This is a genomic window from Ilumatobacter sp. (assembly GCF_039969435.1).
GTDB lineage: Bacteria > Actinomycetota > Acidimicrobiia > Acidimicrobiales > Ilumatobacteraceae > Ilumatobacter_A.
This window is the reverse complement of sequence record NZ_JBDVNU010000012.1, coordinates 1-57,671: the sequence shown is the minus strand read 5'-3', so window position 1 is coordinate 57,671 and position 57,671 is coordinate 1. Positions and strand designations below refer to the sequence as shown.

The following is a 57,671-nucleotide window of genomic DNA, read 5'->3' as shown; positions in this document are numbered from 1 at the left end:
CTCCCGTTCAACGACAGCGGTCCTGTCGAACGCGCCGCACCGGAGTTGATCGAGGAACTGACCGATGTGATCTCGCTCGACATCTACCGCACCCACGGCTGCGCGGTCGTGGAGGACGGTCGGGCATTCTGCTGGGGTGACAGTTCGAGTGGTCAGGCCGGACCGACCCTCGGAGATCAACACCGGTTCCCGAGCCAGATCCCGGGCGTCGACAACGCCATCGAGGTCGACACCGGAGAATTCGGCACGTGCCTGCTGCTCGACGACGCAACCGTCGAGTGCATGGGGAGCACCTTCACCGGGCACTTCGGGCCCGCCGTGCCCGGGGGCATCTACGACACCCCGCAGCCATCGGGCCTCACGAATGTCGCCGAGATCGCTCTCGGAGCATCTGCGAGCTGTTTCCGTGACCTCGGCGGTCAGGTCCGGTGCTACGGATTCAGTTCCGTCCGCGGCGCATCGGGCCCGGCGGGGACGCCCGTCGAGAACCTCACCGATGCGGTACAGATCACCATGGGCACCGGCCACGCGTGCGCGCTGCGGGCCACCGGTCAGGTCAGCTGCTGGGGCGACGGCCCGGCGGCAGGAGCCGCGCTCGGAAATCTCGCCACACCCGTCGACGTCCCCGGTGCATCGGACGCCACCTCCGTGGAAGCCGTCGGGTCACGCACCTGCTTCACGACCACCGCCGGTCTCGTCAAGTGTCTCGGCAGCGATCCGCTCCTCGAAGACCTGACCAAGGTGCCGTCGCCCACCCAGGTCGCCGGGATCGAAGCCTCCCAGGTGGTCGTCGGGAACCGCAACACGTGTGCCGTCCTCGTGGACGCGTCGCCGGTGTGCTGGGGCGGCAACGACGCCGGACAACTGAGCGTGTTCACCGGATCGATCGACCTCGGCCCGACGACGGTGCCGGGGCTCCCGTCCTCGGCGTCCGGGGTCTCCGTCGGTTCGGCAGGTCCATGCGCGCTCGGGACGGGAGCGACCCAGCTCACCTGTCGAGAAGGCGCTGCCACGACGACCTACGGGACGTACTCGGCGACCCCGGCGTCGTTCGACATCGGCAACGAACCCGGCAACGGCAACGAACCGACCGACAGCCGCTGCGCGATCGTCGGTTCGAAGATCAGGTGCCTCGGTCAGAACGAGAACGGTCAGCTCGGCAACGGTTCCACCACCAACACGACCGTGTTGGTCGAGGCGCAGTTCCCTCCCGGGACGCCGCAACCACTCGAGATCCGGGCGTCGTCACGCCATACGTGTTCACGCCACGCCGGCGGCACGGTCTTCTGTTGGGGAGTCAACGGCCTGGGCCAGTTGGGCGACGGGACCACGATCAACCGCCTGACTCCGGTCCAGGTCACCGGGCTTCCGGGCGGCGCCGTCTCGATCGACATCGGCACCGACACGACGTGTGCAGCGATGCAGAACGGCGAGGTGTGGTGCTGGGGCAGCGACTACCTCGGTCTACGCGGTGTCGGGAACGCCTCGCCGACCCTCGCTGCGCAGAAGGTGGTCGACAGCGCCGGTGCCGTCGACGTCGCCGTCGGCGCCGTGAACGCGTGCTACCTCCAGATCGACGGCGACGTCTTCTGCTGGGGAGACTTGGAGTCGGGTGGTCGCGGGGTCGGCACCGGTGCATTCGCGAACCCTGCACCACCCGGACTCGCCCGGGCCTTTCCCAGCCAGATCCCCGGGTTCGACGCGATCGAGCTCGATGCCTTCGGCGCCGGCGGCACCTCCCAGACCACGATCTGCGCGATCCGCGACGACGACTCGGTCTGGTGCTGGGGAACGAATTCGACGTCGCAGACCGGCATTCTGATCGACCGCGAGACGCCACAGCTCGTCGACCTCGGCGGGCCCGTCTCGACGACCACCACCACCACGACCACCACGACCACGACCACCACGACCACGACCACGACTCCGCCGGGTTCGTCGGTCCCACCGACGGGCACGCCGAACGCGTTCGTGTCGTTGGAGCCGGCGCGGGTGTTGGAGACGCGCCGCGGGCCTGACCTGACGACGATCGACGGTCGATTCGAAGGTGGTGGTCGGATCGCAGCCGACAGCACGGTGGAGGTCGACGTGCTCGGGCGGGCGGGCGTACCCGACGGCGGCGTGTCGGGAGTGGTGATCAACGTGACGGCGGTGAGCCCGTCGGCGCGCGGGTACGTGACGGTCTTCCCGTGCGGGGCGCAACCGAATGCGTCGTCGCTGAACTACGCCACGGCGGGCGTGGTCGTCGGAAACGAACTGGTCGCGAAGGTGAGCGCTGCCGGGACGGTGTGCGCCTACAGCTTCGCCGAGACGCACCTGACGATCGACGTGGTCGGATACGTTCCCGCCTCGTCATCGGTGACGTCCTCGAGCCCGGCGCGCATCCTCGACACCCGCGTCCGGAACGGTCAGGGGACGGTCGACGATCGCTTCGCAGGTGAAGGTCGACTCGCAGCCCGTTCCACACTCGTGCTCGATGTCGCCGGCCGCGGTGACGTCCCGCAGTCGGGGGCGGTCTCCGTGGTCATGAACGTGACGGCGATCAACCCGTCCGAACGCGGCTACGTCACCGTCTTCCCCTGCGGCCCTCGGCCGCTGGCGTCGTCGTTGAACTTCGCCGACCAGGGCGCGGTGGTCGGCAACGAGCTCGTGGCCAAGACCAGCCGGGACGGCGAGGTGTGTCTGTTCTCGTCGGCCGAGACGGACCTGACGGTCGACGTCGTCGGATACGTGTCGCCGAACCCGGGCTTCGAATCGTTGGACCCGGCACGCGTCTTCGAGTCCCGAGTCGGCACGGACACCGTCGACGGTCGATTCGTCGGGGGCGGCCGCATCGGTGCCGGGGAGACCGTCGAGGTCGAACTCGCCGGTCGTGGCGGAGTCGATGCGGATGCCGCGGCGGTGGTGATGAACGTGACGGCGATCAACCCCGCCGAACGAGGCTTCCTCACGATCTTCCCGTGCGACAGCCGCCCCATTGCCAGCAGCCTGAACTACATCGGAGCAGGTGCCGTGATCGGCAACGAGGTGATCGCCAAGTTGTCCGACGCGGGGACGGTGTGCGTCTACACGTTCGCCGACACCCACCTCACCATCGACGTCACCGGCTTCGTCGCCACGTGACCCCGGCTCGGGACCGTCGCACGACCCCGCCCCGACTGCGGGCGTCGCTCGTCAGTCGGCGCGCTCGTCGGTCTCGGCGAGGATGTTGCCGATGATGCTCGTGACCGTGTGCGCCGGAAGCGGTTCGCCTCCTTCGGCCTCGGCCACCTCCGCGGCGAACGCCTCGACCGACGGATTGCCTCCGACCAGGACGTGACGGAGCGCCTCGGCGGCTTCCTGCGGATCGTCGAGCGCGTCGATCGCCTGCGCGAGGTGGTCCTCGTCCTCGCCCACGGCATGCACCGCGGACATGGCCTGCGCACGGCCCGACGCCGTGGACACCGCCTCCCCGCGGTCGGGATGCTGATCGGCCTCCCACTCGGCGAGAGCTTCGACGTACCCACCTTCTCCCGGACGGATCACGATGGAGGTGGGTGCGTCGACGACCGTCGCGTCGGCGCCATCCTCCGTGTCGGCGTCGTCCCTGCCGGGTTCCACGGGCACGGTCAATGATCCGTCGTCATGTCGGATGATGTCGCTCATGGCGACGGATCTACCCATTCGCTTCAGATCCAACCCGATCGGAACGCTCGCCTGCGACGAACTCGTCGGAACTTTCGAGCGTGCGGGAACCGGAGGTCGATTCGCGACGTCGAATCGGGACACGGACGCACGCTGCGTGCTCGTCCCACCTCACAGGAGTGAACGAATGAAGCCACACGCGACACCACGATGGGCACGGCTGGTGACCACCACCGCTCTGGTCGGCCTCCTGGCCGCCGGGTGCGGCACCGCCTCCGACTCGAGCGAGCCGGCGTCGACGGCGGCAGCCGTCACGACCGAGGCCAGCGTCGACACGAGCGCTCCGACGGAGCCTGCCGTCGACACCGATGCAGACGCCGACGAACCACGCGTCGTGTCGGGCGAGGAAGGCGCCCTGGCACGACGCGCCTTCGAGGTGCTGGATCGCACGGAGGTCGCGTCGAGCAGCGTCGCCGTCGCCGACTCGTCCATGATGTGCGGAGGCGTCTACGAACCGACCGCGGAGGAGATCGCCGAGACGAACAAGGACAGCGAGGGGCTGATCGAGGCCTTCGACCGGTTCGGCATCGCGTACACGTCCTCGACCGACGACGTCGGCTACCTGAGCGTCGACTACGCCTTCGACGACGTCGTGGCCCGATCGGTGGCGGACAGCTACTGGAGCGCCCGCTACCCGGTCGAGCCGATCCCCCAGGAGGAACTCGATGCGATCGTCGCCCAGAACGACGTCGTGGCCGGTCAGTTCGACGCCGCCGGCCTCGACTACGAGCGTGTCACCGACGAGTCCGGATACGAGTCGGTCGTGTACGACTACGAGGATCCGGCCGCTCAGGCCGCGGTGGACGCTGCGTGGCTGATCATCTCACCACCGCAACCGCCGACCGCCGAGCAGCTCACCCAGCAGAACGCCGACAACGAGAAGCTCACGGCTGCGTTCGACGCTGCCGGCCTCGAGTACGAACTCGTGACCGACGAGCTCGGCTGGGCCTGGGTCGAGTGGGACGACTCGAACCCGGACACGGCACAGGCCGTCGCCGACGTCTTCGACGAGCTCTACCCGCCGGTCGCCATCGATCCGGTGATGGAGTGCGAGGTGGTCGGTGAGCCCGTTCCGATCGACCTTCCGACCATCGATGTCGAGCCCGTCGAGCCCGTCGAGGAGATCGTGGAGGCGCCGGTGGACAACGGGCCCACGCCCGAGCAGATCGCAGCGAGTTCGGCCGCCGTCGACGCGATGGTCGCGGGGTTCACCGAGGCCGCGGTCGAGTTCGACGTGGTGGGTGAGTCACCCTGGCAGTCCGTCATGTTCGACCTCGACGACGACGCATCGGTGCAGGTGATCGCCGGAGTCCGCGCCGGGCGTGGCTGACACGGGCGGCGTCGGGCGGATGGAACCGCCCGACACCGACGCCGAACTGTTCACCTGCGAGCAGCAGGACTGCCGGGCCGATCACACTCCGTCGATGGGTCGCGACGTCGACGGAGGCGAAATCTTGCGGATCGACGCCGCTCAGCGCCGTCGATCCGTACGAGAACCTGCCCGAGGCCGATCAGTGGGAGGAACGGAGCACCGAACCGGGGCGGGCGCCGGTGTGTCGGTCGTTCTCGAGGATGACCTCGCCGTTGCAGATGGTCGCCGCGTAGCCCGTTGCGGTCTGGACGAGACGGCCACCTCCGTTCGGGAAGTCGTGGACGTAGGACGGGAGTGACTCGGCGAGGTTGTCCATGTCGATGACGTTCACGTCGGCACGCTGACCCGGCGCGATCACGCCGCGATCGTCCAGACCGACGACCCGGGCGGGTGCCGACGTCATCCGGCGCACCGCCTCGGCCATGCTCATCGCCTTGCGTTCACGGGCCCAGTAGCGCAGCGTGAAGGTGGTCCACCCCGCGTCCATCACCTGGCCGACGTGGGCACCGGCGTCACCGAGGCCCGGCAGCACATGGTCGGAGGTGATCAGCGACTCGATGGCGTCGAGGTTGCGGTTGAAGTAGCGCACGGTGAACAACGCCGTACCGTCCGTTTCGCGCTCGATGCGCAGGAACGTCTCGACGGGATGTTCTCCCGCTGCATCGGCGAGATCCTGCAGGCTGTGGCCGGGTCCGTCGGCGTAGCGCGGAACACCGTCGCCCATCGGGAAGATCTCCGAGGCGGGGGTGTTCGTGCCCTTGGCCTTGACGTGGTCGACGAGTTCGGTGACGAAGGCGTCGTCGTGGATCGCGGCCAGACGATCCTCGAACGACATCGAGTGGAGCACCTTCCACGGTCCACCCCGGAAGTAGAACTCGTTGACGAGGCCCATCACGAGACCCGACGGACGGGGGATGCACAGTGCGGTCACGTCGAGCCCGTCGTCGTTCAGCCGATCCACGATCTCGGCCATCCGCTTGCCCGAGTCGGGATGCTCGCTCACCCCGGTGCTGAACAGCACACGTCCTCCTGCAGCCTCTGCCTGCTTGCGGATCAGGTCGATCTCACCGGAGAGGTCGCCGCCGAAGTTCGGGACGTTCTGGGTGAGTCCGTTCGGCCCCAGCGCCTTGGCGACGGCGACCATCTCCTCGTGCGGGGCGTTGGTGCCCGGCACGTAGCGACCGTCGGGCAGGAAGTGCAGCAGGATCCGCGACGTGGAGAACCCGACCGCTCCCTGGCTGACGGCTTCGGCCGCCAGTTCGGCGATCTGTCCCAGTTCCGATTCGGTCGGCGCTTCACCGACGGCGCGCTCGCCCATCACGTACGGACGGATCGCGCAGTGGCCGACGAGGCCCATCACGTTGATCGCCGGGTCGAGGCCGTCGAGCGCATCGAGGTACTCGCCGTAGCTCTCCCACGTCCACGGGAGTCCGCCGAGGATCGCCTGGGCCGGGATGTCCTCGACGCTCTCCATCATGTTGGCGAGCATCTCGCGGTCCTCGGGCTTGCAGGGCGCGAAGGTGACGCCGCAGTTGCCCAGCAGTGCGGTGGTGACGCCGTGGTTGCTCGAAGGCGTGAGCAGCGGATCCCATCCGATCTGCGCGTCGAGGTGGCTGTGGATGTCGACGAAGCCGGGCGTGACGGTCTTGCCGGTCGCATCGATCTCGCGGGTGCCTTCGTCCTCGATCCTGCCGACCGTGGTGATCGTGTCGCCGGTGATCCCGACGTCGGCCGAGATCGGCGCTCCTCCGGTTCCGTCGAGGACGGTGCCGTTGCGGATGACGATGTCGTGGGTCATGGGATCTCCGAGGGTCGAGTGGGACGACGCGTGCGCCGCCCGGGTGACCTCGAAACTACGCACCGCCACCGGGACGGCGAGAACCGGACGACGCTCGAATCAGAGCGGCGACGCGTCACACGTCACGGAACGGCGGCCGAGATCTCGCCATCCCTCCAGGTTCGGGAAGACTCCCGACAGTGTGGCGACGTCGACGAGGTCGGCCAGCCCGGACTCGGCGAGGACCTGCGGGCACCGTTCGCCACGGATCGCTCGGAGCGGATCCTCCCCTGGATACGGACCATCCTCGACGACGAACTGGCCGATCTGCAACAGCGCATCGGGAGCGTCGCACGGGACGACGGTCCCCAGTTCGAACGAATCCGGCGGGTTGACGAAACAGGTTCCCGGATCCAGCTCGCTGACGACGCGGAGGTCACCGAGGGCGGCATCGAAGCCGACATCGGAGATCGCCGCGGAGAGCCCGCTCGCCGAGCTCACGAGGACGAAACAGTCGACGTCACCGACGATCGGTTCGCCGAGCTCGGCTTCGGCGTCGAAGGTGACTCCGACTCCGGGCTGTGACAGGTCGCGGCCGCCGAGGTAGTCGCTCACCAGCGGCGAACAGGCGGCGGTGAGCAGAGCGACGGCTTCGTCGTAGTCCGCGGGCAGGATCTCGGCGGGAGCTTCCACCGGCCCGACGAACTCCATGTCGTGAGGTTGGTCGCACTCGGTCTCCTCGTACGACCCGCCCTCGATCTTGGTCGCACAGAACGCATCTCCTCCTTCCTCGAAATCGCTGCTGCGATACGACGTGCAGATGAGGTCTCGAATCCCTCGCTCCTCCCATTCGAAGGCCAACGGGTAGATGAAGCTCACGGTGTCACCGCTGAGTTCGAAATCGGCGGCGCCTGCCACGTCACCGCACACGCGATCGCCGATCTCGACGACCGCATCCTCGCCCGGGTAGTCGTCGGTGTCGACGTCCGACGAAGCGATGCCCACCACCATCTCCGCGTACTGCTCCTCGCAGTCGGCCACCCGGCCGATGTCGAAGGAGTCCTCGTCCTCGTCGACGAACAAGAAGCAGTTGCCGGGCACGATGTCGCCCACGATCACGTTGTCGCCGAGCGAAACTTCGAGCGAGACGTCACGGAGCGACGCCGTGAGAGTGCCCTCGGCAGTCACCTCGGCCCAACACTCGACATCCGCGGCGAACGTGGCACCGGGCTGGTCGGTGGTGGTGGCACCCACCTCGAAACCGAACTGGTTGGCGTCGCGGCCGGTCAACTCGACCACCGCATCGACACAGTGCGCTCGCAGCGCATCGTCGAACTCCTCTTCGTCGGTGGGCGACACGCCGTCGGGCGGGCCGACGAGCGCAGCGAACTCGGCATCGTGCGGCTCGTCGCAACTCACTTCCGAGTAGGCGCCGTCGTCTTCGACGGCGCACCGGGGAGCGACCTCGTCTTCCTCCGGCGTCGTCTCGACCGGAGTCTCAGCGGGCTCCGTGGTCTCGGGAGCCTCGGTGGATCCGGGCGCCTCGTCGGCGACGTCCTCGACCGATGCGTCCGGGGGGTCGTCGACCTCGTCGGACTGCGACGGCGAACTGCCTCCACCGCATGCGGCGAGAACGGCGACCACCGCGATGCCGAGAGCCGTGACACGAAGATTGCTCATGTTGCGCACCCTCGTCGAGAGGCGTGAACCGGGCGTGAACCGACACGACCCCACCCACCGACTCCCGTGCGACATCCATCCGGTGTCAGACACCCGTTGACAGGTCGGCGCCGAGAATCCATCCGGTGTCTGACACCGGTTGACAGACCGTGGGTCGGGCGTCAGTCGGGCGCGTCGTCACCCGTCAGGTCGTCGACGACGAGGGCGATCCCCGAGCTCTCGGCGACCGACCCGATCGCATCGAGCACCGCATCGATGTCCGCACCGACCGGTACGGCCAACCGGACCGTGATCTCGAATCGTCTGGTGTCGCCCTCACCGGGAAGGTCGGTCACCGTGCCGAGACGCGAGATGCTCACGCCCAGAGCGGTGAGCGCCGAGGAGATCTCGTGGACGACGCCCGGCCGGTCGTCACCGGTGAGACGTAGACGCACCTCGTCGGCGCCGGGCGTGGCGGTCGGCTCCTCGACCTGTTGGGCCGTCACGTGCAGACCTTGCTCGCGCAGGACCAACAGATTGGTGAGGAGTTCGTCGACACGGTCGTCGCCGACCTCGACCACGACGACACCTGCGAACGTTCCCGCGATCTCGGCGAGCTCGCTGCGCTTCCAGTTGCCGTCGTGGAACTGGACGACGTCGGCCAGTGAGGAAACGACCCCCGCCCGGTCGCGCCCGATGATGGTCAACACCAACTCGATCATCGCGCCACTATGACACGCCCTGCGAGATCACGATCACGTCGGACATCGCTCCGGCCGCTGCACCCCGCCTGCGCTCGTCGAACCGGGCGCTCCCCGGCATCAGGCGACCTCGGCGCGGTCACCCGAGGACGACGATCGTGGAACGGTCGAGGACACGACCGGTGAACACACCACGGATCGTGAGCGTGTTGTCGTCCGGTTGGTCCACCGTCCAGGTGAGATCGACGTCGAGACACAGTGCGTCGTCGTTCACGCCGAGGACCGTGACCTGACCCGTCGGGTCGTTCAGATACGTGTTGGTGTCGGCGTCGAACGCGGACAGATCCATGCCCACGGTGGGTAGCGGGATGCTGAGACCCTGCACCTCGCCGTACGTCACGACGTCACCCGCTGCGAACGGCACACCCGTCGGCGGGTAGATCGACACGAGCCCACGCAGGGTGTCCGGAGTCGTGGGATCGAACTGGAAGAACACGGCGCCGTCACCTTCGATCTCCGAGTCACCGAACACGAGCGAGTACCCGAGCAGATCGGTGGCTGCTGCGAGCGTCGCCCGCTCCGTCGCGTCGACGGCACCATCGGGGTTCGGGACGATCGGAATGGGAACGGCGACCGCGTCGACGACCGTGAACGCGTCGGATCCGAGCGGCGACGATCCGATTCGCTGCGCCACCACCGTCACCGGAGGGGCGACGCACTCGGCGGGCAGTCCTGCTCCCGCCGTCTCGGCGGACGCCGTGTCGGGGACCGCGGTGTCGGGGATGGCGGTGTCGGGCACCGCGGTGTAGGGGACCGCGGTGTCGGCGGCGGTGTCAGCGGCCGCCGTGTCGGGAGCGACGGTGGCCGCCGTGTCGGGAGCGACGGTGTCGGGGGCCGCGGTGTCGATCGTCTCGGGTTCGGTCGTGGAGGTCGAGGTGGCGGCGTCACTCGGAGCGACGTCCTCGGACTGCACGGTGGCGTCGTCGGCGCCACCACACGCGGCCGTGACGAGCAGAGCAGCGATACCGAGTGCAATCAGGCGACGTCCCATGGAAAACGGTACATCTCCGTCGACTCCCGATCGTCCGATGTACCGAACACGACGCACGTGCGGCCTCGTGTGCGACAAGATCGTGTCGACATGGCACACCGGACACACCCTCGCAGACCCGCCGCCCGGCCGTCCGCTGCCCGACCGAGCACGCACCGATGCTCGTGCGGATCGCCCACGGCGACATCGCGCGACGGGCGGATCAGCGCATGACGTGGTCCGAGACGGTCGGAGGAGAGCGGTTCACGTTCGCCACACTCGCCGAGTTGACGGCCAAGGCGAGCGAGCCGAAGTCGGGTGACCGACTCGCCGGACTGGCTGCGACGTCGAACCGCGAACGGATCGCCGCGAAGTACGTGCTGGCCGGGGTCCGCGTTTCGGAGATCGTCGACGACCCGATGGTCGACGACGAGGTGACGGGCGCGCTGCTCGGCGCGATCGACCGCACGGCGATGCAGGCCTCGATCGGCTCGTTCGCGATCGGCGAACTCCGCGAACACGTTCTCTCCCCCGGCTTCGCCGACCAGTGGACCTCCGAGGGACTGGCTGCGCTGATCCTGCCCGAGGTCGCAGCCGCCGTCACGAGCCTCATGAGCGACCTCGACCTCGTCAGTGCCGCGGCCTCGCTGCGTGTGACGACTCGATGCCGGAGCACCATCGGTGGCCCGGGCGTGCTCGGCGTGCGGATCCAACCGAACCACCCGACCGACGACCTCGCAGGCGTCGTGCTGTCCACGATCGACGGCCTCCTGTTCGGTGCCGGCGACGCCGTCATCGGCATCAACCCGGCGATCGAGTCCGTCGACACCGTCGCCGCGTTGGCGACGATGCTCGGTGATCTCATCGACGCGTGGGATGTACCGACCCAGGGCTGCGTGCTCGCGCACGTCACCACGAAGATCGCCGCACTGGAGCGAGGCGCGCCGATCGACCTGCTGTTCCAGTCGGTTGCAGGAACCGAAGAGGCGAACCGGTCGTTCGGGATCGACCTCGCGATGCTGAGCGAGGCCTGCGACGCAGTGCGCGAGCAGCACCGCTCGCGCCCCGGGTCGTACGCGGGCGAACAATTCACGTACTTCGAGACCGGGCAGGGCTCGGCGCTGTCCGCCGGCGCGCACCACGGGATGGGTCAGCTCGTGTGCGAGGCGCGAGCGCAGGGGGTGGCCCGCCTGTTCGACCCGTTCCTCGTGAACTCGGTGGTCGGCTTCATCGGCCCCGAGTACCTCGCCGATGCACGCCAGATCACCCGCGCCGGGTTGGAGGACCACTTCATGGGCAAGTTGATGGGGCTGCCGATGGGGGTCGACGTCTGTTACACGAACCACGTCGACGCCGACCAGAACAGCAACGACGACCTGCTCGTCCTGCTGGCCGCCGCCGGAGTGAACTTCGTGATGGGCGTCCCGGCGGGCGACGACGTGATGCTCAACTACCAGTCGACCAGCTACCACGACGTGGCCACGACCCGTCACCTGCTCGGATTGCAACCCGCACCCGAGTTCGCGGCATGGTTGGAAGGCCGCGGGTTGTGGGGCGGCGGCCGCCTGCAACAGAGCGTCGATCGCACCACCGAACTCGATCGCCTGTACTCACTGGTCGCACCGGGCCTGCCGTCGGGCGTCCGATGAGTGACGGCGACCCCTCGCACCGCCTCCCTGCCCGACCGGCGGGACTCGTGTCCAGAGCGGACGCGCGGCTCACCGCTCGCGAGGTCACTCGTGCGCGGATCTTCCTCGACGGGCCGGGCACGTCGTACTCGACCGCAGATCTCCTGCGACTCCGGGCAGATCACGCTGCGGCCCAGGACGCCGTGCACGCGGAACTGACTCTCGACGATCCTGCGCTTCGCCGACTCGTCGCCGAGTTCGGCCTGTTCGGCGTGTCCACCCGGGCGACGTCACGGGCCGACTACCTCGCCGACCCGGAAAGCGGGCGGTCGCTCGACGACGACGCACGCGAGAAGGTCGCCCGGTGGTTCGCGACAGGGACCGATCTCCAGGTCGTCCTCGGCGACGGACTGTCACCGCAGGCGGTCGCCCGATACGGCCCAGAGATGCTGGAGTCGCTGCACGAAGCGGCGGACCGGCGAGGCTGGAACGTCGGACTGCCGTTCCTCGTGTCACGGTGCCGGGTCGGTGTGCTCAACGACGTGGGCGACCTCCTCCGGCCGGCCATCGTCGTGCTGTTGATCGGCGAGCGGCCGGGCCTCCAGACGGCAGAGAGCATGTCGGCGTACATGGCGTACCGCCCCGAATCCGGCCACACCGACGCCGACCGCAACCTCGTGTGCAACATCCACGAGACCGGCACCGCTCCCGTCGACGCCGCCCGCCGTGTGATCGCCCTGGCCGAGCAGATGTTCGCAACCGGCACGAGCGGAGTCGCGCTGAAGGAGCAGGTCGTGCCTCCGGATCGGCTCCACCCGTAGACGCCACCGACCACGCACATCACTACGGTGCGGACGTGGACGACCAGACGTTTCATGACGCGATCGAGGGCTACTGCGCGCAACAGAGCTACCGCGCGGGCGAGACGGTCCGGGTCCACGTGTCGACCCATGCCCCCACCTTCGACGTGCGCGTCGAGCGGTGGGGAGCCGAGCGCGAGGAGGTCTGGTCGACGTCGGCGGTCGAGGGCGTGTTCCATCCACCACCCGTCGACGCCGACTCCGACGGATGCGGGTGGCCGGCCGCCGTCGAACTCGTCGTCGACCCGGCATGGAGATCCGGCTTCCACCTCGTCACGTTGACCGCACACGGCGTCCCCGACGACCGGAGCGTCGCTCACGCATGCTTCGTCGTCCGAGGACCCGAACTCGTGGAGGACCGCCGTTCGATCCTGTACGTGCTGCCCACCAACACCTGGAACGCCTACAACACCTGGGGCGGCAGGAGCCTGTACACCGGAGGCTCGAAGGTGTCGTTCGCACGGCCGTTCGGCCGTGGCATGTTGTCGCGACCCGAGGTCGAGCGCGACGACCGCAAGGCCCGCCCGGTCCGGTTCCGCGAGACACCCGATGTCGACGGCGAGATCTTCCAGCGCTACCGCACGGAGCACCACTATCCGTCGGCGATCGGTTCGACGGGGTGGTTCACGCACGGCCGACGATTCGTGGAGTGGGCGGAGGGCGCCGGTCACGCCTTCGACTACGCCGTCACCTCCGACCTCGACACCGACCCAGGGGCCCTCGACGGATACGGCCTGGTCCTGCTGGTCGGTCACGACGAGTACTGGTCGGCGCCCGCTCGTTCCGCCCTCGAACGCCACGTGACAGCCGGTGGCAACCTGGCGTCGTTCTCGGGGAACACGATGTTCTGGCAGGTCCGACTCGAGGACGGTGAGCGCGGCCCGTCGATGGTCTGCCACAAGTACCGCGCCCACCTCGACGACCCGGTGATGGGCACCGACGACGAACGCGCGATGAGCGGGATGTGGGCCGACCCGGTCGTCGCCCGGCCGGAATGGATGCTGCTCGGTGGCGGCTCGGCGTTCGGTCTGTACCACCGCTTCGGGAACGCGACCGCTCGGGGCGTCGGAGGCTTCGTGGTGTACCGCGGCGATCACTGGCTGCTCGCCGGCACCGACCTCCGGTACGGCGACGTGCTCGGACGCGACGACGGGGTGGTCGGCTACGAGACGCTCGGTTGCCCGGTCGCCTTCGACGAGTCCAACCTCCCGGTCGTCGCCCAGCAGGCCGATCTGGCGGCCCTGCCCGCCGACTGCGAGGTCGTCGCGATGACGCCGTCGAGCAACCTCGGCGTCGGCGACTACCCCACGTCGATCGCTGCGCTCAGCGACCAGGGCGACCTGGAGTTCATCGCCGAACGGATCTTCGGTGGGAGGGACGAGACCGCCCGGGCCCGCGCCCGCTTCGGCAACGCCGTGATGCTGACGTGTCGACCGTTCGGCACCGGTGCGGGCGAGGTCGTCACGGTCGGCACGACCGACTGGGTCTTCGGGCTGGCGCAGGATCGGAACGTCGCACGGGTGACGGCGAACGTGCTCGACCGCCTCTCCGCGGACTGATCCCCACCAGCACCGCCGGATCCGATCACACGCTCACCCGTGTGCCCGCCGTCGACCGGTGAACCATCGGCGCCGGTGGGTGTCCGACGAAGCCACCCGTCTAGTTTCGATCGACGTACGCCAGGACCGGCCGGGCCGACAGATCGGGGACGACAGCATGAAGATCGAACAGGGAACGACCGCTGCGGTGGTGACGGGTGGAGCATCGGGCCTCGGCCGTGCCAGCGCGTATGCGCTCGCGGCGGCGGGAGCGAAGGTGACCGTGTTCGACATCAACGAGGATGGAGGCCGTGCCGTCGCAGCCGACATCGACGGACTCTTCTGCAAGGTGAACATCCTCGACGAGGAGAGCGTGGTCGACGGGTTCGCCGAGGCACGTGAGGCCTACGGCCAGGAGCGCGTGCTCGTCCACTGCGCCATGGCGGCCAAGGGTGGCAAGACCGTGGGCCAGGACCGCGAGAGCGGCGGCTGGAAACGCCTCTCGACCGAGGACTTCGCGTTCGCCGCGCAGGGCATCCTGGTGGCCAGCTACCGGATGGCCTCACTGTCCGCGCTCGGCATGATCGAGAACCTGGAACCGCTCGACGACAACGAGCGTGGCGTCATCACGCTCACCGCATCAGTGGCCGCCCAGGATGCCCAGGTGGGCCAGGTCGCCTACGGCTCGTGCAAGGCGGGCGTCAACGGACTCGTGCTCCCGATCGCACGCGACCTCATGAACGAAGGCGTGCGCATCAACTCGATCATGCCCGGCATCTTCGCCACGCCACCGATGCTCGGCGTGCCCGAGAAGGTGCTCGAGAACCTCAGCGCATCGGTCCCGTTCCCGAAGCGCCTGGGGAACCCGGACGAGTTCGGCTCGCTGGTGCTCGAACTCGTCCGCAACACCTACTTCAACGGGCAGAACATCCGCCTCGACGGCGCGATCCGCATGCCCCCGCGCTGACGTCGACCGACACCTCGATCGCGGTCATCGGAGATGATGCGCGCGAGCCGTCATGGTGGCCTCACCGGTTCTGCTGCGCCGCAATTCCGGCCAGCGTGGCGTCATGGACGGCGCACGCGATCCGGCCTCCCCACGTCGATCGCGGACCGCCGAACCGCTCTGGTGTTCCGTCGGCAGCGCACAACACGGCAACCGCATCGCTTGCCGTGCCAGTCCCGTCGATGCCGCAGTGCAGCAACGCCTGAACCTTGGCTTCCGTCGCAGTGGCGACGGCGTTCACGAGAGCGGCATCGCCCAGATTCACCGGGACCATCACGATCAGGTTGATGGTGCCCGGTCCGGCATCGGGCTCGACAGGGTCGCAGAACTCGGCCGCCCAGACCGGCCGACTGATTCCCACCGTCGCCCACGCTGCTGCACCGTTCGTCTCGGCCTCCTGGTACTCGCTCACCGCAACGGCCGTCATCATCGCGACACCGCGGCCGTCGAGATCGAGTCGACGAGCGATCTGCTGCAGATGAAGATCGGGGTCGAGGCGGTCGTAGTCCTCGTCGACCGTCGTGTTGAGCACCCACGAGACGGGACCGATGCCTCCGCCGACGATCGAAGAGCTGATCCCCCGCATCGGATCTGGAAGTCTCCAGACCAGGCAGGGGCCTCGAGCACCTCGCGTCGGACCTGCATCGACGACGCGCGGAGCAGCATGGCCTCGGTCGTCGACACTCACCCGAGCAGTCTGACGCGTCTGACAGCAGACATCCGGTCGAGAAGATCCTGACGAGTGGAGGAATCTCGGCACCAACGCAGGGAGCCGGTGTCGCCCAAGGTTTGAGCGACGGCCACCCTGCGTTCACCCCGACTCCAGTCGGGCGACATCTGTCGTTGCTATCCAGGACACCGATGCATGCCACCCTCCCTCACCGTCGTGCTGCCGTCGTGACGGCACTCTGCCTCTCCGCCTCCGCTGCGGGTGTCCTGACGACTGCGCCTGCGGCCTCGGCCGCCGTGACACCGTCTGCCATCGACCTCGCGGGTTACTCGATCGTGGGCCGGTATCCACTTCCGACTCAATTCGACTCGGAAGCTCCGGCCGGCTCGGAACTGGCGACGGAAGTCTCGGCGATCACCTACGACTGGGACTCCGACACGCTCTTCGTGGTGGGTGACGAAGGCACGTCGGTGGTCCAGGTGTCGACGACCGGTGAGTTGATCGACTCGATGAGCCTCGTCGGCTTCGAGGACACCGAGGGACTCAGCTACGTCGGCGGTGGGCAGTTCGTCGTGGCCGAAGAACGGCTGCGCAACGCGGTGCTCGTCACCTATGCGGGCGGCACGGTGCTCGACCGCGCCGATGCGACCGCCGTCAAGCTCGGAACCACGATCGGCAACATCGGCCTCGAGGGCATCGGCTACGACCCGCTCACCACCGGCCCCGACGGTCTGGGTTTCATCGGCGTCAAGGAGAGCGCTCCTCTCGGCGTGTTCCAGACGAACATCGACTTCGACGCCGGCACGGCCACCAACGGCGGTCCCGGCGTGGAGAACCCGGTCGACCTGTTCGACCCGACGCTCGTGGGAACGACCGACCTGTCCGACGTGTTCCCGCTGTCACTGCTCCCCGACCTGGACGGCGGCGACTCCGAGAACCTGCTGATCATCAGCCAGGAGTCGGGGCGGATCGTCAACGTCGACCGCAACGGTGTGATCGACAGCCAGGTCGACATCACCGATGTCGGTGCACCCCTCACCGTGCCCGCCCAGACGATGGAAGGCGTCACACTCGACCGTGACAACGTGATGTACACCACGTCGGAGGGTGGCGGTGGAAGTGCCACACGCCCTCAACTCCTGGTGTGGGCGACCGACGCATCGCCGCTCACCCGGCTCGCCGTCACCGAGGTCGCCCCGTGGGGCGGCGACGCTTCGTACGGAGCCGACTGGTTCGAGTTGACCAACACCGGCTCGGTCCCCCTCGATCTCACCGACGTGTCCGTCGACGATGGCTCGAACGATCCGACGCTCGCGGCCCCGCTCCTCGGAGTGTCGTCGCTGGCTCCCGGCGAATCGGCGATCTTCCTCGAGACGACCGATCTCCCGACGGTCTCGGCGAACTTCGCCACCGCCTGGTTCGGCGACGCAGGTCTGCCCGACGGCCTCCAGCTCGGCAGCTACTTCGGCTCCGGCCTCGGTCTGTCCGGCAACGGTGACGCGGTCAACGTCTTCGCCCCCGACGACACGCATGTCACCGGCGTGTCCTTCGCTGCAGCGACCACTGACATCACCTTCGACAACGTCGCCCGTCACGGCGCAGCGGCCGCTCCGGTCGCCATCGACACGCTCGCGTCGGAGGGCGTGAACCTCGCGTTCGTCGCCGCCGACGGCATCGCGGTGGGGTCGCCGGGCAACCTTGTCGTCGATCCGGGTGGACCGTCGGGCGACACATCGGGCATCCGCATCACCGAGGTCGCCGCGTTCGGTTCGGGCAACTCGCCCTACGCCGTCGACTGGTTCGAGGTGACCAACACCGGCTCGACGTCGGTGAACCTCTCGGGTTGGGTGATGGACGATTCGTCGGCGACGTTCGCGAGCGGTGCGGAGTTGATCGGCGTCCCGGTGCTGCCGGCCGGCGCGTCGGCGATCTTCTTCGAGGGCACCGACGACGCTGCCTTCGAACTCGCCTTCGCCCAGGCATGGTTCCAGCAGAACCTGTTCGACGACGGCTTCTTCTTCGGTCACTACACGGGAGGTGGCGTCGGCCTGTCGACGGGTGGCGACGCAGTCACCGTCTTCGACGCCTCCGGCGCCCTCGTCACCGGCGTGGCCTTCGGAGCCTCCCCTCTGGCCTCCCCGTTCGCCACCTTCGACAACGCCGAAGGGCTGGGCTCGAACACGACGCCGCTCCCGACGCTGACCACGCTCAGCGAGGTGGGTGTCAACGGGGCGTTCGCTGCCGCTCAAGCTCAAGAGATCGGATCGCCCGGCACAGCGGGGGTGCCGCAGGCGCCGCTCGCCGATGTGGCCGTCACCGAAGTCGCACCCTGGGCATCGGGCGACGCCCCCTACGGTGCCGACTGGTTCGAGATCACCAACACGGGCACCGACACGGTCGATCTGACCGGCTTCGCCGTCGACGACTCCTCGAACAGTTTCGCCGAAGCCCGGACCCTCATCGGGGTCGGCGCTCTCGGCGCCGGTGAGTCCGCCGTGTTCGTCGAGGCATCTCCCGAGGAGGTCGCCGCGACGACCGAGCAGTTCCTCACGGCATGGGTCGGCTCGGTCCCCCTGGACGCCACACCGATCGGCACCTACTCCGGTTCGGGCATCGGCCTGAGCACGAGTGGCGACGAGGTGAACCTGTTCGATCCGGCCGGCCGCAAGGTGGCCGGCGTGTCCTTCGCAGCGTCGACATCGGGCTTCACCTACGACAACACGGCAGCGCTGTCGGGTCCGATCTCCACGTTGTCGCTCGACGGCGTCGACGGCGCCTTCACCGCTGCCGACGGACACGGGGTCGGCTCTCCCGGTGGCCTCTCCCTGCCGGACCCGGTCGACCCCGTCGACCCGACGGACCCGGTCGAACCGACGGACCCGGTCGACCCCATCGACCCAGGCACCCCGATGACGTTCCAAGCGGTCACGCCGACCCGCTTCGTCGACACGCGTGCGAACGGCGTGACCATCGACGGCACCTTCGCCCAGGGTGGCAAGCGGAGCGCAGGCTCGGAGTACCGGGTGCAGATGTCCGGGAGAGGCGACGTGCCCGACGACGCCGCGGCTGTCGTCGTCAACGTCGCTGCCGTTGCGGCCGACGGCGTCGGCTTCGTCACGATTCACCCGTGTGTCACACCGCGACCGGTTGCATCGTCGCTGAACTTCACGGCCGGGGTGAACATCGGCAACGAGACCGTGACGCTGTTGACCGGGTCGGGCGAGGTGTGTCTCTTCACCCGTGAGGCCGTCCACCTCGTCGTCGACGTCACCGGCTTCGTCCCCGACGGTTCGAGCGTGGTCCCGGTCATCCCGTCGCGGTTCCTCGACACACGTGCGAACGGAGTCACGGTCGACGGCGCATCGGCGGGAGGTTCCAAGCCCGTGGCCGGCGCGGTCGTTCGACTGCCCGTGGCCGGGCGAGGGCCCGTTCCTCCCGAGGCTGCTGCGGCGGTGGTCAACGTGACGGCAGTGGCTCCCGAGGGCACCGGGTTCGTGACTGCCTACCCCTGCACGTCCGAGGTGCCGGTGGCCTCGTCGTTGAACTTCGTCGCCGGCGTGAATCGGGCGAACGAGTTGATCGCCCCTCTCGACGACGCAGGCGGGCTCTGCCTCTTCGTGTCCGCTGGCGTCCATCTCGTGGCCGACGTGGTCGGGTTCCTGCCCGCAGGCAGTGACCTCACACCCATCGGTCCGGCACGACTGCTCGACACCCGGTCCGGCGGTGCGACCGTCGACGGCGGATCGTCGGGCGACGGCCGACAGGGTCCGAACGGCGAGTACCGGTTGCAGGTGACCGGTCGTGGCGGCGTGCCGCTGACGGCCACGAGTGCGGTGGTCAACGTCACGGCGGTCGGGGCCGACGGCACCGGCTTCGTCACCGTGCACCCGTGCGTCACCCCCCGCCCCTTCTCGTCGACGATCAACTACGTGGCGGGCGTGAACGGGGCCAACGAGGTCTTGACCCGACTCTCGGCCGACGGAGCCGTGTGCATCCACACGTCGGCACGCATCCACCTCGTCGTCGACGTCGTGGCCACGATCTCCTGACCGAGCGCCGGAGTGGACGGCGACGTCGTCGCCCACTCCGGCACCCGGCGCCCGTCGACAGCTGAGCAAACTCAACCGTCCAGCCGGTACAGTAACGTTCATGTCGTCTGCTCCTCCGAACCCTCGTCGTTGGTGGACGTTGGTGGTGCTCACCCTGCCCGTCCTGATCATCTCGATGGACGCCACCGTGCTCGGATTCGCGGTTCCCTCGCTGAGTGCATCGCTCGCCCCGTCGAGTTCCCAGCTGCTGTGGATCATCGACATCTACGCATTCGTCCTGGCCGGCCTCCTGATCACGATGGGGGCCCTCGGCGACCGGATCGGCCGACGGCGGCTGTTGATGCTCGGCGCGGCGGGGTTCAGCATCGCCTCGGTGCTCGCTGCGTTCTCGACCAGCCCCGGGATGCTGATCGCCGCCCGAGCGATGCTCGGCGTCGCCGGTGCGACGCTGATGCCGTCGACGCTCTCCCTGATCCGCAACGTGTTCAGCGACGCCCGCGAACGTCAGACCGCCATCGCGATCTGGGCGTCGGCGTTCTCGTTCGGGTCCGCACTGGGTCCGATCGTCGGTGGGTTCCTGCTCGAGCACTACTGGTGGGGCTCGGTGTTCCTCGTCGGCGTTCCGGTCACGGCCGCACTCCTCCTGGTCGCCCCGCGACTCGTCCCCGAGTCGCGTGACCCGTCGCCCGGTGCGTTCGACGTCACGAGCGCCGCACTGTCGCTCGTCGCGATGATCGTCACGGTCTACGCCGTCAAGATGTTCGCCGAACACGGACTCTCGGCGACCGTGTTCGTCGCAGCGATCGGCGGCGCCACGGCGGCGACGTCGTTCGTCCGCCGTCAGCGCCGCCTCGCCGACCCGATGGTCGACGTGTCCCTCTTCTCGGTCGCGAAGTTCCGCATGGCGGTCAGCGGCAACATGATCGCCGCCTTCGGTTTCGCCGGGTCGCTGTTCTTCGTCACCCAGTACCTGCAACTCGTCGTCGGCATGTCGCCGCTGCGCGCCGGTCTGCAACTGCTCCCCGCCGCCGGCGCCTCGATCACCTTCACACTGCTCGCCCCGGTGGCCGCCCGACGGTTCGGTGCGTTCGCCGTCACCGCGGCAGGACTCACCCTCGGCAGCATCGGCTTCGCGATGCTCACCCAGGTCACGGCGGAGGGCTCGGTGGCGTTGACCACCGCGGCCGTGATGATCCTCAATGCCGGGCTCGGCGCGTCGATGACCGTGGCCATCGACGGCATCCTCTCGGCGATCCCACCCGAACGTGCCGGCGCAGGCGCATCGGTGTCGGAGACCGCGATCGAACTCGGGGTGGCGCTGGGCACGGCGGTCCTGGGGAGCGTCGCCGCTGCCGTCTACCGGCGCGGCCTGGTCGACGTCGACGGCGTGCCCTCCGAAGCGATCGACGTCTCGCGCGACACGCTGGGTGCGGCGCTCGGCGCAGCAGAACGACTGGGTCGAGAACCCGGTGACGCTCTGCGCGACGCGGCCTCCTCGGCATTCGTCGACGGGTTCCATGCCGCCGCGCTCGTTGCGACGATCGCCATCGGCGCGGTGGCCGTGTGGGCGTTCCGCACGAGGTTCCAGCGCCAGCCCATCGTCGAATCCGCCGACGTCGTCTCGATGGACGCACGGTGACATGGCACGCCCGTCCCAACGCGAGGTGATCCTCGACGCCTTCCAGGACCTCATCGTCGAGGTCGGCGCCGCCAACGTCACGCTCGACGACGCCGCCGCCCGCTCGGGTGTCTCGAAGGGTGGGCTGCTCTACCACTTCCCGTCGAAGTCGGCTCTGTTCGCCGGGCTCTGCGATCGACTGGCAGCTGCCATCGACGTCACCATCCGCGACGCTCCCACCGATCTCGAGGGTCTCGTGCGCTGGTACCTAGGCGCCGCTGCCGAGGTCGTGCAGGGCGACGACACGCTCTGGCTCGCGCTGTTCGCTGCCACGCACGCGGTCGACGACGACATCGCCGCCATCCTCAGCGAGCTCTTCGCTCGCTATTCGACACCACTGGATCCTCTGCCGAGGGTTCTCGGTGAACACGTCCGCCTCGTCGGCGACGGGCTCTACTTCAACGCACTCATCGGCGGGCCCCGACCCGACCCCGAGCATCTCGCCGAGATCACCGAGATGTTGATCGCCGGCATCCCCGACTCCCCACACGGGTGAGCCCGAGGCCCTCGCTGCGTCCGGTCGGTGACCGGCACCATCCGTCGTCCGGCGGTTCTGCGAGGGTTCACCGGTCCAGGCGTCGGGCACGATGGACGAATGACCCCCGTGACCGTGCTCCTCGACATCGACGGAACGCTCGTCGACAGCAACTACCACCACGCGCTCGCCTGGAACCGCGCGCTGCGGCGCGGCGGGCTCGTCGTGCCGCTCGCCGAGATCCACCGCTCCATCGGCATGGGGGCGGATCAGCTCCTCGAACGCTTCGCGCCGGACCGCGACGACCCCTTCGAGGAATGGTGGCACGACGGCTTCGAACCGCTCATCGACGAACTCGCACCGACGCCCGGCGCCGGGGACCTCGTGCGCCACATCGCTGCTCAGGGAGCGACGAACGTCTACGCGACGTCGGGAAGCGAGCAGGACGTCGATCGACTCCGCGCGATCATCGGCGCGGATTCCGTCGTCGCTCGGTCGGTGAACTCGAGCGAGGTCGATGCGAGCAAACCCGCCCCCGACATCTTCGAGTTGGCGATGAAGCGCGTGGACGCCGACCGCGAGCGGACCATCGTGCTCGGTGACAGCGTCTACGACATCCACGCTGCGTCCGAGTGCGGGATCGGTTGCGTGGCGGTCACCTGCGGCGGGTTCGGTCGAGGGGAACTCATCGACGCGGGTGCCCTCGCGGTCTACGACGATCCCCGTGACCTGCACGAGCACTGGGCCGGCTCACCGATCGCAGCTCTGATCGACCGCTCTCAGGACTGACGGAGCCAGCGCGTCAGTCATCCGACACCTGCTTCTCCTCGCGGAGCCATCGACACATCGCCGGGTACGCGGCGACGCCGCGACTCGAGGCCTGTACCTCGTCGTACGTCATCTCGTACCACTGCAGCAGCGGAACTCCGAAGAAGCGACCTGCCGCGAAGTTCTCCAGGATCGACGCCGAACCACCGCGGTAGCCGGCCTCGTGGAACACGACCGCCGGATCGATCCCCAGGTGCTGGGCAGCGGCGTACGACCAGGCGATCGCCGCCATCTCGTCCCCGCCATCGGACTCCGCATCTCCCGACAACGACGTCCGCCGTGCCGGCTCGGTGACCGCGAGGTGCCCGGCCTCGTGGAGGAGATCGCCAGGGTGTCGCAGTCGCGCCTCGTCGACGACGATCACACCACCATCGATGCGGACACCGGGGACGATGCAGTCGTCGCCGACGTCACCATCGACAACCTCGAGGCCGATCGACACGAGGAATGCCACGATCGTCGCAGCTGTCGGGTCGGCGAGGGTCGACCGTGGCCGTGGTGCCCGGAGCGATTCGGAGTCGACGCGATCGAGCGGGACCGCAGAGGACAGCGACGGATCGGACATGTCGGGCCGCCCGGCACGCAGCAGTTCCTCCAACCAGTCGTCGACGACGCAATCGATCACCAGGTGCACGCGATCGAGATCGCTGCGGTTGTCCACCCGGTGCGGCAGCTCGAGGTCGAGGTACCAGGCCTCGCCCACCTGCATCGGCACGACCTCACCGTCGAGGAAGAACTCGACGTCGTCGTGGCTGAGGATCGGGACGTGGATGCGGGCCTCGCCGTACGCTGCGCTCAAGCCGACGTCGCGATGTTCCTTGATCCTCGACCCCGCCGCCAGCTTCAGCAGACGCACACACGACAGTTCGCACTCGAACACGTCGAGCACCGAACGAAACGCCGGCGACGCATTCAGCACCGTCGTGTCACGGAACCGCCCGATCGCGCTCGGATCGGGATGGATCCGATCGGCACGACCGTCGACGCCGCGCAGGGCGACACCCGACCACGACCCCTCGTAGTCTCCCGTGTTGTAGTGCGCCACCCATTCCTTGTCTCCGATCCGCTCGACCTCGCCGGCGAGGTCGACGGCGTCGAAACGAAACGGCAGACGCGCGTGCTTCACGACATCCAGGCCGGTTCCCGACCTGCGCTCGTTCGTCATCGTGGGAACTCGTCGTCGCTGGCGAGCTGACGAGTCCGAGCTGCGTCGAACGCCGAGTAGGCCCCGCCGACCAATCGATGAGTCGCTTCGCGCAGCTCCGGATCGGCGCCGTCCCGCTTCTCGACTCCGTCGGGAGTGAACGGCAGTACCGGGTTCTTGGCGTGCTGTGACAGCACGTCGGGGTCCGGGTCGATCACCGCCAAGCCGAAGTGGGGTTGGATCCGCGTCGTGATCGCTTCGGGCAACTCGGTGTAGTCGACCAGGAGCCCGCCGTCGGCTTCGTGGAACAGCGCCGAGTCGAGAATGGCGGCGAGGACCGAGGCACCGTGTTCGTGCAGGCTCACGGTTTCCGCATCCACGCGCAGCAGCTCGCTCGGAAGGGCGCCCGGGATCATCTGCGGCCCGCGCTGGCGGTCGTGCGACACCATCACCTCGACCGGATCGCGTGCGAGGAAGATCCACGGGACGTCCGGATACGCACGTCGCAGGATCGGGAAGAGGTGGATGTGCCACGAGTCGAGCTTGACGACCAACCCGTCGTCGCCCGCATCGGCAGCGGGCGACAGGGCGCTGAGCATCCATCGGGCGGCGAGCGCCTGACGGTCGGTCGGCTGGTCGGCGACCAGCCGCAGCAACTGATCGAGAGGCACGGGTTCCGACAGCACCGATACGCCGGGCACCGAAGCGAGCGCGCTCGTCACGAACGTCGAGCCGCAGCGCGACAGGTGGTACACGAAGCCCGATGGGCGCAGCGGCGGCCTCCGTTGCTCGTGGCGCTCGAGATCGCCCAGGCCACCGGTGTGCTGGAACAGCAGCCGGAACGGATCGCGCATCAGGCGGTTCGCCGTGTCGTTCCAGAACGGCGGATCGAACACCTCGCCGTCACTCCAGCACCAGGAGATCACCGGCTCGCCCTCGGCCACGGACACCCTGACCGGCGTCCACCCGGTCAGATCGGTGGCGGGGGTGATCGAGGCGACTAGACCCATCGTTCGAGCCAGTCCGTTCGAGCGGTGCGCTGGGCCTCGGCGACGTCCTCGGCGTCGATCTCGAGCCCGAGGACTCCCGCCACCTCGATGATCTCGGCAACCAGACGATCGGCGGGAACGGTGCGGAGGCGCTCCTGCAACGAGACGTCGGCGAGCACACGGGTACGGACCTGTTCGAAGCGTTCACGCCGTTGCGCCGACGAACGGCGGACGAACTGGAGATGGACGTCGTCGGCGAGTTCGACGGTGAAGCCGTTGCGGAAGTACAGGCGTTGCGCGCCGATGTTGTCGGACCGCACGGTCAATCGGACGGTCGCTTCGGACCGCTCGGCCTGGTCGACGAGGTCGGCCATGAGGACGGAGCCGATTCCCTGCTTCTGATGGTCGGGCAGCACCGCGAAGTCGACCAGCGTCCACTCGTCGCTCGAGCTGTCCACCCAGATCCGCCCGACCGGTCCGTCGTCGTGGACGATGATGTGATCGCCGGTCGGATCGAACGCGTCGGCGTACGCCCGCAGTCGGATCTCGTGCTGGTGCGCGAGCAACTCGTCGACGAGATCCGGGTCGATCGAGGCGAACTCCGAGCGAGTCGTGGCGCTGAAGAGTTGCTCGAGGAACGGTCGATCGTCGGCGGTCGCATGACGCAAGGTCACGACCGTCCCCGACATCAGTTCCGCGACGGGAAGATGCCCTGGAGAGCGATGATGAAGTTCACCGTCTGGTACGGCTGGACGTTGTTGAACGCCTGCCCACTTCCGGCGACGGCGGTCGGTGCCATCGCCGTGTCGGTGGTGGTCGTGTACCGGTTCCCGGCGGCGAGGTACCCGTTCGTCGGGCGGTTCGTGGTCTGTCCGCCCGCCGACGCGGAGATCCCGTGGTTGTGCGGCGGCAGATTGTTCACGCCGAGCGTGGTGGTCTCGGTGCCACCGGTCTGCCCGAGCGCGTAGTTGCTGAGCCCCGGACCCTGGCCGGGATGCATCGGCACACGACCTCGGAGATCGGGAAGCGCGAAGGTGGTCTGGCCGTCGCCGCCGTACGTCGTGCCGAGGAGGGAGAAGAGTGCGGTGTTCTGCGCGATCGACAAGATCTGGCCGTCGCAGAACGCCCAGCCTCTCGGGGCGAAGTTGCCCCCGAACATCGAGATCTGTGCGATGAAGGGCGTTGCCATGTCAGCCTGCTTTCCGTGAATGGGATCCCGACTCGAACGTTCGGGTGTCGACGATGATCTGGTAGTCCTGGACCCGAGCGGACCGACCGACCGGGAAGACGTGCATCGGCGGGAGATCCAACGCACCGTGGCTCAGGTGGTACACCGCCGCCGGGAGGCGGGATTCGACCGGTCCTTCGAGGATCAGTGTGTAGGCGCTGCCGCTCAGCAGCGTCGGCTCGCTGCTTCGTCCCTGTGTGGGTGTTGCTTCGACCAGTCGCAACGCGACGGCGCCGACCCCGGCAGCACGGACGCGGAACAACGTGCCGATGTGCGGGGTGAAGCTCGCGGCAGTGAGCGGAGCACTCGCGCCAGTGCCGGTGGACACTGCTGCAGAGACCAGCGGCGCGACGAGACCTGCGAGCGCGAACCCTGCGACCGCGGTTCCACCGATGAGAAGCTGTCGCCGGTCGACGACGAGCGGAGCCGATCCGGCAGCAGCCTGCCGAGGGAGCGCATGTGCGTGGGTCACGGCGCCGGTGCCAGCCAGGCGGTCCAGACGAAGTTGGAGATGGCGACTCCACCGGTGTTCACGATCCGCACCGCGATGGTGTCCGACGCCGACAGGTCCACCCCGTTCGTACCGTCGACACATGTTGCAGCCGGCGGCGCCACGGTGCAGGTGAGTGCGGAGGCGGCGCCGTTCACCCACACCGTCACCGATGCGGCAGCGGCGGACCCGAGTTTCACGTTGAGGGCCGACAACCTCCCATCGACGGGCATCGGGGCTCCTGCGGCCGCCGCCGTGGGGACGACCATCTCCCGCTGGCCGAGCCCCACGAATCCGTTCGCGTCGAGGGGGTCGATGAAGTCGACGCCACCCGAGAGCACCGGGTTGCCGCCGCTCGGGCCCTGGTCGCCGGTCGGGCCTGTGGCACCGGGCAGTCCGGTGGGTCCGGGGATGCCCTGTGTGCCCTGAGGTCCGGGGATGCCCTGAGGTCCGGTGTCGCCCTGTGGGCCCGTGTCGCCCTGTGCTCCGGTGTCGCCCTGAGGTCCGGGGATGCCCTGAGGTCCGGTGTCGCCCTGCGGCCCCGTGGCCCCCTGAGGACCGGTGTCGCCCTGCGGCCCGGCGACCCCCTGTGGACCGGGATCGCCCTGGGGACCGGTGTCGCCCTGCGGACCGGTGTCGCCGGGAGGTCCCTGGATGCCGGGTACTCCCATGCTGCCGTCGGCCCCGGGTGCGCCGTCGGCCCCGGGTGCGCCTGTCGAACCCTGTGGACCCTCGGGCCCGGCCGGACCGGGGTCACCCTTGGGTCCCGGCACGAGATCGGCGGGCGTGACATACCCCTGGAGATCGATGATCACCTGCACGGATCCGGCGTCGTTGTACACGTCGAGCCCGCCGCCGGATCCCAACGCCACCGTGGAGCCGTTGGCGATCGCACGATCGTCGGGCCAGTTGATGGTCGAGGTGTCGGGACGGTCCGCACCGGTCGGGAACGCCGTCAGGAACGACGGGGAGGTCCCGCCGACCACCGTGACGTTCACGATGGCCGCCGTCGCCTCGGCCGGCACGCCGAAGCGACCGGCGATCGGAACGCTGATGGTCTGGGCGCCCTGCAGTGGGCCCGTCGATCCGAGTGCGATCCGCGTGTCGACGAGACGAATCGGAACGATCGTGACGGTGCTCGTGGCCGGAGCGGTCGGGAGTGGTTGACTCGCCGACAGCAGGCTGCTCGAACCGAGGACTGCGACGGCGACACCACTCACGACAGCGGCTCGGGTACGTAGGAATCGCGATCTCATGAGCTCCCCTTCGACGACTGAGCGAACACCGCTGAGCGGACAGTAATCCCTCGACCACGGCTCGACAAGAAGCGGACGCACCCCCGCCGCGTCATCGGCTGCGTCCTACCGCGGCATGCGACGCCACAACCACTGCGGCAGCAGTCGGGCGACGAAGAACGCGGGCCGAAGCAAGGTCGGCACCCACACCGTCGAGCGCCCGCGTCGCAGGGCATCGACCACTGCGGCTGCGACCTCGCCGGGCGTACTCGACAACGGGGCCGGACTCATGCCCTCGGTCATCCGACCCACCACGAAGCCCGGTCGGACCAGCAGGAGGTCCACGCCGCTGCCATGCAGTGCATCGCCGAGACCGCTCGCGAAGCCGTCGAGGCCCGCCTTCGCCGCTCCGTAGACGTAGTTGGCGCGACGCACACGGATCCCGGCGACCGACGAGAACACCACGATCTTCCCGGCACCCGCCGATCGCATCCGCTCGGCCAGCAGCGTGAGGACGCTCACCTGGGCGACGAAGTCGGTGTGGACGACGGCGAGGGCGTGCGACGGGTCGCGTTCGGCGGTCGCCTGATCGCCGAGGATCCCGAACGCCAGGACCGCCACCGCCACGGCGCCGACTCGCCGGTCGATCTCCTCGAACAAGGCAGGGTGGCTCTCCGTGTCGTCGGCGTCGAACTCGATCGCGGACACCGACGTCGCTCCCGCGGCGCGCAGCGATGCGATCTCGTCCGCGAGGTCGTCGGAACGACGTGCGGCGAGCACTGCAGCACGACCGGGAACCAGCCTCCGGGCCACGTCGAGTCCGATCTCGCTCCTGCCACCCAGCACGAGCACCGGCCCGTCCGTCAGGCCCTTCGTCGTCACGATGCCGACGCTGCGCCGCGCTCGTCGTCACCGCACAGCAGACAGGTGCGGCCCGTGACGCGGTCGGCGAACACCGTGCGGCACGTCATGTGTCGAGACTAGACAACCCGCCATCCCCTGGCGTCCGTGTCGTGAAGGACGCTGGCCGGGTGAGGCGGTCAACGCCGGCTCCTCGCGAAGAGGATGGCTCCGGGTACCTCCTCGTCGGGGCGCATCAGGAGTTCGGCCTCGATGGTGAAGCCTGCGTCGCGCAGCCACCGGGCCATCGTCGCCGATGGGCGGTGGTAGCTGTCGACGGCGATCGTGCGGCCCGAGTATCCCTCGCTCATATGGTGGGCGCGGGTGTGGTGGGCATCCTGTCCGACGTGGAATCCGACGAGCAGCGAGCCGCCCGGACGCACCACCCGGTGGAACTCGGCGAACACACCGGGTACCGCTCGATCGGGCACGTGGATCACCGACCAGAACGCGACCACACCGGCGAGTGAGTCGTCGCCGAGGTCGAGGTCGGTCATCGTCCCGACCTCGAAGCGCAGGTCGGGGTGATCGCGCCGTGCGAGAGCGACCATCTCCGACGAGAGGTCGATGCCGAACGCCTCGACGCCGAGGTCGCGCAGGTGGCGGGTGACGTAGCCGGGGCCGCAACCGATGTCGGCGACGGTCCCGCCACCGGCATCCCGGATCAAGTCTGCGAACAACGCCAGGCCGGCACGCAGGTCCGGCCTCGCGTCCAGGAGGCCGTCCACCTTCGCGGCATATCCGACGGCGTCGACGTCGTAGGAGGAGCGGGTGTCGGCCAGCCAGCCATCGGTCATCGAGGGAACAGTAGAGCGCGTCGGCGGGCACGTCGCCGACGACGTCGGCGACCGTTCGTCGACGTCGTCGGTCGAGTGCGGTCGACGCGCGGGCCGGCGCGCTCTAGGTTCTGGGTCGTGGCGGCGTGGACCAGCGAGGCGTTGACCCACGAGACGATGGTTCGTCAGGGTCTGTCGTCGCGTCGAGCGGTCGGGGTGCACGACGCCGTTCGATCGGTGCTGGCGCTGCAAGCCCAGGAGCCCGCAGCGCCGTACCTGGCGTTGTGGAATCGTGTCGACGGCTTCGACGCGGCCGACCTCGACCGGGCCGTTGCCGACGGAACGATCGTGAAGGCGTCGCTGTTCCGGTTCACGCTGCACGCCGTCGGGGCAGGCGACGTCGGGTGGGCGAGGGCGGCGATGAGGAGTCGGGTGCGCGACGCCGGGTACTTCGAGGTCCTCGACGACATCGGGCTCGACGCGGATCGGGTGGCCGAGATCCTCGGGCAACTCTCGTCGGCGATGGTCGAACCGCACGACAACGCCGACCTCGAGAGGGTGCTCGCCGAGTTCGCTCCCGAGGCCACCGACCCGGCCCGCCTCTGGTCGGCGCTGCGCATGGTCGGCGCCTTCCGCAACGCGCCGACGACCGACACCTGGTCGTTCGGCCGACGTCCGACGTACCTCCCGTGCACGGTCGCGACCGACCACGAGCCCAGCGCGACTGCGGAACTCGTGCGGCGATACCTCGCGGCGTTCGGACCGGCGAACGTCGCCGACCTCTCGCAATTCACGATCCTCAAGCGGTCGGCCCTCCGAGAGGTGACCGAGTCGATGGCCGACATCGTCACCGTGCCCGGGCCGAACGGATCTCACCTGCTCGACGTGAACGACGGCCGCTCCGGACCGGAGGCCGACCCGAGCCCGCTCCCGCCGCGCCTGCTGGGGATGTGGGACAGCGTGCTGCTCGCCTACTCCGATCGCTCGCGCGTGATCCCCGACGAGCACCGCGCCCACGTCATCCGGCGGAACGGCGATGTCCTGCCGACCGTGCTGGTCGGCGGTCTCGTGCGTGGTGTCTGGCGGGCCGCGCACGACGGGATCGAGGTTCGGGCGCTGGAGCCACTCGACGACGCGACCCTCGCATCGCTGGACGACGAGGCGCGTGACCTGCGACGGTTCCTGGCGGACCGCGAGCCCACCGTGTTCTCCCGCTTCGGGCGCTGGTGGGATCGCCTGCCCGACGGTCCGACGATCACCCTCGGGGCCTGAACCGGAGCAGAACCCACGACCACCGCGTCACGCGGCTCGGCATCCCTCCGTCACCGCAGCGGTCATGTCGGCGGTGGTGGCCGAGCCGCCCGGATCGGGCGTGCGGACGGCACCCTCGACGTCCCGACCTTCCGAACTTCCCGGGACGTGATCCGGAGCACACCTCCCCCGTTCCGGGAGGGGTCCCGCGAATGCGCCGAGTCAGCGGAGGTCGGCCACGCCGAGTCTGCCCGCGGCGCGACTGGCGGAGTCCGGCCCGGCGAGTTGGCGCAGGAGGAGCAACCCGTCGAAGAGCGCGATGGCGGCTTCGGCCTCGGTACGACGCCGTGCCGGTGTGCCCTGGAAGAACTCGGCCGCCCAGGTGATCCAGGCCTCGACGAGTTGCGGAACGAGCGTGCTGAAGGGCTGTCGTCCCGCCGATGCGAGCCCGTTCGCCTCGAAGAAGAGGGCGAACACGGCATCGGCATCGGGCTGCGCCACGACGGGCCACGCCGCGCGGACCAGCTCCAGGTGGTCCACGGCCTCGGCCCCGAGCACGGGCGCGAGCGTCTGCTGGAGCTGGACGCCGACAGCGACCAGGACGTCGCCGACGAGTTCGTCCTTGGAGGGGAAGTAGTAGACGACGACCCGGTCACTGATGCCGAGACGCTTCGCGACGCGGCCGAACGTGAGCTGGCTCAATCCGTCGTCGAAGGCGACGGCGAGCGCGCCGCCGAGGATGTCTTCACGCGAGTGGCGGTACCCCATCGCCCTCGACCGTAGTGACCTGCGCGACGAGCTGGGCGTTCGGTTGGATCGCGATCACCGAGCTCATCGTCGAGCAGCGGTGTCCGACCCACTGACGAAGTCGCCGGGAACCGAGCCCGGACTCGCTGCCGCAACGCCCGTCTGCGTGATCGGCGTTGCTTCGTGCAGCGCGGATCGTGGGCTCGTGCGACTGGCCCGGAGCGCGACGAGGACGCCCGCGATCATGACGACGGCACCCGCCGCCTCGGCGCGGTTGGGGACCTGATCGAGGAGGACGGCAGCGGACGCGATCGCCACGACGGGTGCGAGCAGCACGAACGGCACGACATCGGCCGAGCGATGACGCGACAGCAGCGTGTTGAAGATCCCGTAGCCGGCGAGTGAGGCGAGTCCGGCGGTGTAGAGCGTCGAGACGATCGACGTCCAACCGAAGGCGTCCAGCCCGTCGACGAGCGCGGTCGGGCCCTCCGTCGCGAGAGCGAGCACCAGCGCGGGAATCGGGACGACGAGCGCCGACCACACGGTGAGCGACAACCCGCTCGACACGCCGGACGCCCGAGACACGACGTTGCCGGCTCCCCAGGACAGCGCAGCGAGGAGGCACAGGACGAACGGCAGGAGTGCGACGTCGCCGCCGCGGCCGACCGCCACGACGACCAGCCCGATCACGCCGATGCCGACGCCGACGACCTGCAGCGGACGTGGACGTTCGCGCAGCACGGTGGCGGCGATGACCACCGTGAAGACGACCTGACCCTGCAGGACCAGTGCGGCGAGACCGGGTGGCATGCCGGCATCGAGCGCGAGGTAGAGGAACACGAACTGCCCGAGCGACATCAGCGAACCGATCCCCAGGATCGTCGTCCAGGCGACGTCCGGTCGGGGCACGAGGAAGACGGCCGGGACGAGCACGACAGCGAAGCGGACGGCGAGGAACAGCAGTGGGGGCACGTCGCTCATCCCCCAGTCGATCACGACGAAGTTGAAGCCCCAGATGGCGGCGACGAGCGAGGCGAGCAGGGAGTCACGGAGATCCACGGCTCTCAGGATGAACCCCAAGGACCGTGAAGGACCAGCGAATGATCATGCACAATTCGATGTAGCTTCGCTACATGATCGATCTGTCGGCTCTGGTCTCGCTCCGGGCGGTGGACGCTTGCGGATCGGTCGTGGGCGCTGCAGAGGCGCTGGGGTTCACGCCGAGTGCGGTGTCGCAACAGGTCAAGCGACTCGAACGCCAGGCCGGGCTTCCGTTGCTGGAACGCGTCGGTCGCGGTGTGATCGTGACCGTGCACGGGCGACAACTGCTCGACGCAGGCGCCGGCGTCCTCACCGCGCTGGAGGAACTCGAGTCGGGCCTCCACGACTCCGCCGGGGCCGTTGCCGGACACATCCGCCTCATCGCGTTCTCGACGGCGATGCGGGGTCTCGTCGCCGCGACGGCGGCTGCTCTCCTCGCCGCACACGACGATCTGACGCTCACGCTGAGCGAAGGTGAGCCGTGGGCCGCCGTCGATCTCGTCGCCAGCGGCCAGTGCGAGATCGGCATCGTCCATTCGTGGGGTGATGTGCCGATCGACGTCCCCGACCATCTGGTCACCGTCCCGATCACGTCCGACGTCGCCGACGTCATCGTCCCCCACGCCCATCCCCTCGCTGGTCGGTGCACGGTCACCCCGCACGATCTGATCGACGAAGCCTGGATCGCCACACCGGACGGAACGATCTGTCGGCAGTGGCTCAATCGGATGTACGACGGGACCGGACGACGACCTCGGATCGCGCACGAAGCCCAGGAGTTCGCGTCCCATCTCGCGATGACCCAGGCCGGCCTCGGCGTGGCGCTCGTCCCCCGGCTCGGGCGCCCCGAACTCGCAGCGGACCTCGCAGCCGTCGAGGTCGCTGCTCCCGTCCCGACCCGCAACGTCGTCGCGGTGCATCGACGCACCATGGAAACGTCACCGGCGATCCGAGCGATCCTCGACGCACTGATCTCGGCGACCGGCTGAACGCGGCCATCTCACCACGCCGTCACCGGCGATCCGAGAATGGAGCCGGTGGCACCTGTCGCCTGTCACCACCGCAACGCGGATGTGCGAGCATGATCGGCGTCATGTCGTTGTTGGAGCCCCGCCGCATCCGGTCGTCGGCTGTCCTGATCACCCTCGTGGTGGCGGTGGCCGCCTGCTCGTCCGGACGTTCCGACTCCGACGTCCGCAGCCCTCCATCGGCCACCGGAGGCGTCGACGAAGCCGCAGACGACGTCGCGACGGGAAACGACGATTCGCCGGTCACCGAGCCACCGGAGACGGACCCGCCTGTCACCGATCCAACTCCCACCGAGTCACCCCTCGATTCGCCGCCCGTCACCGATGCGCCCGACGAAGTCGATCCGTCCGTCGCTGCTGTGGCCGACTTGCCCGGCGCCCAGGTGGCGACCGTCGACCCAGCGGGCACCGATCCGGCCGCGCCCCTTCCCGACGAGGTCGTCCGACCGATCGTGTTCGTGCACGGCTTCGCCGGGTCCGCCCAACAGTACGAGTCACAGGCGATGCGCTTCGTGGCCAATGGGTACCCGGCCGAGCAGATCGTCGCGTACGACCACGACGGTGCCGGTCTCGACATCGAGAGCTATGCCGATGGCGTCGACGGACTGATCGATCAGGTGTTGGCCGACACGGGCGCCGAACAGATCTACCTCGTCGGTCACTCCCGGGGGACGATCGTGTCGACCAGGTACCTGGAGGATCCGGTGCGGGCCGCCAAGGTGGCCAAGTACGTCGCCGTCGACGGGGTTCCGTGTCCCGATGGCATCGTGCCGTGTGTGGCGCCGAACCAAGCGAACAATCCGGGCCAGGCGCACGTCGAGGTCGCCACCTCCGAGGAGTCCTTTGCCATGCAGTACGAGTTCTTGGTCGGGGAGGCGCCGGAGGTTCTCGAGATCGTGCCCCAGCGGGCTCCCGTGGTGATCTCCGGGCGCGCTGTGAACTTTCCAGCGAACACCGGTCGACAAGGCGCAACGCTCGAGATCTGGCCGATCGACCGCGCGTCCGGGACGCGACTCGGCGGCACTCCTCACGCCTCGTTCCCGATCGGCGCCGACGGCGAGTTCGGTCCGCTGGTCCTCGAGTCCGGTGCGCACTACGAGTACTCGTAGACAGCGCCGGATTCGCCGATCGAGCATCACCTCTACCTTCAGCCCTACGTGCGCAGCAGCCGTCACGTTCGACTCCTGTCCTCGCCTCCCGACGGCGCGACCCGCACCAACACCAACACCGGTGACGACCATTCCTCATTGGTGGTCAGCCGGATGAGGGAGTGGTACGCCGTCGACGACGCCGACCTCGAGGGCGACGAGCGTGACGTCCTCGAGATCAGTACGGACGGCGGACCAGTCGTCGACGCCATCGTCGACTTCGTCGGCAACGGCGCGATCGGGCTCCACATCCACGACGATGCGGCCACGCCGGGCGAGACGACAACGACCGCGCTCCCGTACTTCTCCGAGCAACCCTTCCAGAGCGGGATCGATGTCTTCATCCCGGCCTCCGCGGACGGCTCCGGGACCATCACGGTCACCAACCTGCCCCGTGGCGACACCGACGACCCGCAGACGCTCAACGTCCCGAACTGGCCCTCCAGCACCCACGCCATCAGCATCGTCCTGAACGACTGACCCGTCGTCCGAACGACCTGGGTCGGCGGATGAACAGCCCGCCGACCGGCGCTCGGGCAGACGTGAGTGGAACAGGCTCGTCAGCACCCGTTCGCCGGTGCCGTCGCGCTCCCTTCGTGGACCACGCATGGAGATCGACGAAGGGAACGCTCGATGACCCTCAGTCGTTCAGGTAGTGCAGTTTCGCTCCCGGACGTGGCCACTCCATCCTCATCAGGCGACCGGTGCCCGAGAGCGTGACGTACGCGGTCTTGAGGTCGTCGCCGCCGAAGCAGATGTTCGTGGTGAGCAGGTCTCCGGACTCGATGAAGTCGACCAGTTCTCCGTCCGGCGAGATGACCGTGACCCCGCCGTTCACCAGGGTGGCGACACACACGTTTCCGTCACCGTCGACGCCGAGCGAGTCGAGGAGTTGGAAGCCCGGAAGGCCGTACAGGCACTGCCAGGTGTCGACCAGGCCGGCCTCCTCCAGTTGGCCGGGGCCGAGGACGCGGCGACGCATCACGCGACCAGTCCAGGTCTCCGCCCAGTACAGGATCGTGCCGTCGGGCGACAAGCCGATGCCGTTCGGCTCGTGTGCCGGGAAGACGAGTTCCTCGATCGACGAGCCGTCGGCCTTGGCGTAGTAGATGCCACCGAGGTGAGCGACGCGTCCCTCGTCACGGCCGTGATCGGTGAAGTAGAACCCACCCTGATCGTCGAACACGAGGTCGTTCGGGGCGACGAGGTCGACACCGTTGCACTGGGTGTAGAGGTCGGTGACATCGCCCGTCTCGACGTCGACACGCGAGATCCGGCCACCGATGTACTTGCCGGGCGTGGTCGGGCCGGGGAAGGTGAGCCCTTCCATCTCGGTCTTGGTGAAGCGGGCACCGTTGTTCGCGACGTAGATCGCCCCGTCCGGGCCGAGCGCCGCGCCGTTCGGGCCGCCGGGCACTTCGGCCACGGTCTCCTTGGTGCCGTCCGGGAGGACGCGCGTCAGGCGCGGTCCGAACATCTCGACCAGGATCACACTGCCGTCCGGCATCGCGATCGGCCCTTCGGGAAACTCGAGTCCTGATGTGACTTCGACGAGTTCGGTCATGGTTGCATTCCCCTTGCTGGTGGTGGTTGTTGTTGGTGACGGGTGCCCCTCGGCGCCCGGTGGTTGTTCGAAGATCGGTGACACACCGGCGGCATCACGTCGACGGTGGACTCCAGGTGACCGCGCCGATCGGCACGCCCTGCTCGCCGTTCCACTCGTCCCATGGCTGCTCGTTCTGCGCGTAGCCGCCGCTCGCGCTCCAGCCGCCGTCGACGTTGAGCACCGTGCCCGTGACGAAACTCGACGCGGGTGACGCGAGGAACAGGAAGGGTCCGACGAGTTCGGGCAGTTCCCCCATGCGTCGAAGAGGCGTCCGGCTCCGCATCCAGGTGGCCATTCCGGAGTCCTCGAGGAGCGTGCGCGTCATCTCGGAGACGAAGAAGTTCGGTGCGAGCGCGTTGACCCGAAGCCCGCGGTCGCCCCATTCGCAGGCGAGCAGCTTGGTGAGTTGGTTGACCCCGCCCTTGGCCGCAAAGTAGCCGGCTGTGCGGTTCTCCGATCCGGCGTTGCCGAAGATCGACGACAGGTTGATGATGCTGCCACCGCCCGTTCGGAGCATGTCGGGAGCTGCGGCGCGGGTCATGAAGAAGAGACCGTTGAGATCGGTGTTGACCATCTTCACGAACATCTCGGGCTCGCAGTGCTCGGTCCGCATCAGGCGGTCGTCGGCCCAACCGGCGTTGTTGACGAGGATGTCGATCCGACCGAACTCCTCCATCGCCGCAGCGACGACCCGCTCGCAGTCGGCGTACTCGGTGACGTCACCGGCGACCGGGAGACACCTGCGACCGAGGTCCTCGATCATCGTCGCGGTCTCGGCGAGCTTGTCGACGGAGCGGGCCGTGACCACCACGTCGGCGCCGGCGGTGGCCAGGATCTCCGCGAACAACACCCCGAGGCCGTAGGACGCGCCGGTCACGATGGCGACCTTGTCGTCGAGGCGGAAGGGGGCCGTGATGTCGATGGTCATGACGGCACCCCGGTGGTCAGCTCGTCGCGAAGTTGGCGCTTGATGATCTTGCCGCTCACAGTCTTGGGGAGTTCGTCGACGAAGATCACACGGCGCGGCTTCTTGTAGCCGGCCAGGTTGTCTCGTGCCGTCTGGACGATGTCCGCCTCCGACACCACCGCACCGGCCCGCAGGACGAGCACGGCGGTCACCACCTCACCCCACGTCTCGTCCGGTATCCCGATCACCGCGGCCTCCGAGACCCCCGGATGGGTGTAGAGGACCTCCTCGACCTCGCGGCTGTAGACGTTCTCACCGCCGGTGATGATCATGTCCTTCATGCGGTCGACGATGTAGAAGAAGCCCTCCTCGTCGCGCCGCGCCATGTCGCCCGTGTGGAACCAACCGCCTCGGAACGCCTCCGCCGTTCCCGCCTCGTTGCCGAAGTAGCCGGCGAGCACCTGCTCACCACGGATCACCACTTCCCCGACGATGCCGGGTGGGCACTCGTTCATCTCCTCGTCGACGACCTTCACGTCCGCCATCACCATCGGCGTGCCGCACGACGCGAGGAGGTGCTCCTCGCCGTTGACGGCGCGCTCGTGCGCCGACTTCGGGAACGTCAGCACGTTGCCACCCAGTTCGGTCATGCCGAATCCGGAGTAGACGATGGGCCCGAACCGCTTGATCGCGGAGCGCAGGATCTCGACGGGCATGGCGGCGGCTCCGTACCCGATGCCGCGCAACGACGACAGGTCGTAGTCGTTCACCTTCGGATGCTCGAGGATGAAGTTGAGCATGGTCGGAGCCATCGACGTCCCCGTGATCTGGTGTTCGTCGACCAGCTTCATCCAGAGCTCCGCCTCGAACATCGGGGTCAGCACGATGCGACCGCCACGGAAGTGGGTCACCGGCACGGAGTACCCCGACACGTGGCACAGCGGGAAGGCGATGAGCGCCCGCTCGTCGGGTTGGGGCTCGTACTCGATGACCGAGTTCAGGGCAGCGATCACGAGGTTGCGGTGCGTGAGCATCGCACCCTTCGGAAAGCCGGTGGTGCCGCTCGTGTAGAGCAGCCAGGCGGTCGTGTCCTCGTCGACGACGAGATCGGGCTGCTCGCTCGATGCCGAACCGACGAGATCGGCGTAGGTGACCTGATGATCGGGGGTCGGATCACCGATGACCACGACGTGCTCGAGTGTCGGCACCGACTCGAGGAACGGCTCGAGGTGCTCGAGGAACTTCGGTTGGACGACGAGGATGCGCGCCTCGGCGTTCGACATGATCCACGCCCACTCCTTCGGGTGGAGCCGATAGTTCAGGAACGTCAGCGCCATGCCCGCGTCGGGCACGCCGTAGTACATCTCGACGTACTCGGGGAGGTTCTCCGCGAGCACCGCGACGCGGTCGCCGACGTCGGCGAGCTGCAACATGGCGTTCGCCACCTGGTGCATCCGATCACGGAGCTCCCCGAAGGTGACACTCACGTCATCTGAGACGACGGCCACCTTGTCCGGATTCTTCCGACCGTTCAACCTGATCATGTCGCTCAGCAGCATGACGACCCCCCTCGACTCCGATTCGGACCGACATCCCCATGTGCGGTCTCTACTTGACGAACGTATCAGGTGAGGTGACATGATGATCGAGTCGGGCAAGCGAGCCCGACGTGCGATTTCGAGGGGGAATCCATGATCACCAAAGAGGGCCACCAGGCCGGCCTCACGCCGTTCGACATGTCGGACGTCGTCCGATCCGACGACGGGGTCCTGCGGTACACCAACCTGCCGCGCTCGCTCGTCGCAATGTTCGACAGCATCGTGCGCGCACGACCCGACGGAGAAGCGTTGGTCGAGTTCGGTGGCGGCCGAGCGACGTTCGCCGAGTGGTGGGACCGCAGTGCCCGGGTGGCCGGTGGTCTCCGTGACCTCGGGATCGAGCCCGGCGACCGGGTCGCGATCCATCTCGGCAACGGCAACGACTGGGCGTACGCGTTCTACGGCGTGCTGATGGCCGGGGCGGTCGCCGTGCCGGTCAACACCAGATTCTCCGAGTCCGAGGTCGAGTACGTGGTCACCGACTCGGGCGCGAAGTACGTCTTCGAGGACGACACACCCCTCCCCGACGGCGACCCGCTCGTGATCGGCGACGCCGCCCCGGACACCCTCGCCGGGATCTTCTACACCAGCGGGACCACCGGCTTCCCGAAGGGAGCGATGACCACCCACGAGAACTTCCTCGCGAACTGCGAGACGTGCAAGCGGGTCATCGGGATGGACGAGAACGTCCGCCTGCGCAACCTGATCTCGGTGCCGATGTTCCACGTCACGGGGTGCAACAGCCAACTCCTCCTCACGCTCTACTTCGGCGGCACGACGGTCATCATGCCGACGTTCGACGTGCAGTCGTTCCTCCGCGTGATCGTCGACGAGGACGTCAACGTCGTCACCTCGGTCCCGGCGATCTTCTGGCTCGCCATGAACCAGCCGAACTTCGACGAGTTCGACGTCAGCAAGGTGCTCTACGTCACCTACGGCGGGGCCCCGATGGCCCCGGAGATCATCGCCAAGCTGCGCGAGAACATGCCCCATGCGCGACTCGGCAACGGCTTCGGTCTCACGGAGACGTCATCGGTGTCGACGTTCCTGCCCGACGAGTACGCCGACGAACGACCCGAGACCGTCGGATTCGCCGCGCCGGTGATCGAGCTGGAGTTGAGTGACGTCGACGAGGCCTCCGGGGTCGGCGAACTGTTGATCCGCGGCCAGAACGTGGTCAGCGGCTACTGGAACAAGCCCGAGCAGACGGCCGAGACGTTCGTCGACAACTGGCTGCGGACCGGCGACCTCGCTCGCATCGACGACGACGGTTTCGTCGAGATCGTCGACCGCATGAAGGACATGGTCAACCGAGGCGGCGAGAACGTCTACTCGGTCGAGGTCGAGAACGCCCTCGCCAAGCACCCCGACATCTTCGAGGTCGCCGTGCTCGGCGTGCCCGACACGATGATGGGTGAGAAGGTCGGCGCCGTGATCGTGCCGGCGGAGGGCGCATCGCCCGATCCGGCTGCGCTGCGCGCGTGGGCCCGGGAGCAGATCGCCGACTTCAAGGTGCCGCAGTACATCGCGCTGCGACCCGAGCCACTCCCCCGCAACCCCGGCGGCAAGGTGCTCAAGGCGGCGCTGCGCGACGAGACGGAGTGGGGCGAACAGCTCCGCTGACCGACGGTTCGTCCTCGATCGATGCCGGGCACCGATCGAGGACGGGGTCAGTTCGACGGTCCGTCGGCCAGTCTGGCCATGATGGTTCCGTCGCCGAAGTAGCGCCGGGCCCAGATGCCTGTCGGGTCCTCGTCGTCGATCGGCATCCGCCAGCTCAGCACCTTGGACACCTCCGGGTCGATCGAGACACCGAGCAGCGCTCGCGGCTGATCGATCGTGTTGTCGACGTAGGCGTCGGCCTCCTCTGCCGGGACGTACCGCTTGGCGATCGCCCGGTAGAGGTCGCGCCACTCGTCGTCGGCACCCGGCTCGAAGAGCATCTCGGCGATCCCCTGGATCGTGACCTTGCGATACGGCAACGGATCCTCGTCGATCGTGAGCCCGACACGCGGATCACGGACGAGATTGCGGAGGAACACCGACTGGGCACGCGGCGTGAACACCACGCGTCCGTCGACGACGATGAACCAGATCGGAACGTTGCGCGGCATCCCGTCGTCGTCGACGGTCGCGACTCGGAGCAGGCGGCCGTCCTCGGCGAGGAATTCGGCCTGTTCGGAGGCGGTCAGCTTCGGCATCAGAACAGGTCCCAGTACGACTCGCGGGCGAGCATCTGCTCGGTGGTCTCCTCGAGGATGACGCGTCCACTGCGCATCACGTACGACCGGTCGGCGATCTTGAGCGCCTGACCGACGTTCTGCTCGAGGAGCAGGACCGACAAGCCGTCGGCCGCCAGGTCGTGGACGGCGCCGAAGATCTGTTCGACGATCGCAGGAGCGAGTCCGAGCGACGGCTCGTCGAGCAGGAGCAACCGGGGTGAGGACATCATCGCCAGGCCGAGGCTGACCATGCGTTGCTGTCCTCCCGACATCGTGCCGGCGAGCTGCTTGGCGCGTTCCTTCAGGATCGGGAAGAGATCGTGGACCTCCGCCAACTTTCGGTCGAGATACTCGCCGTCCGTCGAGCCGGCCGCACCCAGCAAGAGGTTGTCGTGGACCGTCAGGTCACCGAACACGAATCGTTCGGACGGGATCAGCGCCATTCCCCGCTGGACGTTGGACCGCGGCGAGGCGCCGGTGATGTCCTCGCCGTCGTAGGTCACGGTGCCCGACGACGGCGTGTACGCACCGAGGATGTTCTTGATGACGGTGGTCTTGCCTGCGCCGTTGTGGCCGAACAGGGCGACGACCTCGCCGGGGCGAACGTGCAGGTCGACCTCGAACACGACATTCTTCCGGCCGTACGAACACGACAACGAACTGACGCTCAGCCGATCGGGCACCGAATTCTCGTCACGCGGTTCCAAAGTATGCCTTCGCGAGTCTCGGGGAGCTGGTGAGCTCCGTGAACGTGCCCTGGTCGGTGATCCGCCCCAGCTCCATGAAATAGGTGTGGTCCGCGAGCCGGTCGACGACCATCAGGTTGTGCTCGACGATGCACACGGTTCGTCCCTGCTCGCGGACCTTCTCGATCAGTCCGAGCATCGCGTCGACCCACTGGCGGTCGATGCCCGACGCCGGTTCGTCGAGCAGCAGGACGTCGGCGTTGGTCGCGAGCACACGAGCGAGTGCGACCAACTTCGACTGTCCGAAGGAGAGTGCGCCGGCCGACTCGCGGGCGAAGGCGTCCATGCCCACGAACCTGAGCCATTCCATCGCTTCATCGTGCACCTCACGTTCCCGTTGACGAACCGCGCCCGGATTCCCGAACAGGCCGGCGAGTCGCTCCCCGTCCTGTTCCTGCACGCCGAGCATCACGTTCTGCACGCTGCTGAGACGGGGGATCACACGGACGTCCTGCCATGAGCGCACCATCCCGGCGTTGGCGACGCGGTTCGGCGTGGTGCCGATCAGCTCGACGCCGTTCAACTTCACCGACCCCGAGTCCGGCTTGATGAAGCCGGTCAACAGGTTGAAGACCGTTGTCTTGCCCGCGCCGTTCGGCCCGACCAGAGCGGTGATGGTGCCCTTGCGGAGCACCATCGACAGGTCCTCTGCAGCGACGATGCTGCCGAAGGCCTTCGAGAGTCCGTTCACCTCGAGCACGACGGGTTGGTCGATCCAGTCGGCCTCCCTGGCGGCGACGATCGCGCCCGAGCTGCCCGCACTGGTCTTCCAGTCCTGGGCCTCCTCGGCGAGGTGCTGGGGAAGTGCCTCCGAGGGTTGCTCGGTCGTGGATCCGGCACGCCAGGTGGCGGGTTGCAAGAGCCGGGCACCCTCGGGAACGAGGCCCTGAGGACGCAGTCGCATCAGGACGACGAGGAGGAGCCCGTACAAGGTCAGCCTCCAGAGCGATGCGATCTCGGGTGCGAGCGAGACGGCCCACTCCAGGAGCGGCTTGGTCAGGATCACGGTCGCTGCGCCCAGGATCGAACCGGCGAGGTTGCCGGTTCCCCCGAAGATGACCATCGCGAAGATGCTCAGCGACACGTCGAAACTGAACTGGCTCGGTGTCGCCAGACTGTTGAATCCGGCGAGCAGGGCACCGGCGAGTCCGGCCATGGCACACGTGATGCCGAAGATGGCGACCTTGAACCAGACGACGTTCTTGCCGAGGCTCTGCGTGGCCTCCGGATCGTCACGGATGCCCTTGAGCACCCGGCCATACGCCGTTTCCCCCAGTCGATGACAGATGCCGTAGATCACGACGAGGATCACGGCGAGCGGGATCAGCCAGTCGGAGGTCTTGAGCAGGTCGTAGCCGAACAACGATGCGGGCGGGATTCCGATCAATCCGTAGGTGCCACCCAGCTGCGGGAACGTCGTGAACAGTCCGAGCAGGACCGACGACACACCGAGCGTGAGGAGGATCAGGTACTCGACCGACAATCGAAGTGCAGGGAGCGCCACGATGGCACCGATGATGCCGGCGACGACTGCACCGACGATCGCCCCGAGGAACAGGTTCCATCCGTGGGTGATGGACAAGTATCCCGCCCCGTACCCGCCGATGGCGCCGAATGATGCGTGGGCGACCGAGACCTGGCCCGCGTATCCGAGCAGCAGGTTGAGTGAGAGCGCGAAGATCGAGAAGATCAGGATCTGATCGATGTAGTTGGCTGCGACTTCCATGGTGGCTCCTTCACGCCGGACGGGCGACGACCTGGCGGATTCGGGCGAACAGCGAACGGTTGAACGAGAACGACGCGAGGTAGATCACGAGGATCACGAACACGACGAGTTGGTTCCATCGGACCGAGAGCCAGATGGAGCTGATCGTCTCGATCAGCCCGATGACCACACCGCAGAGGTACACCCTCACCGGCGAGTTGCTCGTGCCGCCGAGGAAGGCGACGACGAACGCGAGCACGACGGGTCGGAAGCCCATCGTGGGGTCGACCGAGTACTTCAGTGCGGCGAAGACCGCGGCGATCCCGGCGAACAGACTCGCGATGGCGAACACCACGAGGTAGATCCGCGCAGGATCCACGCCGACGAGGAGCGCCATGTCCGGGTTGCTCCGGGTCGCCTTGATCGAGCGGCCGAGTCCGGTGAACCGCAGCAGCGCGGTCAGGGTTCCCACGAGCAGGACGGCGGCGAGGACCGCGTACACGTCGACGTTGATGACGTTCGCGCCCAGGATCCCGATCGGTTTGATCGTCACGCCGAGCAGGGAGTGGGTCTGCGCTCCCCAGAAGATCTGGATCAGGTTGCCACCGGCGACCCCGAGGCCGAGGGACGCGACGAAGATGGCGAGCAGCGAGTTGTTGCCTGCTCGAGCGGCGAGCGGTCGATAGATGAAGGCCTCGATCCCGACGCCCATCACGACGGTGATCAGGACACCGATGACGATCGAGATCAGGATCGGCCAACCGACGCGATCGAAGAGCGTGAAGGCGAAGTAGGCCGACAAGGTGTACAGGACACCGAACGCGTAGTGGAAACGGCCGGTCACGCCGAGGATCAGCGCGAAGGCGACCCCGAGGAGGCCGTACGCCGACCCGTTCACGATGCCGGACGCAACGAGTTGTCGAACGGTTTCAAAGGTGACTGCGAGCACGCAGCAGCCTCACTTCCTGGTGAGAAGGCGGAACGATCGTGGCAGGCGCCACGGGCGGGGAGCGGGCCGGCGCCGGAGGGGAAACTCCGGCACCGACCCGTTCACAGTCGATGACGACCGACTCAGGCGAGTCGGAAGTCGTCGCCGTTGATGTCGAAGTAGGCGAGCGGTGTGATCTCGCCGTCCTTCTGCTGGAAGATGCCCATCGGTCGACGGATCACCGAGTGAGTGACCGGATCGATCTCGTACCGGCCCACGGTGGACTCGTCGCCGCCGTAGACACTGGCGGCACTGAGGTCTTCCTGGAACGCAGCGTCGAGCTCTTCGCCACTGTTGATGTCCCCACCCTTGGCGAGTACCCGTCGAATGACGTCCCACATCGCGAGCGTGTTCTCGTAGAAGTTCGCAGCGTAGAAGTCCGGTTCCTCCCCGTACTCGGCGCGGAACTCCGACAGGAACAGCTTCGCCAGCGGGTTCACGCCGACGTTCTCGTCGAAATAGTCCGCAGCGAAGGTGAAGCCGTACTCGTCGTAGGCGCCCTTCGCCGCGTTGACACCGTCGGGGGTGAGCTCGAATCCGATGAACGGACAGAGGTCGCCACCGCTGGTGTACCACTGCGACGAGAAGTGGCCCGGATCCTGGCCCGAGCCGTACGCGATCAAGACGTCCGGAAGGTTGGCCTTGATCTTCGGGATCAGGGTCGAGTAGTCGGATGCTCCGACCGGGTAGGTCTCGTAGAGCCCGTTGAACTCGAAGCCTTCGGCCTCGGCCTTCGCAAGGAGGTCGTCCTTGATCTGGGTGTTCGTCGGCTCACCGAGGTCCCACACGATGTAGCCGAGCGACTTCGCCTCGGGCATGGTCTCGGCCAGGTACTTCAGCGCACCGGGAAGGGCGTCGTTCGGCGTGATCGCACGCGTTCCGTAGAAGTACGGCTGTCCCTGACCGAAGATGCTGGTTCCGCCGCCACCGTCGAGCGTGAACATCTTGGACTGTGCGGTCTGCGGAAGCATCGCGCCGAGGTCGTCGACGTAGGAGGCGAGCTTGGCGGGCACGCCCTTCGCGATGAGGTCTCGCATCGCGTCGACGCCGGCCTGGGCATCACCGCTCTTGTGATCGAGCGTCGTGACATTGATGTCAGGTCCGCCCGCCGCCTTGATGTGCTTCACGGCGAGGTTCGTGCCGTTGGTCATGGTCTTGCCGTAGAACGAGCCGGGTCCGGTGAGTGCGAGGACGGAACCCAGCTCCCACGTGAGGCCGGCCCCGGCGTTGGCAGCGTCGACGCCGAGCAGCTCGGCGAGCTGCGCCCCGACGTCGGAGGCGGGTTCGCCACCGCTCGTCGGAGCCCCGGAACCGCTTGTTTCATCGGTACCAGACGATGTGTCGGTACTTCCTGCGTCGTCATCGCTGCCGCCGCATGCGGCGAGAATCGAACCACCGAAGGCCAAGCCGGCCCCGGTGATCGTCATCCCGCGCAACAGCTGCCTGCGATTGCTCGGCGCGGTGAGTATGCGACGGAGATCGTCGCTCTCAGTGGACATGTTCTGTTCCCCCATCCTGTATTTCCCCGTGAGTATGACCCGAGTTGATAAGAGCATCAACTCTGGCAGACGGCAGTTTGCACCTCTTGTGTGACCGGAGTCAACTCGGAGCGCCCACCATGATTTCGCGTCACTTGATGACGACGGGATTCACCGGTGCACCGGTTCCGTTGACGACCTTGAGCGGCGCTGCCGTGTACAGGAACGTGTACTGGCCGTCGTCGGCGCAGTCGGCCGCGAGGTCCTCGAGCCAGGCGATCTCGGTCAACGTCACGCCGAGGTTGCGCATCAACGCGTTGTGCAGCGGCAGGACACACCCCGACACGGGATCGACCGTCACTTCGTTGGCGATCGTGTCGGTCACGAGATTCGGGATCTCCATCGAGCGGAACCACTCGACGAGTTCGGGGCTGTACGTGAGGCCCGGCTCGACGAAGTCCGCGTAGAACTCCTCGCTCGGCACCCGATAGAAGCTGCCGATCCATCCGGTTCGGATCAGGAGGATGTCGCGTGGTTCGATCGTGGCGCCCTGCGCCTCGGCACAGGCCAGGAGATCTTCGTGAGTGAAGGTCTCCCCGGAGTCGAGCACGTCCTTGCCACGCCAGCGGGCAATGTCGAGCAGGATGCCGCGACCGACGACGCCCTTCTCGGCGATCGGGCACACGCTCGCCTTGGCGAGACCACCGATCGTCGTCTTCGCGTCGTAGCCGTTCCAGATCTGGTCGCCGTACCAGACGTGCCCGAGCGCGTCGTACTGGGTCGACCCCTGCAAGAAGCAGGTCATGTAGTCGTCGGCGTAATGGGCACCCCCGGCCGTCTCGACGCCCTTCCCGGCGAGGAAGTGACCCTCGTCCATCACGTTGATCCGCACGGCACCGGAGCGACCCGGCCAGACCGGGTCCCCGTCCGGATTGGCCATCTTGACCTGCAAGGTGAAGGTCTTCCCGGACGTGATCGCCTTGGCGGCCGACAGCACGACGTCAGGCGTCAGGTAGTTGAGCGATCCGACCTCGTCGTCGGGGCCCCACTTCCCCCAGTTCGTCGGCGAGTCCTTCAGGAGGTCACCGATCCACGGATCGTCGTGATCGTGGTCGTGACCGTGTGCATTCGTCATGAGCTGCCCCCCGTGGCATCTGGTGGCCGCCGAAGTGCGACCGAGGGACAGCATCGACAAAGTTGAGCCCGATGTCAACTTCGAGCTGAGCGCAGCAGCTTCGGCTCAGGTCGCCTCAGGCGTCGTAGTGGCAGTCGATCCGCAGCGCATTGCAGTAGACGCGTGTCAGTTGGCGGACGGCGTCGTCGAATTCGTACGGCTCGCCCAACACGATCCACACGTAGGCAGAACGATCGATCATCGATCCGAGCATGCTCGCGGCGTACTCCGGGATGATCTCCGGGTCGATGATGCCGTGCTGCTTCCACCGAGCGATGGCCTCGGTGTTGCGTTGCAACCAGAATCGCCGCGAGGTTCGTCGGATCTCGGCAAGGCGCGCGTTGAAGGTCGAGACCTGCTCGAGCACGGCCACCGTGCGTGCCAGCTGCTCGTAGGCCCGCAGGTAGGCGCGGTTGGTGCGCTCGACACGTTCGGAGATCGAGCTCCCGGGTGGAAGCTCGGGCTCCGCCCCCAGCATGGCCTGGAAGTCCGACTGGAGCTCGTCGGCGACGACGGCGAAGATGTCCTCCTTCGAGTCGAAGTACGTGTAGAACGTGCCGTGCGCCACCGACGCCCGCTCGGTGATCTCGGCGACGCTGGTCGGGAGGTAGCCGTTCTTCTCGAACAGAGCCCGCGCCGACTTGACCAACGATGCCCTCGTCTTGGCACCGCGCGGGGTGAGGGGCGTCGAGGTGAGGGGCGACGATGCTCCACTCGCCGAGCGGGCCGCCGATGTCGCCTGTTTTTTCACTTCGTCTCCTGAAACCGACACGGGATGCATCGGGGCTCGTCGTCCTGATGACGCGCGATCCGCGACGAGAGGCGGCCCCGCCGGTCTTCCAGGCGCCTTCTACTCCATCGCGAATCTACAACTCTCATCGGAGAATGTGTCCACACCTGCTCCCGACAATGTTGGCTCGCTCCGAGTTGACATCTTCGTCAACTCATCGGTACAACTGTGCGATCTGATCCGAACGATGGGGGAACTCCGACATGCATGACTTCAGGGAAATCGGCGCACGGCTGCGGAACTGGGGCCGCTGGGGTGACGACGACGAGCGGGGCACCGTCAACCTCATCACGCCCGAGCGCCTCGTCGAGGCGGCGGGTCTGGTGCGGCGCGGTGCGATCTTCGACCTCGGGATCCCGTTCGACGGAAACGGACCACAGCCGGGAGGAGGCCGCATCAACCCGGTCCGACTCATGTCGGAGACAGGCCACGACCAGGACTTCCCGGGGGCGTTCCACTACGCCGACGACTACGTGTTCATGCCGCTGCAGTCGGCGTCGCAGTGGGACGGACTCGCCCACGTCTTCTACGACGATCAGTTGTACAACGGCTTCCCGTCGTCCGACGTCGGCCCGCACGGGGCGAAGCACTGCTCGATCGACAAGCTCGCCAAGGGCATCGCCGGGCGTGGCGTCCTGCTCGACATCGCCCGACTCAAGGGCGTCGAGTGGTTGGAGCAGGGCTACGTCATCACCCCCGACGATCTCGATGCCGCGGCAGAACGCCAAGGCGTGGAGGTCCGCAGCGGCGACATCCTCCTCTTCCGGACGGGCTGGCGTACCAAGTTCGTGACCGACGGTGATGCCGTGTCGTTCATGGCCGGCGAGCCCGGGCTCGGCCTCGCGTGTTGTGAGTGGCTCCACGAGCGAGAGGTCGCGGTCGTCGCATCCGACAACTGGGCCATCGAAGCGCTCCCCGGCGAGATCGAGACCGAAATGCTGCCCGTGCACATGGTGCTGATCCGCGACATGGGCATGACGCTCGGCGAGATCCTCGACTTCGACGAACTCGCCGCTGACTGCGAAGACGACGGCGTCTGGGAGTTCTTCCTGACGTCGCCCCCGATCAAGTTCTCCAACGCGGTCGGCTCACCCATCAACCCGCTGGCCATCAAGTGACCGCCGAACACCCGACCGCCGAACACCCGAACGCCGAACACCCGAACGCCGAACAGAGGACACCGTGAACTTCGACATCCCCGCCGACCTTGCCGCCTACCTCGAGGAGCTCGACGAGTTCGTCGAGCGCGAGATCAAGCCGCTGCAGCACCAGGACGACAACAACCGCTTCTTCGACCATCGCCGCGAGGACGCTCGGACCGACTGGGATCGGGACGGGTTGCCGAACGCAGAATGGGAAGCTCTGCTGCACGAGGCGAAGCGGCGCGCCGATGCAGCGGGCCACTACCGGTACCCGCTGCCCGAGGAGTACGGCGGCCAGAACGGCACCAACCTCGGGATGGCGATCATCCGCGAGCACTTCGCAGCCCAAGGTCTCGGCCTTCACAACGACCTCCAGAACGAGCATTCGGTCGTCGGCAACAACGTGGGCCTGCTCCTGATGATCGCGTACGGGAGCGACGAGCAGAAGGCGGAGTGGGTCGACGACCTGGCCGAAGGCCGTCGTGGGTTCGCGTTCGGGATCACCGAGCCCGAGCACGGCTCGGACGCCACACACATGGAGACCACGGCCGTCCGTGACGGCGACGAGTGGATCATCAGCGGTGAGAAGACGTGGAACACCGGGATCCACACCGCCAGCCACGACATGATCATGGCCAGGACGAGCGGCAATGCCGGCGACGGCGACGGGATCACGGCGTTCCTCGTCCCGACCCGGTCCGAGGGCTTCGAGATCCTCGAATACCTCTGGACCTTCAACATGCCGACGGACCATGCGCACATCCGTCTCACCGACGTCCGGGTCCCGCACGGCGCGATCTTCGGCGAGGAAGGTCACGGACTCCAGATCGTCCAGCACTTCTTCAACGAGAACCGGATCAGGCAAGCGGCGTCCAGCCTGGGCGCTGCTCAGTACTGCATCGACGAGTCGGTGGCACACGCCCTCGAACGCAAGCCCTTCGGCAAGGCGCTCGCCACCAATCAGGCCATCCAGTTCCCGCTCGTCGAACTCCAGACCCAGTGCGAGATGCTGCGCGCCCTGATCCACAAGACCGCCTGGTCGATGGACGAATACGGGGCCTTCGCCGTCTCCGACAAGGTCTCGATGTGCAACTACTGGGCGAATCGACTGTGCTGCGAGGCGGCCGACAAGGCGATCCAGGTGCACGGAGGCATGGGGTACTCCCGCCACAAGCCGTTCGAGCACATCTACCGGCATCATCGCCGGTACCGCATCACCGAGGGCGCCGAGGAGATCCAGATGCGCCGTGTGGCGGGCTACATGTTCGGCTTCATGAGCCAGCAGGCTCCGAAGGGCGTTGCGTCGATCTCGGGTTCGTGACGCCGATCGACAGCCACACGAACCCGTCGAGGAGGTCGTCGCCGTCCCCATCTCGCGGCCTCGCGTGGGTCCGCCGATCCCGCTGGATGCGACCGGCGGCGAGCTAGACAGACACGATGAGCGACGTCGCCACCTGCCCGATCTGCACCATGCCCGACCCGCTCACAACGGTGGACGGCTTCGAGTGCGCCACGTGCGGACACGAGTGGATGGCGGAACCTGGTGACGGCCTCGACGACGTTCGCGACGCCAACGGCAACCTGCTCGCGACGGGTGACGACGTCGTGGTGATCAAGGACCTCAAGCTCGACGGCAAGACCGGGGGCGTGAAGTCGGGCACGAAGGTGAAGGGAATCCGACTCGTCGGCGGCGACCACCCGATCGACGGCAAGGTCAAAGGACGGGGCATCCTGATCAAGGCCGAGTTCGTCCGCAAGGCCTGACCCACCGGCCGCTCCCGCCGACGATCCGACCACGATGCGCTCACGCTGAGCGCTGCCGTCAGAGCAGACCGGCTCGTCGGAGGAACTCGTTGCCTTCGTCGGCGTCGAGCGCGTCGCCCTGGACGAGTCCGGAGATGTGTCGCCGGAACTCGTCCGCCGGGCGAACTCCGGTGACCACCTCGTCGGCCATGTTCGGCCCGTGCTCGAGGATGAGGGCACGCTGTCTTGCAGCCATCTTGGGCTTCTTCGACAGCAGCTTCCCGAACTCGCTCGCACCTTGTTCGGCGCCGCGCCGTTCGACGATCTGCGTTGCCTGCTCCAACCCACCGCGTGCCACGAACGCGTCCCAATCGACCTCCACGTCGCGATGGTCGGCCGACACGAACACCGGCAGCATCAGCCCGGGGACGGCCCGCCAGCTCGTGAACATTCGCTTCATGCCGCCGGGCCGGTTCGACACCTTGTGGGTCCCGGAACGTCGGAACGTCAGACCGTCGCCGGCGGTGACGTCGAGCACCAGGTGCCACGTGGCGCTTCCGAACAGCGAGACGACGTCGTCGTGCCATTGCGACTCGCCGTCGCCCGGTCCACCATCGCGGTTGGTCGACGCCTCGACCACCACCGCTTCCATCGCATGTCGGTTCGATCGCGCCACTGCATCGCCCGACCGCTCGACCACGTTCTCTTCGTCTCGGATACACCTGAGCCGTCGTCTCGTGCAAGACCCGCCGGACTCGAACACCTCGTCGACCCCCGCACCACACCGATGACCATCCGACCGACGCGCCGAGACGCCCGGTCGCAGTAGTTTCGCTGCTCGTGGAACTCAGCACCCGCGAGGACGCCAATCGCCGAATGCTGCGTGCCCGCGACATGATGGACCGGCGCTACGCAGAGCCGCTCGACGTCGCGACCCTGGCCTCGATCACTCATCTGTCACCGTCGCAATTCGCGCGCGTGTTCAAGGACGTGTACGCCGAGACACCGCATCGCTATCTCCAGCGCCGACGGATCGAACGGGCGATGACGTTGCTGCGCCAGACCGACCGCTCGGTCACCGACGTGGCCTGGGACGTCGGGTTCGCGAGTCTCGGTACGTTCAGTCGGACGTTCAGGGCTGTGGTCGGCTGCGCGCCGTCTGCATACCGGGCGCAACACGAGCCGGTGCGGGTGCCGTCGTGCTTCCTCGCCATGTGGACGCGTCCCCGCGAGCGACACACGGACAGCGGTTTCGGAGAAGCGACTGCTCCGGTGGGTTGAGTACGTTCCCGTCCATGACCACCAATCACATCACCGGCGTTCGCATCAAGAGCCTTCCCGTGCTCGACCAGGAGGTGGCGCGCGCGTTCTACACCACTCATCTCGGCTTCGAGATCTGCGACGACATCGATCTCGGGTTCATGCGCTGGCTCACCATCGCGCTCCCGGGCGGCGAGCAGTTGCTCCTCGAACTCGTCGGAGGCCCCCAGCACGACGAGGCGACGGCCGCTCAGGTCCGCGACCTCGTCACCAAGGGTGCGCTCGGCGGATTGTTCCTCGTGAGCAGCGACGTCCGCGCCACCTTTGCTGCACTGCGAGACGCCGGGGTGGAGATCTCACAGGAGCCGGTCGAGCAGCCGTACGGCGTCGACTTCGGCATCCGCGACCCGTTCGGCAACCACATCCGCATCAGCCAGCCCAACGAGGCACCGAACGAGGTCATTCAGCAGCGTTACGACGCACAGTCCTGAGGACGCTCAGCCTCCGGAAGCGGGTGGCGGAACCATCACAGCTTGCAAAGGATGACATCCGACGCCTGAACGCAGAAGGCCCGGAACCTCGACGGTTCCGGGCCTTCCAATTGGTGGCGGGGGCAGGATTTGAACCTGCGACCTTCGGGTTATGAGCTAGCTCAAGGTGGTGTCGGGCTGTGACGGCCTGTGTTGCTTCGTGCCATCTACCAGGGGTTATGCGGAGTGGAACTGCCACCCCGTGACGGCTCGTATCAGCTCGTGACGACCAGATGGTTAGAAGAATGGTTAGAAGAACTGCCTGAGAGCACAATCTGCATGATGCAGGCAGATTGTGCTCTGAGGCAGATCGATTTACGGTGAGGCCATGGGCCGCCCGGCTGTTCCCGAGGCGAGTCGTCGCCGACTCGCCGAGACCGTGGAACTACTGAGCGCCCTTCTGCCGACGACGTGGGAGCTTCGGGTCACTCGTCGCAATCCAGACGGCGGTGACCTGGAAGTGTCGAGCGAGGACGGCGCCACCGCTTCGCTCGCCGTGATCACTCGCAAGCGCCTCGAACCCCGGTCGCTCAGCCGACTGCCGCTGACCGAACAGCCGACCTTGGTGTTCGCTGAGTGGCTCAGCCCGCGGACGCGTGAGCTGCTGCGCGATCGGCAGATCGGATTCGTTGACGGTACGGGCAACGCCGAATTGCGCCTCAGCCGACCTGCGCTGACCATCCGCACCGATGGCGCCGACCGAGACCCTGACCCCAAACCCACGAGCGGCCCGACGCTCCGTGGCCCTCGCGCTTGGGCGCTGATGAGAACGCTTGCTGAGGTCAGTCCTCCGTACACCGCCGGTGCGCTGTCAGCTCGCCTCGACGTCGACAACGGCTACACGTCTCGAGTGCTCCAAGCGCTCGTCGACGATCGACTGATCGAACGCGAACCGAGACGCCCAGTCACCGACGTCTCGTGGGAGGCGCTTCTGCGTCAGATCGTCTCGTCCTACTCGCTGTTCGATAGCAACGAGACGTCCACATGGGTCGCGTCGAGCGGGCCCGAGCGCCTGCTCTCCGACCTCGCCGGAAAGAGTCCCCGCCGGTGGGCAGTGAGCGGATCGTTCGCCGCAGGCGGGCTCATCTCGGTCACTGCTGCGGAGACCGCTGTCATCTACACCGATGATCCCGAGCGACTGGCGAAGCTCGGTCGGCTGCTGCCGACCCGAACCGGCGCCAACGTCGTTCTCGCTCAGCCCTACGATCCGATCGTCTTCGACCGGCTTCGAATGGACGGGAACTATCCACGGGTCTCCGTCACTCAGACGGCGATCGATCTGCTGACCGGGAACGCCCGGATGCCCGAGGAGGGCGAGGCGCTCGTCAAGTGGATGACGGAGAACGAGTCCCGATGGAGAGCCAACGGACTCGGATGACACCCCAAGAGGTTCGAGCATCGTGATCAGCCGCCAGGACTTGCCACGGCGACCTGCTGCCGCACTCGGTGACCTGACGGCGCTCGTCAGGGAGTTTGAGTCTGTCGGAATCGGCCCGATCATGCTCGCAGAGGTCCGCGAGATCGCCTACTTCCTTGTGCCGAGGTACAACGCGTCGGTGTATTCCGAAATCGGGAACTGGCGCCACGGATTCGATGATCTTGTTCAGGACGTGGTGACGCACTGGCTACTGGGAGACGGCCAAGCTCGGTACCTCGTTGAGACCTCGAAGACCATCAAGGACTTCCGTCGACTTCTCACCCGCCAGGTCAAGCGATGCCTCGCTCGCAGACGGACTCGAACAGTTATCGACAACGTGCTCGACCGGTCTCGGCCGCTTCTTGATCAACCTCCGTTCGCTCGCTCGATGAGGCACCTGCAGGTGACCTACTTCCTGGATGGCCTTCCGCGCGAGGAGCGTGCCGCGAAGTTCTTCGAGCTGAGAGCCGCATCGATCGCGATACGACCGATTCCTCAGATCACCACGTCGAAACGCGACCGGGCGCCCGAGGTCTACAAGAAGGCCGACCTGGTACGGGTACTCACCCGGATCGGCGAGGCCCTGCCCAACGCGTTCACGATCGGTGAACTCGATCGAATTCTCCGGCTGACGTTGCCACATCTGCTTCCTGGTGTCCTTGACCTAGATAACTATGAAAGCGAAGTAGCAAGTGACGAAAACGAACAGACCAACAACTCGGACCGCGTGCTTGCTGCTGTAGGACGTATTCGCGAAGAGTTCAACGACGACCTCCTTCTCGTTCTGGCGTGCAAGGTCGCCGGCGTATCCGATCTTGAGGTCAGTAGACATCTCGGTGTCAGCCGCAGGACAGCAACGAATCGAAAGCGCTCAGTGATTTCCATTCTTGAGAAGACGCTCGGAACTCTGACCGACCAGGAACGCCGCGCCTGTCTCGAAGCCATGCGTCCAGAACTACAAGCTGCGCTTTCACAAACTTAGGCTTGTAATCACAATTCTCGCTACCGTGCGTGAAATACAAGGTCCACTTATACAAACTCGTACTAGTATTCTACGCATGAATCGACCACCAGAGTTGTTCGCTCGCGAATCGGAGTGGAGTGACCTCACAGGCTTCGTTGAGCAGTCAGGCCCAGGGACCCGCCTCGCGCTGGTGCGTGGCCGGCGGCGGCAAGGAAAGTCGTACCTGCTCCGCCGCCTCGCAGCCGCAGCCGGCGGTTTCTACTATCAGGCGGTCGAGGAGGAACAAAGCCAAGCCTTGGCCGGATTCGGCGCAGCGCTCGGCGAACACCTCGGCATACCTGGAGGTCGACTCGCGATCGACAGCTGGGAAGAAGCACTTGCCGTACTCGAAGACCTTCCATCGACGGACGGAAACGCTGTCGTCGTGATCGATGAGTTTCCATACCTGATGAATCACTCCCCCGAGCTGCCGTCGCTGCTCCAACGATTCATCGATCGGACGCGCGACGGGGATGGGGCGCTCCGACTCATCCTGTGCGGATCTGCGCTCTCCGTGATGGCTGGTCTCCTCGAAGGAACGCAAGCCCTGCGTGGGCGAGCGTCGACGGACGTCGTGGTCCGAACCTTCGACTACCGGACGTCCGCGGAGTTCTGGGGCATCACGAACCCGGCCACAGCGTTCCTTGTCCATTCTGTTGTCGGTGGGACACCGGGCTACCGCGATCTTCTTCCAGCCAGTCCTCCGAAACGGGCTGGAGACTTCGCCAAGTGGCTCGCCGCCGGTCCCCTCAGTCCAGCGAGCGCGCTATTCCGCGAAGACGACTATCTCCTGACCGAGGAGCGCGCTCTATCTGACCGCGCGCTCTACCACTCCGTCGTTGCAGCGATCGCGGGCGGCAACACAAGCCAGGCAGCTGTAGCCCAAGCGCTGGGTCGCGAGCAACGCTCCGTCCAACACCCACTCCGGGCCCTCGAAGACGCAGGGTTCGTCGTAGCCACTGATGACGCGCTCCGGTCACGCCGACCGATCTACCGGATCGCAGACCCAATCGTCCGATTCCATCACGTCGTCACACGCCGGGACCTCGCCCGCTTCGAGGACCGACGCACCGCCGAGGCATGGGAAGACGCCCAGCCTCGGTTCCGAACCCACGTCCTCGGACCGCACTTCGAGAACCTCGCTCGCGAGTTCACCTTCCGATTCGCATCCTCGGGCACGGTCGGCGGACAGGTTGCGTCGGTTGGGCCCGCGGTTGTCAATGACACCGCCCAGCGAACCCAGCACGAGGTCGACGTTGTAGCACTCGCGCGGGAGCAGGACGGCTCGTCGCGCGTGCTGGCTATCGGCGAGGCGAAACACACCACGTCGAAACGAACGTTGGGCGACGTCACCCGCCTCGAAGAGTTGAGAGAACTCATCGCCAAAAAGCAACCAGCCGCAGCCGAGGGGAACCTCCTGCTGTTCTCCGCGTCGGGATTCGAGAGCAACCTCAAGACCGCTGCTGGCAAACGCGCCGACGTCGAACTCATCGACATCGAGCGGCTATACAACGGCAACTGAGCACCCTGGCCCCGCCACTCCACCGGCTGGCGTCAGGAGTCGTCCGGCGAGAACCGCTCGACAGGGACGCTCGGGACCGGCGAGTTGGCGAGCGGGTGCTCAGCGGATCAGCAGCTGTCGAAATCGGACAACTCGACCCGCAGGTCGTCGGCCATCGACTGGATGGCATCGAGTTCGAGCTGCTCAAGCTTCGTCCGCTTGACGGGCCGCGCCTCAATGCTGCTGGCGGCTTCGTCGAAGCGGTCGAGGTGTGCCCTCGTCAAGCGGTACTGGGCTTCGTTGGTAATCACGATACGTCTCCTTTCGAGATGTAGATGACTCCTTTCGAGATGTAGATGACGGCGGTTCCCGTGCGATCGCTCCGCTACTTCGTCAGACATCTTCGAGAATGCCGAAGAACTCATCCTCATCTTCCTCGGTCAGATCGTTGACGAGGAGCTTGTCGAGGCTGCCCATCGGCTTGCAGCGCTCGATGATCTGCCGAATCGTCACGTCGGCTGAGTTGGTCTCGTTCTTGCCTGACACAGATATCTCCTTCGACCGACTTCATCGTATTGCACAGTTCCTCGTCAGGCCCCGGTCCGCTCCAGTCGTTCGAACAACCTTGTCGAGGGCATCCGGGTTCACTTCTCAGTCAGCCAGGAAGGCCGCTCTCTACTTGCGGCGCTTTCGAGCCTTCCGCTGCATGAGGGAGTAGTCACCGGCCTCGACCGTCGGGCGCTCCCAGTGCACGTTGGTGCTGATCGGACGAACAACATTGCTCTCCTCTGAATCGCCCTGGGTTCGTTGGAGGTTCCTGAGCTTGGAAACAAGGATGGAGCCATGCCGAAAGAGAAGTCACCAGGGGTGCCGACGACGCGTCGGTATTCCGAGCAGGAACGGTTGTCGGCGGTGCGGTTGTGCCGGCA

Annotated in this window: 52 protein-coding genes (1 of these 52 running past the window's edge); 23 read left to right on the top strand and 29 right to left on the bottom strand. The window is 67.2% G+C overall.

Annotated features, from left to right (window positions below; translation table 11 throughout):
* Positions 1–3,123, top strand: partial view of a hypothetical protein gene (locus ABJK40_RS07045; protein WP_348480594.1) — the 3' portion only. Its footprint begins 351 nt before the window's first position; 3,123 of the gene's 3,474 nt are visible here — the last part of the coding sequence; its start codon lies off the left edge, out of view; its stop codon occupies positions 3,121–3,123.
* Positions 3,124–3,174: 51 nt separating this feature from the next.
* Here ABJK40_RS07045 and ABJK40_RS07040 read toward each other — a convergent pair whose 3' ends face one another.
* Positions 3,175–3,645 carry a hypothetical protein gene (locus ABJK40_RS07040; RefSeq protein WP_348480593.1) on the bottom strand — a complete coding sequence of 157 codons (471 nt, stop codon included), beginning with the start codon at positions 3,643–3,645 and terminating at the stop codon, positions 3,175–3,177.
* 202 nt (positions 3,646–3,847) lie between these two features.
* Here ABJK40_RS07040 and ABJK40_RS07035 point away from each other — a divergent pair, with 202 nt between their 5' ends.
* Entirely contained in the window at positions 3,848–5,014 is a 1,167-nt protein-coding gene (locus ABJK40_RS07035; RefSeq protein WP_348480592.1) for a hypothetical protein, read from the top strand.
* Positions 5,015–5,195: 181 nt separating this feature from the next.
* Here the strand turns inward: ABJK40_RS07035 and ABJK40_RS07030 are convergent, their stop codons facing one another.
* From ABJK40_RS07030 to ABJK40_RS07015, 4 genes are all read right to left on the bottom strand, one after another.
* Positions 5,196–6,854: an amidohydrolase family protein gene (locus tag ABJK40_RS07030; protein ID WP_348480591.1), complete on the bottom strand. Its 1,659-nt coding sequence runs from the start codon at positions 6,852–6,854 to the stop codon at positions 5,196–5,198.
* 99 nt (positions 6,855–6,953) lie between these two features.
* Positions 6,954–8,513 carry a hypothetical protein gene (locus ABJK40_RS07025; protein WP_348480590.1) on the bottom strand — a complete coding sequence of 520 codons (1,560 nt, stop codon included), beginning with the start codon at positions 8,511–8,513 and terminating at the stop codon, positions 6,954–6,956.
* Positions 8,514–8,674: 161 nt separating this feature from the next.
* Positions 8,675–9,214, bottom strand: coding sequence for an ACT domain-containing protein (locus ABJK40_RS07020; RefSeq protein ID WP_348480589.1), 540 nt, complete (start codon positions 9,212–9,214; stop codon positions 8,675–8,677).
* Positions 9,215–9,332: 118 nt separating this feature from the next.
* A complete protein-coding gene (locus ABJK40_RS07015) occupies positions 9,333–10,244 on the bottom strand; it encodes a hypothetical protein (protein WP_348480588.1) in 912 nt (303 codons plus the stop codon).
* 209 nt (positions 10,245–10,453) lie between these two features.
* Between ABJK40_RS07015 and ABJK40_RS07010 the strand changes: the two genes are divergently transcribed.
* The 4 genes from ABJK40_RS07010 (at position 10,454) to ABJK40_RS06995 (ending at position 15,216) form a co-directional block, all read left to right on the top strand.
* Positions 10,454–11,872 (top strand): ethanolamine ammonia-lyase subunit EutB, encoded by a 1,419-nt coding sequence (locus tag ABJK40_RS07010; RefSeq protein ID WP_348480587.1) that lies wholly within the window; start codon positions 10,454–10,456, stop codon positions 11,870–11,872.
* Positions 11,873–11,919: 47 nt separating this feature from the next.
* Positions 11,920–12,672, top strand: a complete 753-nt coding sequence (gene eutC / locus ABJK40_RS07005) for an ethanolamine ammonia-lyase subunit EutC (RefSeq protein WP_348510208.1) — start codon at positions 11,920–11,922, stop codon at positions 12,670–12,672.
* Between the two features lie 35 nt (positions 12,673–12,707).
* The gene (locus ABJK40_RS07000; protein WP_348480585.1) at positions 12,708–14,270 is read left to right on the top strand and encodes a N,N-dimethylformamidase beta subunit family domain-containing protein; all 1,563 of its coding nucleotides are present in this window, start codon (positions 12,708–12,710) and stop codon (positions 14,268–14,270) included.
* A gap of 157 nt (positions 14,271–14,427) precedes the next feature.
* Complete coding sequence (locus ABJK40_RS06995; protein ID WP_348480584.1) at positions 14,428–15,216, top strand: SDR family oxidoreductase; 789 nt, start codon at positions 14,428–14,430, stop codon at positions 15,214–15,216.
* A gap of 61 nt (positions 15,217–15,277) precedes the next feature.
* Here ABJK40_RS06995 and ABJK40_RS06990 read toward each other — a convergent pair whose 3' ends face one another.
* Positions 15,278–15,943: an adenosylcobinamide amidohydrolase gene (locus tag ABJK40_RS06990; RefSeq protein ID WP_348480583.1), complete on the bottom strand. Its 666-nt coding sequence runs from the start codon at positions 15,941–15,943 to the stop codon at positions 15,278–15,280.
* 173 nt (positions 15,944–16,116) lie between these two features.
* On the opposite strand from ABJK40_RS06990, the gene ABJK40_RS06985 reads away from it, so the two are divergent.
* The 4 genes from ABJK40_RS06985 (at position 16,117) to ABJK40_RS06970 (ending at position 22,916) form a co-directional block, all read left to right on the top strand.
* The gene (locus tag ABJK40_RS06985; RefSeq protein ID WP_348510207.1) at positions 16,117–19,974 is read left to right on the top strand and encodes a lamin tail domain-containing protein; all 3,858 of its coding nucleotides are present in this window, start codon (positions 16,117–16,119) and stop codon (positions 19,972–19,974) included.
* Between the two features lie 100 nt (positions 19,975–20,074).
* Positions 20,075–21,613, top strand: coding sequence for an MFS transporter (locus tag ABJK40_RS06980; protein ID WP_348480581.1), 1,539 nt, complete (start codon positions 20,075–20,077; stop codon positions 21,611–21,613).
* A 1-nt stretch (position 21,614) separates the two neighbouring features.
* Positions 21,615–22,148, top strand: a complete 534-nt coding sequence (locus ABJK40_RS06975) for a TetR/AcrR family transcriptional regulator (protein WP_348480580.1) — start codon at positions 21,615–21,617, stop codon at positions 22,146–22,148.
* A gap of 99 nt (positions 22,149–22,247) precedes the next feature.
* The gene (locus tag ABJK40_RS06970) at positions 22,248–22,916 is read left to right on the top strand and encodes an HAD family hydrolase (RefSeq protein ID WP_348480579.1); all 669 of its coding nucleotides are present in this window, start codon (positions 22,248–22,250) and stop codon (positions 22,914–22,916) included.
* Between the two features lie 13 nt (positions 22,917–22,929).
* On the opposite strand, the gene ABJK40_RS06965 is transcribed toward ABJK40_RS06970, so the two are convergent.
* The 8 genes from ABJK40_RS06965 to ABJK40_RS06930 form a co-directional block, all read right to left on the bottom strand.
* A complete protein-coding gene (locus ABJK40_RS06965) occupies positions 22,930–24,120 on the bottom strand; it encodes an aspartyl/asparaginyl beta-hydroxylase domain-containing protein (protein WP_348480578.1) in 1,191 nt (396 codons plus the stop codon).
* Entirely contained in the window at positions 24,117–25,109 is a 993-nt protein-coding gene (locus tag ABJK40_RS06960) for an aspartyl beta-hydroxylase (RefSeq protein ID WP_348480577.1), read from the bottom strand. The genes ABJK40_RS06965 and ABJK40_RS06960 overlap by 4 nt, the downstream gene beginning before the upstream one ends.
* Complete coding sequence (locus ABJK40_RS06955) at positions 25,100–25,756, bottom strand: GNAT family N-acetyltransferase (protein ID WP_348510206.1); 657 nt, start codon at positions 25,754–25,756, stop codon at positions 25,100–25,102. Before ABJK40_RS06955 ends, ABJK40_RS06960 begins: the two co-directional genes overlap by 10 nt.
* A 20-nt stretch (positions 25,757–25,776) precedes the next feature.
* Positions 25,777–26,277, bottom strand: coding sequence for a tail fiber protein (locus tag ABJK40_RS06950; RefSeq protein ID WP_348480575.1), 501 nt, complete (start codon positions 26,275–26,277; stop codon positions 25,777–25,779).
* A 1-nt stretch (position 26,278) separates the two neighbouring features.
* Positions 26,279–26,788, bottom strand: a complete 510-nt coding sequence (locus ABJK40_RS06945) for a hypothetical protein (protein WP_348480574.1) — start codon at positions 26,786–26,788, stop codon at positions 26,279–26,281.
* Positions 26,785–28,062 (bottom strand): hypothetical protein, encoded by a 1,278-nt coding sequence (locus ABJK40_RS06940; protein WP_348480573.1) that lies wholly within the window; start codon positions 28,060–28,062, stop codon positions 26,785–26,787. Before ABJK40_RS06940 ends, ABJK40_RS06945 begins: the two co-directional genes overlap by 4 nt.
* Positions 28,063–28,167: 105 nt before the next feature.
* A complete protein-coding gene (locus ABJK40_RS06935; protein WP_348480572.1) occupies positions 28,168–28,923 on the bottom strand; it encodes an SDR family NAD(P)-dependent oxidoreductase in 756 nt (251 codons plus the stop codon).
* 158 nt (positions 28,924–29,081) lie between these two features.
* Entirely contained in the window at positions 29,082–29,738 is a 657-nt protein-coding gene (locus ABJK40_RS06930; RefSeq protein WP_348480571.1) for a class I SAM-dependent methyltransferase, read from the bottom strand.
* Between the two features lie 117 nt (positions 29,739–29,855).
* Here ABJK40_RS06930 and ABJK40_RS06925 point away from each other — a divergent pair, with 117 nt between their 5' ends.
* Positions 29,856–30,989 (top strand): winged helix DNA-binding domain-containing protein, encoded by a 1,134-nt coding sequence (locus ABJK40_RS06925; protein WP_348480570.1) that lies wholly within the window; start codon positions 29,856–29,858, stop codon positions 30,987–30,989.
* Between the two features lie 201 nt (positions 30,990–31,190).
* On the opposite strand, the gene ABJK40_RS06920 is transcribed toward ABJK40_RS06925, so the two are convergent.
* Both ABJK40_RS06920 and ABJK40_RS06915 read right to left on the bottom strand, forming a co-directional pair.
* Positions 31,191–31,736: a TetR/AcrR family transcriptional regulator gene (locus tag ABJK40_RS06920; RefSeq protein ID WP_348480569.1), complete on the bottom strand. Its 546-nt coding sequence runs from the start codon at positions 31,734–31,736 to the stop codon at positions 31,191–31,193.
* Between the two features lie 63 nt (positions 31,737–31,799).
* Positions 31,800–32,774, bottom strand: coding sequence for an EamA family transporter (locus tag ABJK40_RS06915; protein WP_348480568.1), 975 nt, complete (start codon positions 32,772–32,774; stop codon positions 31,800–31,802).
* 74 nt (positions 32,775–32,848) lie between these two features.
* Here ABJK40_RS06915 and ABJK40_RS06910 point away from each other — a divergent pair, with 74 nt between their 5' ends.
* From ABJK40_RS06910 to ABJK40_RS06900, 3 genes are all read left to right on the top strand, one after another.
* Positions 32,849–33,745 carry a LysR family transcriptional regulator gene (locus ABJK40_RS06910; protein WP_348480567.1) on the top strand — a complete coding sequence of 299 codons (897 nt, stop codon included), beginning with the start codon at positions 32,849–32,851 and terminating at the stop codon, positions 33,743–33,745.
* A 104-nt stretch (positions 33,746–33,849) separates the two neighbouring features.
* A complete protein-coding gene (locus tag ABJK40_RS06905; RefSeq protein WP_348480566.1) occupies positions 33,850–34,893 on the top strand; it encodes an alpha/beta fold hydrolase in 1,044 nt (347 codons plus the stop codon).
* 48 nt (positions 34,894–34,941) lie between these two features.
* Positions 34,942–35,412, top strand: a complete 471-nt coding sequence (locus ABJK40_RS06900; protein ID WP_348480565.1) for a hypothetical protein — start codon at positions 34,942–34,944, stop codon at positions 35,410–35,412.
* Between the two features lie 160 nt (positions 35,413–35,572).
* Here the strand turns inward: ABJK40_RS06900 and ABJK40_RS06895 are convergent, their stop codons facing one another.
* The 3 genes from ABJK40_RS06895 to ABJK40_RS06885 all read right to left on the bottom strand — a co-directional run bounded on the left by ABJK40_RS06895 (position 35,573) and on the right by ABJK40_RS06885 (position 39,004).
* Positions 35,573–36,496 carry an SMP-30/gluconolactonase/LRE family protein gene (locus tag ABJK40_RS06895; RefSeq protein WP_348480564.1) on the bottom strand — a complete coding sequence of 308 codons (924 nt, stop codon included), beginning with the start codon at positions 36,494–36,496 and terminating at the stop codon, positions 35,573–35,575.
* 94 nt (positions 36,497–36,590) lie between these two features.
* The gene (locus ABJK40_RS06890; protein ID WP_348480563.1) at positions 36,591–37,466 is read right to left on the bottom strand and encodes an SDR family oxidoreductase; all 876 of its coding nucleotides are present in this window, start codon (positions 37,464–37,466) and stop codon (positions 36,591–36,593) included.
* Positions 37,463–39,004: a long-chain-fatty-acid--CoA ligase gene (locus ABJK40_RS06885; RefSeq protein ID WP_348480562.1), complete on the bottom strand. Its 1,542-nt coding sequence runs from the start codon at positions 39,002–39,004 to the stop codon at positions 37,463–37,465. Before ABJK40_RS06885 ends, ABJK40_RS06890 begins: the two co-directional genes overlap by 4 nt.
* 132 nt (positions 39,005–39,136) lie before the next feature.
* Between ABJK40_RS06885 and ABJK40_RS06880 the strand changes: the two genes are divergently transcribed.
* Complete coding sequence (locus ABJK40_RS06880; protein WP_348480561.1) at positions 39,137–40,666, top strand: AMP-binding protein; 1,530 nt, start codon at positions 39,137–39,139, stop codon at positions 40,664–40,666.
* Between the two features lie 47 nt (positions 40,667–40,713).
* Here ABJK40_RS06880 and ABJK40_RS06875 read toward each other — a convergent pair whose 3' ends face one another.
* The 7 genes from ABJK40_RS06875 to ABJK40_RS06845 all read right to left on the bottom strand — a co-directional run bounded on the left by ABJK40_RS06875 (position 40,714) and on the right by ABJK40_RS06845 (position 48,107).
* Positions 40,714–41,244: a pyridoxamine 5'-phosphate oxidase family protein gene (locus ABJK40_RS06875; protein WP_348480560.1), complete on the bottom strand. Its 531-nt coding sequence runs from the start codon at positions 41,242–41,244 to the stop codon at positions 40,714–40,716.
* The gene (locus ABJK40_RS06870) at positions 41,244–41,948 is read right to left on the bottom strand and encodes an ABC transporter ATP-binding protein (RefSeq protein ID WP_348510205.1); all 705 of its coding nucleotides are present in this window, start codon (positions 41,946–41,948) and stop codon (positions 41,244–41,246) included. Before ABJK40_RS06870 ends, ABJK40_RS06875 begins: the two co-directional genes overlap by 1 nt.
* 10 nt (positions 41,949–41,958) lie before the next feature.
* The gene (locus ABJK40_RS06865; RefSeq protein ID WP_348480558.1) at positions 41,959–43,737 is read right to left on the bottom strand and encodes an ATP-binding cassette domain-containing protein; all 1,779 of its coding nucleotides are present in this window, start codon (positions 43,735–43,737) and stop codon (positions 41,959–41,961) included.
* A gap of 10 nt (positions 43,738–43,747) precedes the next feature.
* Positions 43,748–44,665 (bottom strand): branched-chain amino acid ABC transporter permease, encoded by a 918-nt coding sequence (locus tag ABJK40_RS06860; RefSeq protein WP_348480557.1) that lies wholly within the window; start codon positions 44,663–44,665, stop codon positions 43,748–43,750.
* Between the two features lie 122 nt (positions 44,666–44,787).
* Positions 44,788–46,131: an ABC transporter substrate-binding protein gene (locus tag ABJK40_RS06855; protein WP_348510204.1), complete on the bottom strand. Its 1,344-nt coding sequence runs from the start codon at positions 46,129–46,131 to the stop codon at positions 44,788–44,790.
* 202 nt (positions 46,132–46,333) lie between these two features.
* Positions 46,334–47,317, bottom strand: coding sequence for a cyclase family protein (locus ABJK40_RS06850; protein ID WP_348480555.1), 984 nt, complete (start codon positions 47,315–47,317; stop codon positions 46,334–46,336).
* 115 nt (positions 47,318–47,432) lie between these two features.
* A complete protein-coding gene (locus tag ABJK40_RS06845; RefSeq protein WP_348480554.1) occupies positions 47,433–48,107 on the bottom strand; it encodes a TetR/AcrR family transcriptional regulator in 675 nt (224 codons plus the stop codon).
* Between the two features lie 242 nt (positions 48,108–48,349).
* On the opposite strand from ABJK40_RS06845, the gene ABJK40_RS06840 reads away from it, so the two are divergent.
* The 3 genes from ABJK40_RS06840 to ABJK40_RS06830 all read left to right on the top strand — a co-directional run bounded on the left by ABJK40_RS06840 (position 48,350) and on the right by ABJK40_RS06830 (position 51,052).
* Positions 48,350–49,264 (top strand): cyclase family protein, encoded by a 915-nt coding sequence (locus tag ABJK40_RS06840; protein WP_348480553.1) that lies wholly within the window; start codon positions 48,350–48,352, stop codon positions 49,262–49,264.
* A 64-nt stretch (positions 49,265–49,328) separates the two neighbouring features.
* Positions 49,329–50,609: an acyl-CoA dehydrogenase family protein gene (locus tag ABJK40_RS06835; RefSeq protein ID WP_348480552.1), complete on the top strand. Its 1,281-nt coding sequence runs from the start codon at positions 49,329–49,331 to the stop codon at positions 50,607–50,609.
* Between the two features lie 116 nt (positions 50,610–50,725).
* Positions 50,726–51,052: a zinc ribbon domain-containing protein YjdM gene (locus tag ABJK40_RS06830; protein ID WP_348480551.1), complete on the top strand. Its 327-nt coding sequence runs from the start codon at positions 50,726–50,728 to the stop codon at positions 51,050–51,052.
* A gap of 58 nt (positions 51,053–51,110) precedes the next feature.
* Here ABJK40_RS06830 and ABJK40_RS06825 read toward each other — a convergent pair whose 3' ends face one another.
* Complete coding sequence (locus ABJK40_RS06825; protein WP_348480550.1) at positions 51,111–51,683, bottom strand: hypothetical protein; 573 nt, start codon at positions 51,681–51,683, stop codon at positions 51,111–51,113.
* A 224-nt stretch (positions 51,684–51,907) separates the two neighbouring features.
* Between ABJK40_RS06825 and ABJK40_RS06820 the strand changes: the two genes are divergently transcribed.
* The 5 genes from ABJK40_RS06820 to ABJK40_RS06800 all read left to right on the top strand — a co-directional run bounded on the left by ABJK40_RS06820 (position 51,908) and on the right by ABJK40_RS06800 (position 56,763).
* Positions 51,908–52,312 carry an AraC family transcriptional regulator gene (locus ABJK40_RS06820; protein ID WP_348480661.1) on the top strand — a complete coding sequence of 135 codons (405 nt, stop codon included), beginning with the start codon at positions 51,908–51,910 and terminating at the stop codon, positions 52,310–52,312.
* 14 nt (positions 52,313–52,326) lie between these two features.
* On the top strand, positions 52,327–52,782 hold the full coding sequence (locus ABJK40_RS06815; protein ID WP_348480549.1) for a VOC family protein: 456 nt from the start codon (positions 52,327–52,329) through the stop codon (positions 52,780–52,782).
* A gap of 367 nt (positions 52,783–53,149) precedes the next feature.
* Complete coding sequence (locus ABJK40_RS06810; protein ID WP_348480548.1) at positions 53,150–54,199, top strand: hypothetical protein; 1,050 nt, start codon at positions 53,150–53,152, stop codon at positions 54,197–54,199.
* Positions 54,200–54,221: 22 nt separating this feature from the next.
* Entirely contained in the window at positions 54,222–55,220 is a 999-nt protein-coding gene (locus ABJK40_RS06805) for a hypothetical protein (protein WP_348480547.1), read from the top strand.
* A gap of 76 nt (positions 55,221–55,296) precedes the next feature.
* A complete protein-coding gene (locus tag ABJK40_RS06800; RefSeq protein ID WP_348480546.1) occupies positions 55,297–56,763 on the top strand; it encodes an ATP-binding protein in 1,467 nt (488 codons plus the stop codon).
* Positions 56,764–56,870: 107 nt separating this feature from the next.
* On the opposite strand, the gene ABJK40_RS06795 is transcribed toward ABJK40_RS06800, so the two are convergent.
* On the bottom strand, positions 56,871–57,053 hold the full coding sequence (locus ABJK40_RS06795) for a hypothetical protein (protein WP_348480545.1): 183 nt from the start codon (positions 57,051–57,053) through the stop codon (positions 56,871–56,873).
* 82 nt (positions 57,054–57,135) lie between these two features.
* On the bottom strand, positions 57,136–57,288 hold the full coding sequence (locus tag ABJK40_RS06790) for a hypothetical protein (RefSeq protein ID WP_348480544.1): 153 nt from the start codon (positions 57,286–57,288) through the stop codon (positions 57,136–57,138).
* Between the last annotated feature and the right edge of the window lie 383 nt (positions 57,289–57,671).

Coding starts and splice junctions, on each gene's coding strand:
- ABJK40_RS06970 (WP_348480579.1), top strand. CDS start 22,248: ATGACCCCCGTGACCGTGCTCCTCGACATCGACGGAACGCTCGTCGAC.
- ABJK40_RS06885 (WP_348480562.1), bottom strand. CDS start 39,004: ATGCTGCTGAGCGACATGATCAGGTTGAACGGTCGGAAGAATCCGGAC.
- ABJK40_RS06980 (WP_348480581.1), top strand. CDS start 20,075: ATGTCGTCTGCTCCTCCGAACCCTCGTCGTTGGTGGACGTTGGTGGTG.
- ABJK40_RS06815 (WP_348480549.1), top strand. CDS start 52,327: ATGACCACCAATCACATCACCGGCGTTCGCATCAAGAGCCTTCCCGTG.
- ABJK40_RS06965 (WP_348480578.1), bottom strand. CDS start 24,120: ATGACGAACGAGCGCAGGTCGGGAACCGGCCTGGATGTCGTGAAGCAC.
- ABJK40_RS06890 (WP_348480563.1), bottom strand. CDS start 37,466: ATGACCATCGACATCACGGCCCCCTTCCGCCTCGACGACAAGGTCGCC.
- ABJK40_RS06855 (WP_348510204.1), bottom strand. CDS start 46,131: ATGACGATCACCGGGGCCGGCTTGGCCTTCGGTGGTTCGATTCTCGCC.
- ABJK40_RS06825 (WP_348480550.1), bottom strand. CDS start 51,683: ATGGAAGCGGTGGTGGTCGAGGCGTCGACCAACCGCGATGGTGGACCG.
- ABJK40_RS06820 (WP_348480661.1), top strand. CDS start 51,908: ATGCTGCGTGCCCGCGACATGATGGACCGGCGCTACGCAGAGCCGCTC.
- ABJK40_RS06995 (WP_348480584.1), top strand. CDS start 14,428: ATGAAGATCGAACAGGGAACGACCGCTGCGGTGGTGACGGGTGGAGCA.
- ABJK40_RS06850 (WP_348480555.1), bottom strand. CDS start 47,317: ATGACGAATGCACACGGTCACGACCACGATCACGACGATCCGTGGATC.
- ABJK40_RS06875 (WP_348480560.1), bottom strand. CDS start 41,244: ATGCCGAAGCTGACCGCCTCCGAACAGGCCGAATTCCTCGCCGAGGAC.
- ABJK40_RS06985 (WP_348510207.1), top strand. CDS start 16,117: ATGCATGCCACCCTCCCTCACCGTCGTGCTGCCGTCGTGACGGCACTC.
- ABJK40_RS06840 (WP_348480553.1), top strand. CDS start 48,350: ATGCATGACTTCAGGGAAATCGGCGCACGGCTGCGGAACTGGGGCCGC.
- ABJK40_RS06960 (WP_348480577.1), bottom strand. CDS start 25,109: ATGGGTCTAGTCGCCTCGATCACCCCCGCCACCGATCTGACCGGGTGG.
- ABJK40_RS06920 (WP_348480569.1), bottom strand. CDS start 31,736: ATGGGGTACCGCCACTCGCGTGAAGACATCCTCGGCGGCGCGCTCGCC.
- ABJK40_RS06810 (WP_348480548.1), top strand. CDS start 53,150: ATGGGCCGCCCGGCTGTTCCCGAGGCGAGTCGTCGCCGACTCGCCGAG.
- ABJK40_RS06880 (WP_348480561.1), top strand. CDS start 39,137: ATGATCACCAAAGAGGGCCACCAGGCCGGCCTCACGCCGTTCGACATG.
- ABJK40_RS07030 (WP_348480591.1), bottom strand. CDS start 6,854: ATGACCCACGACATCGTCATCCGCAACGGCACCGTCCTCGACGGAACC.
- ABJK40_RS07015 (WP_348480588.1), bottom strand. CDS start 10,244: ATGGGACGTCGCCTGATTGCACTCGGTATCGCTGCTCTGCTCGTCACG.
- ABJK40_RS06975 (WP_348480580.1), top strand. CDS start 21,615: ATGGCACGCCCGTCCCAACGCGAGGTGATCCTCGACGCCTTCCAGGAC.
- ABJK40_RS07010 (WP_348480587.1), top strand. CDS start 10,454: ATGACGTGGTCCGAGACGGTCGGAGGAGAGCGGTTCACGTTCGCCACA.
- ABJK40_RS07025 (WP_348480590.1), bottom strand. CDS start 8,513: ATGAGCAATCTTCGTGTCACGGCTCTCGGCATCGCGGTGGTCGCCGTT.
- ABJK40_RS06940 (WP_348480573.1), bottom strand. CDS start 28,062: ATGAGATCGCGATTCCTACGTACCCGAGCCGCTGTCGTGAGTGGTGTC.
- ABJK40_RS06950 (WP_348480575.1), bottom strand. CDS start 26,277: ATGGCAACGCCCTTCATCGCACAGATCTCGATGTTCGGGGGCAACTTC.
- ABJK40_RS06930 (WP_348480571.1), bottom strand. CDS start 29,738: ATGACCGATGGCTGGCTGGCCGACACCCGCTCCTCCTACGACGTCGAC.
- ABJK40_RS06905 (WP_348480566.1), top strand. CDS start 33,850: ATGTCGTTGTTGGAGCCCCGCCGCATCCGGTCGTCGGCTGTCCTGATC.
- ABJK40_RS06895 (WP_348480564.1), bottom strand. CDS start 36,496: ATGACCGAACTCGTCGAAGTCACATCAGGACTCGAGTTTCCCGAAGGG.
- ABJK40_RS06830 (WP_348480551.1), top strand. CDS start 50,726: ATGAGCGACGTCGCCACCTGCCCGATCTGCACCATGCCCGACCCGCTC.
- ABJK40_RS06910 (WP_348480567.1), top strand. CDS start 32,849: ATGATCGATCTGTCGGCTCTGGTCTCGCTCCGGGCGGTGGACGCTTGC.
- ABJK40_RS06800 (WP_348480546.1), top strand. CDS start 55,297: ATGAATCGACCACCAGAGTTGTTCGCTCGCGAATCGGAGTGGAGTGAC.
- ABJK40_RS07040 (WP_348480593.1), bottom strand. CDS start 3,645: ATGAGCGACATCATCCGACATGACGACGGATCATTGACCGTGCCCGTG.
- ABJK40_RS06865 (WP_348480558.1), bottom strand. CDS start 43,737: ATGGAAGTCGCAGCCAACTACATCGATCAGATCCTGATCTTCTCGATC.
- ABJK40_RS07020 (WP_348480589.1), bottom strand. CDS start 9,214: ATGATCGAGTTGGTGTTGACCATCATCGGGCGCGACCGGGCGGGGGTC.